Raw genomic sequence first — 57,671 nt, 5'->3', positions numbered from 1 at the left:
GCGCAGCCCAACGGCGGCATCACCCGCCCCGGCTTCTCGGAGCCGGAGCGGAAGGCTCGCGACCACATCGCCCGGCGCGCCACCGAGCACGGCCTGCACAGCACGGTGGACGCGGCCGGCAACCTGATCATCCGGCGTCCCGGCGCCGATCCCACGAAGCCCACTCTCATGTTGGGCTCGCACCTCGACAGCGTGACCAACGGCGGTCAGTTCGACGGTACGTACGGCGTCGTGGCTGCCCTGGAGGTCCTGAGGCAACTCACCGCCCAAGGGCGCACCGGCTGGCTGGAGCCGGTCGTTGTCGCCTTCAGCAACGAGGAGGGCGCGAAGTTCCCGTACCCCTTCTTCGGCTCTCGGGCGGTGGTCGGCCAGTCGGCGCTGCCGGCCAATGTCACGCACGGCGCCCGCGAGGAGCTGGCGCTCGAGCTGCGGCGCAGCGGCGGCGACATCGACCGGCAGGAGTCCGCCCGCTGGCCCACGCCGATCGGGGCGTACCTCGAGGTACACATCGAGCAGGGGCCGACGCTGGAGCGCGCGGGGATACCGATCGGCGTCGTCGACACCATCAACGGACGTACTATCGTGGAGATCGAGATCCGCGGGCGGCAGGCGCACGCCGGCACCACCCCGATGAACCTGCGGGCGGACGCGCTCGCCACGGCGGCCCGGGTGATCCTCGTCATCGAGCGCGCCGCCCGCGAACAACGGCTGTGTTCGGTCTCCACGGTCGGCAACGCCATGGTCGCACCGGGAGAGGCCAACGTGGTCGCCGGCGAGGTCCACCTCACGGCGGAGATCCGCGACTCCAACCGTGGCCGACTGCGCCGCGCGGAGGCGGCGATCCGCGCCGAGCTGGACACGTTCCGGGTGAGCGAGGCGACCCTGGTCCACATCGACGTCACCATGCGCACCGATCCAGTGGCCGCCGACGCCACGGTCAGCTCGGTCATCCGGCAGGCCGCCAGCTCGCTCGAGCTTGAGCACCTGGTGCTGTCCAGCGGCGCCGGCCACGACGCCCAGATCATCGCCACGGAGGCCCCGATCGGCATGATCTTCGTGCCCAGCCGCGGCGGCGTCAGCCACGCGCCGGAGGAGTACACCGACGACGAGGACCTAGTGCACGGAGCCAATGTCCTGCTGCAGTCGGCCATCCTCCTCATGGAGCAGGAAGGACTGCAGGGATGAACGGCAGTGTCGCGACCACGAGTCCGTGGCTGGTCAACCGCAGGCCGGTCCCGCACGCCGAGGCGACCCTGATCTGCTTCCCGTTCGCGGGCGCGGGCGCCTCGGCGTACAGCGGCTGGCCCCGGCGGTTTCCGGATTCGGAGGTTCTGGCCGTGCAGCTGCCGGGGCGGGAGAACCGCCTGGGCGAGGACCCGCTGGACGACCTCGACGCGATCGTCGACGCCCTGGTGCCGGAGATCGCCCCGTACACGGACGGCCGTTACCTCCTGTTCGGCCACAGCATGGGTGCGCTCCTGGCGTACGAGGTGGCGCGCCGCTTGCGCGACATCGGCCGGCCCGAGCCGCAGGCGTTGATCGTCTCCGGACGACGGGCGCCGCACCTGCCCTCGGCCCTCCCGCCGATCCGGGGCCTGCCCATGGCGGAACTCATCGAGACGGTCCGCCGGTTCGACGGCACACCGCCGGCCGTCTTCGACGATCCAGAGCTGATCAAGCTGGTCCTGCCGGCGCTGCGGGCGGATTTCGCCGTCTCGGAGACGTACGCCCATGCCCGCAACGGTGGTCCGCTGACCGCGCCGATGGTGGCGATGTCGGGAGCCGCCGACACACTCTGCACCGTTGACGAGGTCGACCAGTGGCGGGAGCACACGACGGGCCCCTTCCGGCACCACACCTTCCCGGGCGGCCACTTCTTCGTCCGGGAACAGAGAAACGCTGTCCTGGAAACGGTCACACCACTGCTCGAACTCGGCTGAGCACTTGCAGTAAGGTGCCCCTTGATCGCAACCGCGAGAGCCTCGTTGTAGAAGATGCATTGGGATGCATACGTGCTCACCCTCTCAATCCCTGGAGGCGCCGCATGACGGCCCGCGGACTACTCGCCAACCGCGATGCCCGGCTCTACCTGATCGGCCAGACCCTGTCGCTGCTCGGCGACAGCGCCATGTGGCTGGCATGCGGCATCTGGGTCAAGACGTTGACAGGCAGTAGCGCTGCGGCCGGACTGACGTTCCTGTTCTTCAGCCTGCCGACGTTAATGGCCCCGCTGAGCGGTCTACTGGTCGACCGGGTGCGCCGCCGACCCCTGCTGGTGGTGGCAAACCTCGCCGGCGCCCTGGTCGTCGCGCCACTGTTGCTGGTGAACGACAGCGGCGACGTCTGGCTCATCTACGCCGTGATGCTGCTCTACGGCTGGCTCAACGTGCTGGTGGCACCCGCGCAGTCCGCGCTGTTGTCCACCCTGCTCCCCACCGAGTTGCGACCCAGCGCCAACGCCGCGCTGCGGACGGCCCAGGAGGGTCTTCGCATCGTCGCCCCGCTCGCTGGCGCCGGACTCTTCACGCTGGTGGGTGGACAGCTGGTCGTCGCACTGGACATGGTGACGTTCCTGGCCGCGGCGGCCTGTACCGCCGCGCTGTCGCTCCGTGAGGCCAAGCCCGTCCCCGCCGCCCACGAACCCGGGGGCGGCGCGGCCGGGGCCACGAAGGCGGGGCGGCTGACCGCGTTCGGCCGCGACCTCGGCGCGGGCTTCCACTTCCTGCTGGCGAACAAGACACTGCGTGGTGTCACGATCGGCACTGCGGTGGCCACCCTGGTCATCGGCTTCAGCGAATCGGCAAACTATGCCGTGGTCGACGGACTCCGCCAGTTGCCCGAGTTCCTCGGCGTGCTGCAGATGGTCCAAGGCGTCGGGGCCATCATCGGTGGGCTCACCGCGACCTGGGTTATGCGGCGGTTCGGCGAGATCAAGGTCGCCGCGGCAGGCATTGCGGTCTTCGCCCTCGGCCCGCTGTTCATGACCATTGCTTTCCTGCCCGCGGCTATCGCCGGCAAGTTGTTGGGTGGTGTCGGCCTGCCATGGATGGCAATCGCCATCCTGACCCTGTTCCAACGGGTCTCCCCCAACCACCTGCAAGGCCGCGTCTTCACCGCGCTGGAGGTGCTCACCTCCGCGCCAAACCTCATGTCGATCGGTGTCGGCGCGGCGCTCATCGCCGCCTTCGACTACCGGCTCGTACTCGGCGCGGAGGGCCTCGTCCTGCTGCTGTCAGGGTGGGTGCTGATCGGCCTGGCCCGCTCCGGGGACACCCTCGCGGCGCCGCCGGCCGATGAGCCGGGCCCGGCGGCACCCCAGCCACCCACGCAGGCGACTGCCGAGTCGGTGGTCGCCAAGGACCACGCCTAGGTGGGTCCTCCGTGCGGCGTTCCGGTCGGAGTGGGTTGATCCTGGACGGTGCGGCTGGTCGCCCGCCAGTACAGGTGAACGGTATGTGATCGCCGCCGCAGGCAGCTGTTGGGGCGCCACGCAAGAAGGGGCGGGAACGCGTCGCGGTCCCGCCCCTTCTGCGTGCGTGCGCGACAAGCCCTCAGCCCTCAGCCCTCAGCACCACGATGGCCACGGGGAAGGCGGTTGAAAGGCCCGCGAAAGCGCCGACCGCCAGCCTCGCAGACAACCGAGCAGGGCCGACTCGACGGCCCTCGGAGGCTGCGATGGGAGAAGACGTGTCCGAGCAGGAACAGCACTACACCGTCGTGGTCAACGACGAGGAACAGTACTCGATCTGGCCGACCGGCCGCACCGTACCGCCCGGCTGGTCACCCACCGGAGTGGAAGGCACCAAGCAGGTCTGCCTCGACCACATCGAGCAGGTGTGGACGGACATGCGACCCCTCAGCCTGCGCCAACAGATGACCGCAGCCTGAGCGGCCGGACCGGAGTCAACGATGGCCACGACGACCGACACCCGACGCACCACGGCGCTGTCCGAGTCCAAGCGCGCCCTGCTGGCACGGCGCCTGCTCGGCCAGGCCGACCACACCGCGGCGCGCACCATCCCACCCCGACCGACCGGACCCATCCCCCTCTCCCCCGCACAGCGCGCGGTATGGCTGGCCGACCAGCTCTTCGACGGCGGCGCCGCGTACACGGTGCACCGGACAATGACGGTGCGTGGCGTGCTGGACCTCGGCGCGTTGCGGCAGGCCGCCGATCTGCTGGTCGCGCGGCACGAAATCCTGCGGACCACCATCTACAACAACCACCAGGTCGTGCACCCCGCCGCGCCAGCCTGCTTCACCGTCGTGTCTCCACCGGGGGCCACCGCGGGCCAGCGTCGCACGACCGCGCTACACGAGGCTCGGCTCGCGGTGGCCACCCCGTTCGACCTCGAAGCCGGCCCGCTGCTGCGATTCACCGTGTATCGCGTGGACGACGAGGAATTCCTCGTCGTGATCTCCCAGCACCACATCATCACCGATGGCTGGTCCTGTGCCCTGCTGGCCAAGGAACTCTGCGAGACCTACACGGCCGTGGTCACCGGCCGCCTGCACCAGGCGCCGCCCCCCGTGCAGTTCGGCGACATCGCTGCCTGGCAGGCCGCCGTGCCGCCCGAGCGGCTCCGCGAGGACCTGGACTACTGGGCCGACGCGCTCGCCGGCCTACCGGACGGCCTGCAGCTGCCCCTCGACCGGACCCGGCCGCCGCGCCGGTCCGACCGCGGTGAGACGTTCGTCGCCCTGCTGCCCGCCGCCCTGAGTACCCAGGTCCGCACGTTGGCCGGACAGCGCGGCAGCACGGTCCACAACGTGCTTCTGACGGCGTACGCGGCCCTGCTCGCCCGATACAGCACGCAGGAGCAGTTCGCCGTGGGCTCCCTGCTGTCCGGGCGCGGGGCGCCTGAGACCGAACACGCCCTGGGCCTGTTCGCCAACACCGTCGCGATACCGATGAACCTCGCCGGACGACCGACCTTCGCCGAGGCACTGGCCCGGACCAACCGCGCCGTCCGCGGCGCGCTTGACCATCAGGATGTCGCGTTCGACCAGATCGTGACGCGGGTGGGCGCGGTGCGCGACGCTTCGCGGAACCCCATCTTCCAGGTCATCTTCCAGTGCGTCGAGGCGGCCGAGGAGACCTGGCAGTTGCCTGAGGCCGTGGTCCAGCACGTCGATCTCGACAACGGCACCGCCAAGGTCGACCTCACGATGATCGCCGTCAACGGCGGGACCGGTGAGATTGGGCTGGAGCTCAGCTTCGCGACCGACCTCTTCGACCGGGCCACCATCGACCGCTTCGTCGCACATTTCGTCGCGCTGCTGGAGCAGGTCGTCGCGGAGCCGGACGCGCCGCTCGACTCGGTCGAGCTGGTGACCGGCGCCGAACGCGACACCATGCTGCGCGAGTGGAACGACACCGAGGTCACCTACCCGGACCTGTGCGTTCACGAACTCTTCGAACGTCAGGCCGCCGCCACACCGCTGGCCACCGCGATCATCGAACATGATGGGAAGGCGGTGACCTACGCCCAGCTCAACGCTCGGGCCAACCGCGTCGCGCACCTCCTGCGCGCACGGGGAGTGGGTGTCGAGGACGTGGTCGGGCTGTGCCTGCCGCAATCGACCGACCTGCACGCGACGCTCCTGGGTATCCTCAAGGCCGGTGGCTGCTACCTGCCACTCGACCCGGCGCACCCGGCGGAGCGCCAGCGCTACATGCTCTCGGACGCGGGCGCCCGGATCCTGATGACGGCCGCCGATACCCATGAGAGGTTCGCGGACTTCGACGGCGAGCGGATCTGTGTCCCCACCGAGGACCTGTCCGGGTACGCCGGGACCGATCCCGAGACGGTCACCACCCCGGACAACTTGATCTACGTCATGTACACCTCGGGCTCGACCGGCCGTCCCAAGGGAGTGCTGGTCACCCACCGCGGCGTGGCGAACTATCTACTCTGGTCGATCGACGGCTACGGCGTCCAGGCTGCGTCCGGCGCACCGATGGTGGGCTCGATCGCCTTCGACCTGTCCGTACCCAACTTCCTGCTCCCGCTGATCAGCGGGAGGGATGTCACGCTCCTGCCGGAGACAGACCAGGTCCAGACGCTGGCCAACCTGATCCAGCGCGACGGCGACTACAGTCTCCTGAAGATCACTCCGGGTCACCTCGACGCGTTGCGCCACCTCACGCCGGCCGGTTCCCGGGTGAACTCGGTGCGCACCTATGTCGTGGGGGCCGACGAGGTCCGGCCGGAAACCGTCACGGCCTGGCGCGAGATCGCCCCCCAGGGCCGGATCATCAACGAGTACGGCCCCACCGAGACGGTCGTCGGCTGTTCCGTCTACGAGATCGGCGACGATTTCGACCCGGCGTCGCCGATCTCGATCGGCCGGCCGATCGCCAACCTGCGGATGTACGTCCTCGACGCCCAGGGGCGGCTGGCCCCACCCGGAATCGTGGGCGAACTGTACATCGGCGGTGTCGGGGTGGCCCGCGGCTACGCCGGGCGCCCGGCGCTGACCGCGGAGCGGTTCGTGCCGGACCCGTACGACCCGCTGCCCGGTGCCCGGATGTACCGCACCGGCGACCTCGCCCGGTTCCACCTCGACGGCAACATCGGTTTCCTCGGTCGGATCGACCACCAGGTCAAGATCCGGGGGTACCGGGTGGAACTGGCCGAGGTCGAAGCACGTCTGCTGGCCCACCCGGAGGTCACCGAGGCGGTGGTTGTCTGCCGCGAGGCCGGCGGCCATCAGCGGCTGGCGGCGTACGTCGTCGGGACCGCCGGTGCGGCGGTCGAGGCCGACGGCGTCAAACGGTTCGTCGCGGCCGGGTTGCCGGAGTACATGGTGCCGTCGGTGGTGACCGTGCTCGACCAGCTGCCGCTCACCTCCGGCGGGAAGGTCGACCGGGCCGCCCTGCCCGACCCCGTCGAGCCCGTCGACACGGACAAGGTGACGCCCCGCACCGACATCGAGCGGCTGCTCGCCGGGATCTGGTCGCGCGTGCTCGGCGTGTCCGAGATTGGCATCCACGACAACTTTTTCGCGCTCGGCGGCGACTCGCTGCTGTCTATCCGGACAGTGGGCGAGGCGCGTGCGGAGGGACTCGACGTCACCCCGGCCCTGCTGTTCAGTCACCAGACCGTCGCCGAGCTGGCCGCCGCGGCGGCGACCCGGCCGATGAACGCGGTTTCCGCCGAACAGGCCGAGGTGAGCGGACCGGCCCCGCTCACCCCCATCGAACACTGGTTTACCGCTCAGGACCTGCACCACGACCATTACAACCAGGCGGTCCGCGTGGCATACCCGGACCGCGCCAATGTCCCCGCGCTGCGCGAGGCGATACGGACGCTGCTGCGCCACCACGACGGGCTGCGCGTGACGATGGCCCGCGACGAGGGCGGCTGGAGGAAGAGCTTCGCCGCGAAGGTCGGGTACGACCCGCTCATCGTCGTCGACCTGCCGGCCGACGAGCCCGAGGCGATGATGCACGAGATCGCCACCGGCGCGCACACCGGACTGAGCCTGACCGAGGGCCGCCTGCTCACGGCGGTCCTGTTCCGCCACGACGGATCCGACGAGCTGCTGCTCGCGGTACACCACACGGCGGTGGACCGGATCGGCTGGGAGGTCCTGCTGTCCGACCTCGACCGTGGATACCACGCACTGATCGCGGGCCGCCAGCCGGAGTTGCCCGCGAAGACCACCTCGGCCCGGCAGTGGGCGCAGCGCCTCGCCGGGTACGCGCACAGCGACGGGTTCCGGGACGAGGCGCAGTGGTGGCAGGGGTACGCGCGGGAGCTGGCCGAGCTGCCCGGGGTACCGCTGGACCGTCCCGGCGGCGCGAACCGCACCGCAGACGCGGCGACGGCGGTGTCCTCGCTCTCCGCCGAGCAGACCGAGGTGCTGCTGCGCCGGCTGCCTGGCGACTACCGGGCCAGTGTCGAGGAGATCCTGCTGACCGCGCTGGCCCGGGCGACCGGGGACGTCTGGAATCTGCCCGGCGTGGTGGTGGACCTGGAGACACACGGCCGCGAACCGCTCTTCGACGACGTGGACCTGAGCCGGACGGTGGGCTGGTTCACCGCTCTGCACCCGGTCGGACTGCACGCCTCGGGAGCCCGGCCGGCGGACTGGGTCCGGTCGGTCAAGGACACCGTGCGCAAGGTGCCTCACCGGGGCATCGGGTACGGCATCGCGCGGTACCTGGGAACGGGGCTGCCCGACGTCGGCGTGCCGATCTGCTTCAACTACCTGAGCACCATGGACGGCACCACGGCGGGTGGCCTCGGGGTCGAGCGCTCACTCGAGGGACGCCGGCCGTACCTCCTGGAGATCACCGCGTACGTAGCCGACGGCCGACTGTGGGTGGGCTGGACGTACGCCACCTCCTGCCATGCCCCGCAGACGGTCGCCCGCCTCACCGAGGCCTTCCACGCGGCCGTCGACGAGCTCGCCCGTGGCGCGGTGGTGGGGCTCGCCGCGGCATCGCCGTCGGACTTCCCGCTGGCCGACCTCGACCAGCGGCACCTGGACGAGCTCTCCGCGCAGGGTGCGCTGGCCGATGTCGAGGATGTGTACCGCCTCACCCCGCTGCAGATCGGCATGCTGTTCCAGAGCACGGCCGCCCCGAACCGGGGGGACTACGTCGAGGGATTCGTCTTCGCCATCGACGGCGACCTGGACGCCGCGGCGCTGCGGGGTGCGTGGCAGGCCGTCATCGCGCGGCACGCCGTGCTGCGGACCTCGTTCCGCTGGCGGGGACTGCCGCACCCGGTGCAGCTGGTACACCGAACGCCAGCGCTGCGTTGGCTGGAGATGGACTGGCAGAGCATGGCCGATCCCGAGCGCGCTGACGCCCTGGCGCGACTGCTGGCCGCCGACCGCAGGCACGGCTTCCGGCTCGACGCCGCGCCACCGCTGCGCTTCTACCTGATCCGTACCGGCCCGGCTGAGTACCGCCTCGTCTGGGTCTTCCACCACATCCTGCTGGACGGCTGGAGCACACCGCTGGTCCTGGCCGACGTGCTGGAGCACTACCGCGCCGGGACAGGCGACGGGCGGGTGGCGTTGGCGCCGGCGGTGCCGTTGCGGGACTACGTGGCCTGGCTCACCGAGCAGCCGGCCCAGGCGGCGGCCGACTACTGGCGGCAGGAGCTGGCTGGGGTCGGCGGGCCCACGCCGATCTCCGTCGTGGTACCCGACAACCAGGTCGGCGACGCCGAAGGCGCCGGAGTCTGCACCGCACGCGGCACGCTCACGGTGGCCGAGACGGCGGCGATCCGACGGTGCGCGCAGGAGCACCGGGTCACCCCGGGCACCCTGCTGCAGGCCGCCTGGGCGCTGTTGCTGGCGCGCGACAGCGGCCTCCCGGAGGTGGTTTTCGGAACCACGTCCGCCGGACGTTCGGGTTCCCTTGACGGCATCGACAGGGTGGTTGGCGTACTGATGAACACGCTGCCGACCCGGGTCACGGTGACGGACACAGACCTTGGCGAATGGCTGCGCGGGCTGCAGGCACAGCAAGTGGCGATGCGCGAGTACGAGTACTGCGCGCTCACCGACGTGCAGCGTGCCGCGGGAGTTCCCGCCGGCCGGCCGATGTTCGACAGCATCTTCGTCTACGAGAACTTCGCCGGCCCCGACGCTCCGGGGTGGGACAAGCTTTCCGTCCGCTTGGAGCAGGCACACGAGCAGACCGGGTACCCGCTCGTCCTCGGTGTGGGACTCCACGATCAGGTGATGCTACGGCTCAACGCCGACCGTACCCGGGTCGTCGACGAGCAGGCCGCGCCGGACACGCTCGCCGCCTACGTGGCGACCCTGCGGGAACTCGTCGAGCCCGGCGCTCGTCTGGTCGACCTTGCGCCGACCGTCGACCCCACCGCCGTCACCGCGAACGGCAGCCCCGCATCGGCCGCGACAGCGGTCCGGCGGGATGTCCCGCACGTGGCGCCCGAGGGCGAAACGGCGCGCGCCGTCGCGACGATCTGGGCCGAGGTGCTGCGGACCGACCGAGTCGGCATGCACGACGACTTCGTCGATTTGGGCGGCGACTCGGTCAAGGCGATGCAGATCGTGGGCCGGGCCCGGGACATCGGCCTGATCCGTCGGCCCCGAGACCTGTTCCGCCGGCCGACGCTCGCCGCGTTCCTCGCCGAGGACGGCAACTCGGTCCCGTCGACACCGTCGAGCACTGCGCCGACCGACGTGGCCTTTCCGCTCGCTGATCTCCCCGAACCCGAGCTGGCGGCACTACTGTCCAGGGTCGGCGCCGGTGAAGTGGAGGATGTCTACCCACTCGCCCCGCTGCAGGCCGGCATGGTCTTCCACCGGCTGACCGCGAGCAAGGACCTGTACCTCCTCCAGTTCGGCTCGGACTTGCACGGTGAGCTCGACATAGCCCAGTTCATCCGGGCCTGGCAACACGTGGTCGACCGCCATGCCGGGCTTCGTACCTTGTTCGCCTGGGATGGTCTGTCACATCCGGTACAGGTCGTTCTGCGGCACTTCCCGGTACCCGTGGAACAGCACGACTGGCGGGGCGTTCCCGCCGCCGAGCTGGACGATCGGCTGGACCGATTGGTGGCGTCGGAGCGTACCCGCGGCATGGACATCGAGGAACAGCCGCCGCTGCGCCTGGTGCTCGTGCGTATCGGCGAGGCCACCCATCGGTTGTTGTGGAACAGCCACCACGTGGCCATCGACGGGTGGAGTCAGCGCATCATCGTCCGTGAGGTGATCCAGATCTACCGGGCCCTGCGCACCAGCGAAGTCCCACCCGCGCAACCCGCCCCGCACCCGCGCGAGTACCTGAACTGGCTGCACCACCGGGACACGCAGCAGGACGAGGCGTACTGGCGGGAGACGCTGGACCGATTCCCGGGCGCGACGCCGCCGCCGTTGGCCAGCGCGCAACCCGCCAGCGGCGGCGGACGCATCGAGCGCCCGGCCCCCGACGGCATGCTGGCCGGCTTGCAGGCCCTCGCGAAGGCGCACCGGGTCACCCTCAACTCCATCCTGCACGCGGCCTGGGCCCTGCTGCTCGGCCGCCAGACCGGCTGCGACGACGTGGTGTTCGGGAGCACGATCGTCGGCCGCTCAGCAGACGTGCCCGGGATCCAGGGCATGGTCACCACGCTGATGAACTCGGTGCCGACCCGGATCCGGCTGGACGCACCAGCGTTCGGCGACTGGCTACGCCAGGTGCAGGGTGACCAGCTGACCCAGCACGAACACGGGCACTGCTCACTCGGACAGATCCGCCGCGCCGCCGGACTCGGCCGGGAGAGCCTGTTCCATTCGCTGCTGGTGTTCTACCACTTCAACGCCGACGAGATGGATTATGGCGACGAGTCACCGCCGTCTGATCTCGACCTCCGATCCGACGAGCCGCCCTACCCGCTGAAGGTCACCGCTGAGCTGAACGGGGCGCTGCGACTGGGTATGGAATTTCAGCGCGCGCACTACGACGACGAGACGGTGGGACGGCTGCTCGACGAGTACACCGCGGTGCTGCACACGTTCACCGCAACGGCGGCGGACACCCCGGTCGAAAAGATCAGCCCGGCGGACGACGCGGTCACCACCCTCTGCGGAATCTGGACCGCGCTGCTGCGCCTGACCGACGTGAAGCCCGACAGCGACTTCTTCGCCCTCGGCGGCGACTCGATCCTGGCCTTCGAGGCGGTCTCCCAGGCCCGGCGCGCTGGCCTGGACCTGAAGGTTCCGGACCTGCTGCGGCATCCCACCCCGGTCGCGCTGGCCGCACTCCTGCGCGGCGAACCGCCTCTGGCGGCACCGGAAGCGGTCCGTCCGGCCAGCGGCGTGGGCCGGCTCGCCCCAGGCGCGGAACTGGTGCGCTCCGCGATGGCCGAACACCACGTACCGGCGGTGAGCATCGCGGTCATCGAGGGCGGCGAGATCGTGCGTGCCTGGGGCGAGGGCGTGACGAAAGCCGGCGGTACCATCGCCGTCGGTGCGCGTACCGCCTTCCAGGTCTGCTCGGTCAGCAAGCATGTGACCGCGGCCGGGGTGCTGCGGCTGGTCCGCGACGGCGCTCTCGATCTCGACGAGGACGCGCGCGCCTACCTGCGGACGTGGCGGTTGCCCGACGCTCGGAGAGTCACCATAGGGCAACTGCTCAGCCATACGGCCGGCCTCACCCGCGTCCCGAATCCGGGGTATCCACCCGGCGAGGCGGTGCCGTCGCTGCCGGAGGTGCTCTCCGGCGCGGCCGGTTCCCGGCCGGTGAGGGTCGAGCTGGAGCCCGGCGCCGAGTTCCGCTACAGCGGTGCGCACTACTCCGCGTTGCAGCAGATCGTCACCGACGTCACCCGGATGCCGTATCCAGAGGCCATGCGGGATCTGGTGTTCACTCCGCTCGGCATGACCGACAGCGGCTTCGACCCCGAGTTCCCGCTGTGGTACCCGGACCGCGTCGCGCACGGGCACCTGGCCGGCGGCACACCGCTACCCGGCGGCTGGCGGACCTTTCCCGAGCTGGCGTCCACCGGGTTGTGGACAACCGCCACCGACCTCGCACGGCTCAGTTGCGCGTTGCGCGAAGCCGTCACCGGCGCCCGGCGAGATTTCCTCGACCAGAACTTGGCGACCAGGATGCTCACCCCGGCAAGCGCCGCGGCCTACGGCCTGGGCTGCATCGCCCTCGAGCGCGACGGACGCCGGTGGTACGGCCACTCCGGCGACGGAGATGCGTACCAGGCCCTGTCGCTGGGCGTCGTCGAGGACGGTACCGGCGTCATCGTCCTTGCAAACGTCGGCGGCGACCTACGGTTCGCCACCGACCTCCTCGCCGAGGTCCAGATCACGCTTCCCAGCGCGGAGGAGTCATGAACCAGACCACGCTCGCCGACCGAGCCCAGGCCGCCCGAGCCGGGTCCGGACCGGCCGAGACATGGCAGGTACTGTGCGTGTCTGCGGCTACGCCCGAGGGCCTGCGGGCGGCGGCCGATCAGCTCGCACGGGCCCTCGCCGAGCACCCGGAGGCCGCGCCACCTGCTCCGCCGGCCGGGGAGCGGCACCGGCTCGCCATCATCGCTCGGGACGCCGAACACGCTCGCGCCCTTCTCGCCAATCCCGCGCCGGCCCTGGTCGCCACCAGCGAAGTCACCGCCGCCGCGGCCGGATCGCTGGTCTTTCTCTTCCCCGGCGTCGGCGACCAACGGGCCGGGATGGCCCGCGCCGCGTACGACACCATGCCGGACTTCCGGTCCGCGCTCGACGAATGCGCCGAGCTGCTCATGCCCGACCTCGGGACGGACATCCGCGAGGCGCTGTTTTCCACGACAGATGCGGCGTCAGCCACCGACCTGATCCGCACCCGCATCGCCCAGCCACTCGTGTTCGCCGTCGAGTACGCGCTGGCGACTCTGCTGAGGCGGTGGGGGCTGCACCCGTCGGCGATGCTCGGGTACAGCGTCGGCGAGTATGCCGCCGCTTGCATCGCCGGCGTGTTGGACCTGCCGGACGCGCTGCACCTGCTGGCCCGTCGGGCGGAGCTGATCGAGGCCGCACCCCGCGGGTCGATGCTCCTGGTCCAGCTCGGCCCGGACGCGCTCAGTGGCTACCTGACCGACGGGGTGTCGCTGGCCGCGGTCAACGGGCCGTCGGTCTGCGTGGCCGCCGGTCCGACCGAAGCCGTCGAGCGGCTCGAACGCACGCTGCTGTCCCAAGCGGTACCGGCGATGCGGGTCAAGAGTGAGCACGCCTTCCACAGCCCGATGATGGCACCGATCGTGGCGCCGCTGCTCGCAGAGCTGGGTAAGGTGTCCCTGCGTCCGGCAGGTATTCCGTTCTTGTCCAACGTGAGCGGTGGCTGGATCGACGACGCGGCGACCACACCGACGTACTGGGCACAGCACCTGACTCAGCCGGTCCGCTTCACCGACAACGTGGCCCAGATGTGGCAGCTGCCGTCGGTCCTGGCGGTCGAGACGGGCCCCGGCCAGATGCTCTGCTCACTGGCGAACCTGCACCCCGACCGGCCGACGAACACCACCGCGCACGTAATGCCGGCCCTGAGCCGGATGGCCAGCCCGCACGGCGAGGTCGTCGCGCTGCTGACGGTCGCGGCGCAGGCGTGGGTACGCGGATTCCCCGTCGACTGGCACGCGGTGTCCGCCCGCACGCCGGGACATCCGGGCTGGCCCGGCGCCGCGAAGCCGGTGCGCCGGACGTGGCCGCGGATCCGCTGACCACCCAACCGAACGGAGGATTCGATGGACTTCTCTCTCAGTCCCGATCAGCTGAGCCTGCGGGACAAGGTGATCGCATTCGCTCGCGCGGAGGTCGGCGCACACGCCGCCGAGCACGACCGGACAGCGACCTTCGACCGGGAGGGCTGGGCCAGGTGCGCCGAGTTCGGTGTGCTGGGCTGGACGGTCCCCCGCGCGTTCGGGGGCTCGGAGCTCGACCCGGTCAGCGCCATGGTCGCGCACGAGGCGTTCGCCTATGCCTGCCGGGACAACGGGCTGACTTTCGCGATCAACAATCACCTCTGGGCCTGCGTGATGTACATCGTGGAGCACGGCACGCCCGAGCAGTGCGCCCGCTATCTGCCGCCATTGGTGGACGGGTCGATGGTGGGTGCCCACGCGCTCACCGAACCGGCGGCCGGATCCGACATCTTGGCCATGACCACCCGCGCGAAGCGGGTCGGCGACACCTACGTGCTTAGCGGCACCAAGTGCTTCATCAGCAACGGACCGGTGGCGGACCTGTTCACGGTCATCGCCCGCACCGGGGACGGGCCGGGTCAGGGCGCGCTCACCCTGTTCATCGTCCCGGCCGACCTGCCGGGGGTCCAGGTCGTCCGGGACATCCCCAAGGCCGGGCTGCGCGGCACCCTGATGGGAGAGATCCGCTTCGACAACTGCGTCCTCTCGGCCGATCACATCCTCGGCGCCGAGGGCCGCGGCTACCAGATCTTCACCTCCACGATCGAGTGGGAGCGGAGCTTCATGTTCTCCGCGGCCATCGGCGCGATGCGTCGGGTCATGGACATGAGCGTCAAGCACGCGGCGACCCGGCGGCAGTTCGGCAAGCCGATCGGCGCGTTCCAGGCCGTCTCGCACAAGATCGCCGACATGCGGGTACGCCTGGAGGCGGCACGTCTGATGCTCTACCACGTCGCCTGGCTCAAGAGTCAAGGCCGAATGGCGCTACTCGAGTGCGCCATTCTGAAGGTCTTCGCCACCGAGGGTCTGATCCAGACGTGCCTGGACGCGCAGCAGCTACACGGCGCGCGCGGCTACGTCAGCGACCTGCCGATCGAGCGCGAACTTCGTGATGCCCTCGCCGGAACCATCTACGGCGGCACATCAGAAATCCAACGAAATGTCATTGCGAGCCTCGTCGGCGTGCCCGCGATGTCCTGAGCACCGACGAGAGGACGAGACCATGAGCACCCTGCACACGATCCAGTTGGAGCGCGCGCTGAACCGCACGCTGGCCGACGAGTTCGCCCGCCGCGTGTACTTCGCCTCCCGGAACATCGTCGACTTCCAGCTCGTCGTCGAGGACAGCGGCGTCACCGGCATCACCGTACGAACGGACACACCCGAGGCCACCGAGAACCTCGCCCGCAAGCTCAACGTCATCCTGCAGAACGACGTCCTCACCCAGCTCGGCCGCGACGCCAAGGTCATCTGGCGCTCGGCCGAAGACCGCGCCATCGCCCCCGGGACCTTCGAGGACCTCGTGGCGGCGGGAATCGCGTTCGAGGCCGGCGAGGGACAGATCGCCCTCGGCGAGCCGGTGCTGAGCCTCATGGACGACCTGGACCGTACGGTGCGGGACTTCGTCGTCCAAGAGATGCACGGACGGGAGTACCGCTACCCGACCCTGATCCCAGCCAGGACGCTGTACCGCTGCGGCTACCTCACGTCGTTCCCCCAGTACGTCATGTTCGTCACCCGACTGCACAGCGACATCGACGTGTACCAGGAATTTCTGGCCAAGACGAAGGCCACCGGCGGGCTGGACGCACAGCTGCTCGAATCCTGCCGTGCGGTGGACTACTGCCTGCCACCGACGATGTGCTACCACACGTTCCACCAGTTCGCCGACAGCTCACTGCCGGACGGGGTCTCCGTCGTCACGTCGCGCGGCAAGTCGTTCCGGCACGAGGAGAAGTACCGCAAAGGCCTGGAGCGCCTGTGGGACTTCACCATCCGCGAAGTGGTCTTCGTCGGCTCACGAGAGCAGGTGCTCGCCGACCGCGAGCGGCTGATGGACCGCCTGTTGGGCCTGGCCGACGAACTGGGCCTGGTCGGTCGGTGCGAGGTGGCCAACGACCCGTTCTTCGGCAACAGCGACGGGGCTCTGCGGTCCACCTCGCAACGGCTGCTCGAACTCAAGTACGAGCTGCGCCTCGACATCGGCGGTGGCGAGACCATCGCCGTCGGGTCGTTCAACTTCCACGAGCAGATGTTCGCTGACGCCTTCGCCCTCACGGGAACGGCGGGTGAGCCGGTCTACACCGCGTGCGCCGGCTTCGGCTTGGAGCGGTTCGCGTACGCCTTGGTCTGTCAGTACGGCGCCGATCCGCAGAAGTGGCCGGAGCGGGTCCACGCCGCTCTCGGCCGTTCCTGAGCGACGCGCGCATCGCCCGCAACCCCGACGAGGCGCGGAGGTGGCCGCCCACCGGTCGGCGGGACCCGATTCGGCCCGGCCCCCCGGTCTGGCGGGCAACTCGGTGCCACCAGGCGGATGCCTGACGCACCGCTGGGCCCCACCACCGGAGCAGCCACCATGGCCACCGAATCGGCAGTGGCCTGGCGTTCCGCGAGTCCGGCCGCCCAGGACCAGAGCGGCGAGGTCAGGCCGAAACTTCAGGAATGTCACGAACTTCGCGCTCCTCCCATGAATCCATTATTTCCTAGGGACTTCAATCCGGACGAAACACTTCAAGCCGGAGAGCGCCCCGGAACTGCGCATACACCGGCCTTGATCTGGTGCCTGCGCTGTCGTACTGTCCCCTCACCATTCCCGTCGGCTGGGCGAGGTCCGCGCTTTCGATCTCCAGACTATCGACGTTCACTAATACCGTCGCAGCCGCCCGCTCTGATAACCTCGCCGTGCGACGAAATCAATGCCAAACGGGGGCAACGTGTGGTTTCGCATATTGGGTCCGCTTGAGCTCATCGGCGCCACTGGGCCTGTCCCACTGACCGCGGCGCGGCAGAGCATCGTCCTGTCCACCCTCCTGCTGGAGAGCAGCAGGATCGTCTCGGTTGAGCGGTTGATCGACACGGTGTGGCCGGACAGGCCGCCAGCCACCGCCCGAGGCCAGATCCAGATCTGCGTATCGAGTCTGCGCAGCACCCTGACGATGCACGGTATCGGCGCGACCATCCACACCAAACAGCCGGGCTACCAGATAGAGGTCGATCCGACCAAGCTCGACCTGCTGATGTTCGAACGCGCCATCGCTGCCGGACGGCAGGCGGCCAGCGGCGGAAGGCTAGCAGACGCCGCACAGTCCTTCGCCGAGGCACTGTCACTCTGGCACGGCGAGCCATTCGCCGGGATTCCCAGCCCGATCCTACAGGCGGCGGCGGCCTCGCTGCTCGAACGCCGGATCACCGCGATCGAGGAGTACATCGACCTACGCATGCGGCTGCATCAGCACCAGGAGACCGTGGGCGAGCTGGTGGATCTCGTCGAGCGTTACCCGCTGCGCGAGCGGCTCCGCGCCCAGTTGATGCTAGCGCTCTTTCGCTGTGACCGCCGCGCCGACGCATTGGAGGTCTACCGCGTCGGCCGCCGCATCCTCATCGACGACCTAGGACTGGAACCAGGCGAGCAGCTGCGCCTGATGGAGAAGGGCATCCTCAGCGACGATCCCGACCTGCGGATCGGCACCGGCCTCAGCGGCGGTCCGCGCAGCGGCCCCGTACAGGTGCCGCGGATGTTGCCGATCGCCCAGTCGGACATGACCGGACACGCCGAGCTCATCGAAGCGATGCGTGAGCGGCTGCTCTCCGATGCCAACGCCACCGCCGTTCCGATGGTGGCGATCTCCGGCCGAGGCGGCGTGGGCAAGACGAGTCTCGCCACGCACGTGGCCCACGCACTGTCCGGCGCCTTCCCCGACGGGCAGTTGTTCGCCAACATGCACGGCGTCAACGCCGATCCCGCGGCACCCGCGGAGGTGATCGGCCGTTTCCTGCGGGCGATGGGAGTGCCCGCCACCAATCTGCCCGAGCAGCTCGACGAGCGAGCAGAGCTGTTTCGTACCTGCGTGGCCGACCGGCGAATCCTCGTCGTGCTCGACAACTGCGCGGACGAGAACCAGGTGCGGCCCATCATGCCGGCCACCGCCGGATGCGCCGTGATCCTCACCAGCCGGCACCGCCTCAGTGGGCTGTCCGGGGCGTACCCGGTCGAAGTGGACGTGTTGGGCCTCGATCACGCGCTTGAGCTGCTGGGCAAGATGCTCGGTCGGGAGCGCATCCACGCCGAGGAAAGCGCCGCCATCTCGCTGGTCCGATTCTGCGGTGGCCTTCCGTTGGCACTGCGGGTCGCCGGTGCGCGCCTGGTCGCCCGTCCGCACTGGGCGGTGAGCGATCTCGTGGATCGCCTCTCCGACGAGCGTCGGCGGCTGAGCGAGTTAGCGCACGGCGGGCTCGACGTTCGCGCCAACCTGGCACTGTCCTACCGGGCACTGAGCTCATCGGCACGGCGCCTGTTTCGGCTGCTCAGCCAGGCCAGCTCGGCTGACTTCGGTGGCTGGATCTGCGCGCCGCTGATGGACTGCGACCCGATGACCGCCGGTGATCTGCTCGACGAGTTGGTCGAGGCGCGCCTGGTCGAGGTGGAACACGGCCGGGGCAGCCGGGCCCGTTTCAGGCTGCACGACCTGGTCCGGACGTACGCCCGCGAGCAGCTGGAAGCAGATGAGACCGAGGCCGAGCGGCTGGCGACGGCGCGCCGGCTCGTGGGCGCCTGGCTGTTCCTGGCCGAACGCGCCCACCGCGCCGAATACGGCGGCGATCACACCATCATCCACGGAGAGGCACCGCGCTGGCAGCTGACCGAGTCCGTCGTGGACAAGGTGATCGCCGACTCGCTGGCCTGGTACGACACCGAGCGCCTCGGCCTGCTCGCAGCGGTACGCCTCGCGGCCGAGATGGGTATGGACGACGCGTGCTGGGACCTCGCCCTGGCATCGGTCACGTTGTTCGAGAACCGGCGCTATTTCGACGACTGGCGGACGACCCACGAACTGGCGCTGCAGGTCACCGCTCGCACCGGCAACCGACGCGGGCGGGCGGCGATGCTGAGCTCACTCGGTTCCCTGGCCGTGTTCGAGCAACGCCATGGCGACGCGCGACCGCTGCTTACCGAGGCCACGCGGCTGTTCGGTGAGATCGGGGAGGGCCATGGCTACGCCCTCGCGTTGCGCATGCTGGCCTTCCTCGACCGGATCACCGGGAAGGCGGATGCGGCGATACAGGGCTTCGAGGACGCGCTGGGCTGGCTACGTGACGCTGGCGATCACGTTGCCGAGGCGCACGTGATGAGCAACATGGCCCAGATCCATCTGGAGACCGGTGACTGCGAGGCGGCCGCGCATGACCTGAAGCTGGCTCTCGCGGCGGCCCAGAGGGCCAACGCCCGCCGGGTGCACGCCCAGGTGCTGTGCCGTCTTGGCGACCTGCACCTGACCCTCGGCGAGTTGAACGAGGCCGAGCGCGCGTTCCAGGACGCCCTGGATCTGGTGCTGGTGCTGCAGGACCGGGTGGGCGAGGCACATGCCAAGCACGGCCTGGCGATCGTGGCCCTGCGCCAGGATCGCCACGCGGAGGCGGAGACCATGCTCAGCGCGGCGGCGGCGCTCGCGGCCCAGCTGAACGACGACTTCATCGAGGCGCGCATCAGACTGACCATCGCCGAGTTCCGACAGAACCAGGGCCAGCGCGAACAGGCGCTGCGGGCAGCGTCCCGGGCGCGGGAGCTCTTCCGCGGGCTGCACGCCGACGCCTGGTACGAGCGGGCCGGAGTGCTGGTCCGCACCATCGAGCAGGCCGCACTGGAGGCGGCGCCTCCGCTCGCCGAGACCGGCCGGGACGCGCCGTCAGGCGGCGTTGGTCAGCACCACGGCGATCTGGTCGACCCGCCGGCTGACGAGGCGGGTGAGTTCCTGGCGGGGCACGCAGTGGCGAGGACGTAGCCGAGGCGCAGGCTGCGGAACAGGCAGGGCATCACCGGTCGCGCGCTGGCCCGACGGTCGCCACCAGGACGGTGCTCGTGCCGCACAGCATGCCGACCCTCAGCAGGCCGATCCCCATTGGCACATCCAGAACCGTCAAAGCTCGGCTCCATCACGACTGTTCCGTCTCGGCCGAGGCGGACAGTAGCGAAACGATAGCACTGAGTTGAGGCAAGAAAAGCCTGCTCGGACAACCTTTCGGCATCGAGAGATCGCCTTCAAGAGGAGAATCTGAGATGTCGAACAGCATCGGCGACAACGGCCACGCCTTCGCTACCCGCCGTCGCGGCGACACGATCTGGGGCTGACGACCGCCCCGCCAAAGCCTGCACGAAAGAAGCCACCCGGAGCGGGTGGCTTCTTCTGCGTCACGCTTCGGCCGGGCGCCAGCTGAGATGGCCGACCTGGCAATCGCCTTGGCGGACACTTCCTGAGAAGTCGAGACGGCCGGTGGAAGGGAGCACACATGCGTGAGGTGTTGAAGGATCTGGAGCGCTGGTGGGCTGACGAGGTGCCGGTGGGAATGGCCACCGTGGTGGCGACACGGCACTCGGCACCGCGACCGGCGGGCGCGACGATGCTGGTCGCCGCGGACGGCACGGTGGTCGGCAGCGTCGCGGGCGGCTGCGTCGAGGGCGCTGTCTACGAGTTGGCCCAGGAGGTGGTCGAGTCCCGCGCGCCGGTGCTCCGACGTTACGGCGTCAGCGACTACGACGCCTTCACGGACGGTCTGACCTGCGGGGGGATCCTCGACGTGTTCGTGGAGCGGGTGGACCGGAAGTCCTATCCGCAGCTCGCGGCGGTGTCGTACGCAGTGCGGCACGGGATCCCCGTCGCGGTCGTCACCTGCGTCGCCACGAACGGCGAGGATCCAGCCTCGTGGCTGGGGCGGCGGCTCATCGTCTACGCGGACCAATCCGACGGCTCACTCGGCAGCGCCCGGCTGGACGCCGCGGTTGTCGAGGACGTACGCGCGATGTTGGCCGTCGGCAGCACCGGCCTACTCCACTACGGCTACGACGGCGAGCGCCGGCGCGACGAGCTGACCCTGTACGTGGCGTCCCATCAGGCACCACCCCGGATGCTCGTCTTCGGTGCCATCGACTTCGCCGCGGCCGTCGCCCGGATCGGCGCTTTCCTCGGTTACCGGGTAACCGTCTGCGACGCCCGTGCGGTATTCGCCACCGAGCGGCGTTTTCCGGCGGCGGATGAGGTTGTGATCGCCTGGCCCGACCGGTATCTGAAGGCCGAGGCGAACGCCGGCCGGGTGGACGAGCGTACGGTGGTGTGCGTCCTCACGCACGACCCCAAGTTCGACGCGCCGGTACTGGATGTGGCTCTGCGCCTGCCGCTGGCCTACGTGGGGGCGATGGGGTCGCGGCGAACCCACGACGACCGCCTCGACCGGTTGCGCGAGCTTGGCCTGAGCGAGGCGGAGTTGGCCACGTTGGCCTCCCCCATCGGGCTGGACCTCGGGGCGCGGACCCCGGAGGAGACCGCGGTGAGCATTGCCGCGGAGATCATCGCAAGACGGTGCAACGGCAGCGGCGAGAGCTTGACCTCGGGCACCGGGCGGATTCACCAAGATCGACAAGCTGACCGGCCTGCCCCGGACCCGGAGCGCACGTCGGACCGGTCCGGCGATAGGCCGCCAACAACGCGGCGAAAGGCCAGGTGACAATCCTGTTCGCATGTCAGACAACACATCCTCCGTGTCGGGCCTGTTCCATGCGCAGGCGGCCCGCACCCCGGGCCTGAAGGCGGTGGTCGACGGCAGGCGGGAGCTGACCTACCGGCAACTGTCCGCGTACGCCGCCCGGCTGTCGCGGCGGTTGCTGGCGCTCGGCATCGGTCGCGGTGATCTGGTCGGCCTGCGGGCCGGCCACTCCGCCGACACCATCGTCGCGATGCTGGGCATCCTCGGCGCGGGCGCGGCCTACGTTCCGCTCGAGGGGAGCCTGCCGGCGGAACGCGTGCGGCGCATGGCCGCGGACGCCCGGGTACGTGCCGTGCTCACGGTGCCTCCACTGGACTGGGGGCTGTCCGACCTCCCGACGCTGACCTACTCGCTCCGCGACCCGGACGCCACCGCCGGATCGGCGGTGCCGCCACCGGTGGAAGTGACCGGCGACGACCTGCTCTACGTCCCGTACACCTCAGGCTCCACCGGCCGGCCCAAGGGCGTGGAGGTGCCGCACCGCAGCATCCCGGGCTTCTACCTCGACGCGGGCTACGGTCCGTGGCGCCCGGGCCTGCGCGCGATGTGCCACTCGGCGATGTCCTGGGACGGCCACGTCTTTGAGATCTACCCGGTGCTGACCACGGGCGGAACCCTCGTCATCCACCGGGGCGACGACGGCAGCGACCCGTTGGCCGTCGCCGACGCCGCCCAGCGGGCCGGGGCGGACATGCTGATGCTGCCGACGCAGGCGTTCAACACCGTGGCTGCCGAACGGCCCGGGTTGCTGGCCGGGCTGCGGTGCCTGGTCATCGGGGGCGAGGCCGCCTCGCGCGACCACCTGGGCAAGGTGCTCGCGAACCAGCCCGATCTGACGATCGTGAACGTCTACGGTCCGGTGGAGTGCACCTGTCTCGCCACGGCCCACCGGATCACGGCCGCCGACCTGGCGCTGCCGGCGATACCGATCGGGAGGCAGATCGGCGATCGTGCGGTGCACCTGCTGGACGAGGAACACCGGCCGGTACCCGACGGCGTCGTCGGCGAGGTCTACATCGGCGGGCCGGCCGTCGCCCGCGGCTACCTGGGCCAGCCCGGGCTCACCGCCGAGCGGTTCGCGCCGGACCCGTTCGGGCCCGACGCCGGCGGCCGGCTGTACCGCACCGGGGACCTCGCCCGGCGGGTCGCCGGCGTGTACGACTTCGTCGGCCGCGCCGACGACCAGGTCAAGCTGCGCGGCTTCCGGGTCGAGCTCGGGGAGATTGACATCCAGCTCCGGACCCATCCGGCGGTCACCGACGCTGCCACGGTCGCGCTCGCCGAGGAGAACGGACTCCGGCTCGTCTCGTACGTCGTGCCCGACGGCCCGCACGTAGCCTCGCTGCGCGAGCACCTCAAGAGGGTCCTCCCGGAGGCGATGGTCCCGGCCGCCGTCGTGGGGCTGGACGCCTTCCCGCTCACCCACTCGGGCAAGCTGGACCGCCATGCCCTGCCGGTGCCGCTGGTCACCACCGCCGGTGGTGGTGACCAGCCCGTCACCGCAACCGAAAAGAGCCTTGCCGGCCTCTGGCAAGCCCTGCTCGGCCTCGACGAGGTCGCCCGGGAGGACGACTTCTTCACCCTCGGTGGGCACTCGCTGCTCGCCACCCGCTTGACGCTGCGGGTTCGAGAGGCCTTCGCGGCACCCATCACCGTACGCGACATATACGACCGGCCGCTGCTGCGCGACCTCGCGCTGCTGGTCGAGGAGCGGCGAGCAACCTGCGCGGCGGCCTGACCGCCGGCGCCACCGCCCGCCCATTGGGAAGCAGCCCGGACCGCCACCTTGGCGCGACGGTCGGGCCGCCGCATCGGTCACCCCGACGCGCCGGCCGCTGACAACAGCTTTGTCGCCGCTTCGGCCATCCCGACGCGCCGGCTTGGCTGGCAACAGCCGGGCCGGCGCATCGGTCATCCCGACGCGTCGGCCCGGCTGACCAACAGCCGGGCCGCAACAGGGCCCTGCCGCCCACCCATCCCCCCGTCCCGAAGAGGCGTCACCCATGACCATCTCTCAGTTCCAGCCAACCGGCTCGTACGTTCGAGGGCCGGTGGCAGACCTCCTTTCATCCGATGTGACCTCGACCGCCCCGTCACCGGCGCTACGCGAGGCCCCGGCCTGGCCGGCGTCCTACGCTCAGGAGCGGATGTGGGTGGCCGAGCAGCTCGCCAACGGGGCGCCCGCCTACAACCTTCAGATGGGCCTGCGCATACGTGGTCACCTCGACGTGGAGGCCCTGCGGCAGGCCCTGGACGAGTTGGCGGCCCGTCACGACGCGCTGCGCACCAGGTTCGTGGTCGATGGGGCCAGGCTCACCTGCGTGGTCACCCCGCCGGGCCGGGTGCCGTTGGCGATGGCTGACCTCTCGCGGCTCGGTGACCCGGCTGGCGCAGTCGCCGAACGGGCCGAGCGGGAGCTGGGCACCCGCTTCGAACCGGCCACCGGTGAGACCTACCGGGCGGTCCTGCTGACCACGGACGCCGCCGACCACACCCTGCTGCTCACCATGGACCACCTCATCGCGGACCCCTGGTCGGTGCAGGTCCTGCACGAGGACCTGACCCAGGCGTACGCCCGCTGGCACGCTGGTGAGCCGCCGACGGATCCTGTCCCGGCGCACACCTACGGCGACTTCGCCGCCTGGCAGCGGGACTGGCTGGCCGGACTCGAGTGCGCCCGGCAGCTGGCGTACTGGCGTGACATCCTGCCCACCGACCCGCCGCGGTTGTCCCTGCCGGTGCGGACCGCGGCCCGCGAGCGGCAGGACATGCGCCGGTTCGCGGCGATGCTGGAGGGCGAGTTGGTCGACTCGGCCAACGCTACCGCACGGTCGGCCCGGGCGACGCTGTTCACCGTGCTGTTCAGCGGATACGCCGCGCTGCTGGGCCGGTACGGGCAACACCAGGAGGTGCTCGTCGGGTCGCTGTGCACCGGACGCACCCAGCCAGAATCCGAACGGGTGGTCGGGTTCGTCGCGAACGCGGTCGCGCTGCGGGCCGACCTGTCCGGCCGGCCGAGCCTCCGCGATCTGGTCGGCCGGGCCCGGGAGATCGTCCTGGACGCGTACACCAACCAGGACGTGCCCTTCGACACCGTGGTCGAGACGGTGCGGCCGGACCGGGCCCAGGGACGCCGGCCGTTCTTCGACGTGATGTTCCAGCTGGCGGATCTGCAGCGGCAGCCACTGAGCCTGCCGGACGCCGTGCTGGAGCCACTGCCGAGCGCGAGCCGGATCGCCGGCGCGGACCTGGTGCTGACGATCGCCCGGGAGGGCGACGGGTACCACTGCTACTGGGACTACGACGCCGGGCTGCTGGACGCCGCAACGGTCGAGCGGATGCACGGACACTACGTACGGCTGCTGGACGCCGCCCTGGCCGAGCCGGACCGGCCGATGGCCGAGTTCGAGATCGTGACCGGGGCGGAAGGTGCCGCCATCGCGGCGTTCTCCAGCCCGGCCCGACCGGTCGACCCCGGCTGGACGCTGCCGTCCGCGTTCGAGGCGGTCGCGGACCGCCACCCGGACCGCCCGGCGCTCAGCGGCCGGGTCCGGGCCGATTACGCCGAGCTCAACGCCGACGCGAATCGGCTGGCCCATGCGCTGCAGGCCCGCGGAGTCGGCCCGGAAGTCGTCGTGGGGCTGTTCCTCGACGACCGCGCGGACGTCATACTGGGCGCCCTCGGCGTTCTCAAGGCCGGCGGCGCCTACCTCCCGCTGGATCCGGCCTACCCGGCCGCCCGGATCCAGTACATGGTGGACGACGCCCGGCCCGCCTTGGTCCTCACCCGCGGACCGCTGACGGCCCGGGTACCTGCCGGTAGCACCACGGTCGACCTCGACGACCTCGGCAGCGAGCTGGCCGCGGCGTCGCCCGCCAATCCTGCGAGGACCCTGGACCCAACCGGGCTGGCGTACGTCATTTACACCTCCGGCTCGACCGGGCGGCCGAAGGGCGTCGGCGTGGTACACCGCGGCCTCGCGACGGTCAGCGCGGCGCAACGGCATGCCTTCCCGCTCTCGCCGGCCGACCGCATGCTGCAGTTCGCGTCGCCGAACTTCGACGCGTCGGTGCTGGAGGCCCTGATGGGCTTCGGCGCCGGTGCGTCGCTCTACCTGCCCGACGTCGAGGCGACGGCGGACACCGATCTGGAGCGGATGCTGGGCGGTACCCGGGCGACCGCCACCCTGCTGCCCCCGTCGGCGCTGGCCGGGATCGTCGACGAGTCGGTCGTTCCCGAGACGATCACGGTCGCCGGCGAGGCGTGCCCCGTTCCGCTGGCCGAGAAATGGGCGGCGAGCCGGACTTTCATCAACCTCTACGGCCCCACCGAGGCGTCGATCGTCTCCACCAGCTACCGGGTCGAGGCCGGCGTGCCACAGGGAGCAAGCCTGCCCATCGGTCGCCCGCTCCCCGGTGTCCGGGCGTTCGTCGTCCAGCAGGACGGCCACACGCTTGCCCCGGTCGGCGTGCCGGGTGAACTGTTGCTCGGCGGCGATGTGCTGGCCCGCGGATACCTCAGGCGGCCCGGGCTGACCGCCGAGCGCTTCCTGCCCGACGGATTCGGCGGCAACCCCGGCGGCCGCCTGTACCGGACCGGCGACCTGGTGCGTTGGCGCTCGGACGGCGTGCTCGAGTATCTCGGTCGCCTGGACCACCAGGTGAAGATCCGCGGGTTCCGCATCGAACTCGGAGAGATCGAGAGCACCCTCGCCACCTGCCCCGCGGTCCGCGAGGCGGTGGTCGTCGCCCGCGACGGACGGCTCGTGGCGTACGTCGGCGTGGCCGACGCGGTCGTCCCCGAGGAAGCCCTGCGGGAACACTGCTCCCGCACCCTGCCCGACTACATGGTCCCGGCGCGGGTGAGCATCGGTGCCGCGCTGCCCAAGACACCCAACGGCAAGATCGACCGGGCCAGGCTGCCGGACCTCATCGCGGTCGACCCACAGGAGCGTGTGCCACCGCGGGACGAGCTGGAGCAGGCGTGCGCCGAGATCTGGCGCGGGGTGCTGAATCTCGACATGGTCGGCGCATTCGACGACTTCTTCGCGCTGGGTGGGCATTCACTGGCGGCGACGCGGGTCGTCGGTCACGTACGGCAGGCGTTCGGCGTCGACCTTCCGGTTCGGACGCTGTTCGAACACCCCGTTCTCGCCGACTTCACCGCTGCGCTGGTGCGTTGGGAGGAGGAGCATGGCTGAGCACAGCACGGCCGCGCCGCATCCGGCGACGCAGCGCCTGCTCGACCGGCGGGCCCGAATGGCGACCCGGTCGGTCCCGCCGGTCGTCGGCGAGGCGCCATTGTCCTTCGGCCAGGAGCGCCTCTGGATCATGTCGCAGATCCAGGGTGGTACCGGCGGAGGTGGCCTGGTCAACGTCTTCCGGCTCTGCGGGCGGCTGGATCGCACGCTCCTCGACCGGGCGCTGACCGAGCTGCACCTTCGCCACGACATCCTGCGCACCGTCATAGGCCGGCAGGGCGGCACCGCCGTACAGCGGGTCATCCCGCCGGCTCCGGTGACGGTGCCGGTCGTGGACGTGTCCGGCGAGACCGACCCGATGGCGGCGGCCCACCGGGCCACCCTCGACCTCGACGCCCGCCCGTACCGGCTGGACCTGGAGCCGGGCATCCGGTGGCTGCTGTGCCGCCTCGGACCGGACGACCACGTCCTCGCCCTCGTCGCGCACCACATCATCATCGACGGATGGTCGGAGCACATCCTGCGCGCCGACCTGTCGGCCCTGCTGGTCGCCGCCGGCGACAGCGGGCCGGCGCCGTCGCCCGCTCCCCGCCACCGGTACGCCGAGTACGCCGTCTGGCAACGGGCCCGGCTCGCCGGCGCGGAGCTCGACGGCGACCGTGCATTCTGGCGGCGCGAGCTCGCGGGAGCGCCGCCCGCCGTCGCCCTGCCGTTCGACCGCGATCCGGACACCGGTTCGGACTTCCGCGGCGGGGTCCTGCGGGATGAGGTCCCGGCCGATGTGGCCGGGGCACTGGCGGACCTCGCGGCGGCCTGCGGCGTCACGAGGTTCATGGCATTCCTCACCGCGTTCGCCGTGACGATCGGCCGCGCCGGCGGTCAGTCCGATTTTGTCGTCGGCGCGCCAGCGGCCGGCCGGACCCGACCCGAGTGGGAAGAGCTGGTGGGATTCTTCATCACCCCCGTACCCATCCGGATCGACCTGTCCGGCCCGCCCACCTTCCGCCAGCTGCTGGCCCGGGTACGGGAGCGCTGCCTGGCCGCCATGTCGCACCAGGAGCTGCCGCTGGAGCACATCGTCGCCGACCTCCGTCCGCGTCGCGTGCCGGGACGTCAGCCGATGATGCAGGTGATGTTCCAGGTGTACGAGATGGAGCCGATCCCGCTGCGGGTGCCGGGGGTCGAGGTGACCGAGGAGCAACTCTTCCGCGGCACCTCGTCACTGGACCTGTCGGTGTCTCTGGTCCGCTCGTCGGACGGGTTCAGCGGCTACTGGGAGTACCGCGGGGCGGTGTTCGACGCCGCCACCGTGGCACGGATGCGGACCGACTTCTACCAGTGCGTACGGCGGATGTGCGACCACCCGGACGAACCTGTTCCGGCCCGGGAGGCGTGTTCCTAGTCACGGCACAGCCGCCGTGCTGCGGTGCAGACGATTTCCGCTCTACCGCAGCACGGCGCCGCCCGTGCCGCGACGGGCAGATTTCCGCAACGCGCGCAGCTCGTCGGAGGGCAGCGCGAACCTACCGAGGGTGGCGTGGTCCAACATCGGGTCCACTCGTTCGACGTCCTCCCCGACCAGCCTGCTGCGGTAGGTACTCACCACCACCCACCGCCCGGAATGGGACACCGACACCTCCATCGGCGGGCCATGCGGGTGCGCCCGGCGGTCCAGCCGCACCTTGCCGTGCGGGCGGGGGCAGTCCGGGCAGGTCCGCGTGAGGCGAACACGGGCCGGCTGCACGCCCAGGTGACGGGCGAACAGCGGACGTACCAGTGTGGCGCCGGTCAGGAACCGGGCCCGGGTCGTCGGGCCGCCGGTAGGCGTCGACGCGGTCCCGCTCGCCCGGCTCCAGCAGCGGCAGCCAGGCCGGATCGGCCCGCCGGTGTTCCGCCCGCCAGACGTCGACGTCGCGTGCCTGCCCGGTTGACATCAGCTCGCCCGCCGAGTCGCCTCGTCCTCGGTCATCGCCTCGATCTCGGCGAGAATGGCCTCCTCGACCCAGGACGACGCCGAGGCCACCGTGGGGCGTTCGAACATCATGCCGATCGGCACGTGCAGCTCGAACGCGCCGCGCATCCGCATCACCGCCCGGGTCACCAGCAGCGAGTGCCCGCCCATGGCGAAGAAGTCGTCGTCGGGGCCGATCCGCTCGATCCCGAGCACCTCGGCCCAGATCCGGCCGACCACCTCCTGCGTCGGATTCGCGAGCGGGGCCGACTCGTCCGGCGTGAGGGGGCCGCCGGCCTGCGGAGGCGGCAGTTGCTGCCGGTCCAGCTTGCCGTTGCCGAGCCGAGGCAGCGCGGCAAGGACATGGATCGACGTGGGCACCGCGTACGGGGGCAGGACCGAGCAGAGCTGCTCGCGGATCATCGCCGCGGTGGGTGGCGCGTCCGGCCGCAGGACCACGTACGCCGCCAGCCGCTTGTCACCGGGAACAGCCTCCCAGGCGATCACCACGGCGTCGGCGACGCCGGCACAGCCCAGCAGCGCCGCCGTCACCTCACCAAGCTCGGTCCGTACGCCGCGGATCTTCACCTGGTCGTCGCGCCGCTCCAGGAACATCAGCTCATCGTCCGCGCGCCGACGGCCCCAGTCGCCCGTCCGGTACAGCCGTTCGCCCGGCCGGGTCGGGTGCGGCACGAATGCCGCAGCGGTCATGGCCGGGTTGTTGAGGTAGCCCCGGGCCAGGCCGAGGCCACCGATCCACAGCTCGCCGGGGGCGCCGTCCGGCACCGGCCGCAGGTTCTCGTCCAGCACCCACACTTCGTTGTGGTCGAACGGGGTGCCGATGGCGACCGATCCGGCGGTCCCGACGCCGTCCGCCGCCACGCAGACGTGGCAGGTCGAGTCGATCGAGACCTCGGTGGCCCCCCAGGTATTGTCGAGGGTGACCCGGTCGCCGAAGACCTCATGGAACCGCCGCACCAGTCGCGGGCGCAGGGCCTCGCCGCTGGACAGCACGGACCGCAGCCTGCACATGGCGGCGACGTCCTCGGGCGTGACCGCCTGCAGGAAGAGGTCGAGCACGCTGGGCACGAACTGCACGTGCACCGCCTCGCTCGCGATGACCGCGTCGATGATCGCCTGCGGATCCAGGTGCAGGCGCGGTGGCAGGAGCGCGACCCGGCCACCGGTCAGCAACGGCCAGAGGATCTCCACCGCAGCATCGTCGAAGGTCAGAGTGGTCTTGTGCAGGACGGCGTCACCCACGGCGAGCGGGTGGTGGCGTTGCATCCAGGCCATCCGGTTCAGCCAGCCGCGGTGGCTGCTCGCCACGCCCTTCGGTCGGCCGGTGGAGCCCGAGGTGTAGTACACCGAGCACAGGCCCAGGCTGCGCGCCTCGCCCAGGCTCCCCCGTTCGGCCGCTCCCGCCACCGCCGCCACCTCGTCGAGGTCGCCCAGCGGTTCCAGGGCGGCGGGTGACACCACCCCGCATCCGGTGCCGATGAAGGTGTCGGCGACCCCGGGGTCGACGACCGCTACCCGGGCACCGGAGTCCGCCACGATCTGGACGATCCGTGCCTTCGGGGTGTCGGTCTCGATCGGCAGGTAGGCGGCGCCCGCGTGGAGAATGCCCAGCAGTCCGGCCACCATGTCGACCGACCGGTCCATGCACAGCACCACCGGCTCGTCCCCGGCCACCCCGCTGTCGAGCAGGCGCGCGGCGACCAGGGCGGCGTGGCGGTCCAGTTCGGCGTAGCTGAGGGCCCGGTCGGGCCCGGAGACCGCGACGGCGTCGGGCGTACGCCGGGCCTGCGCCCGGATCCCCTCGTGCAGCAGGGTCGCCAGGTCTAGTGGCGCGTCAGGGCCACGGAGGCAGGGCTCGGCATCGCCGTAGGAGAGCATCGACAGGCGCACCCCCGGATCGGCGACGACCTGCTCGACCACAGCGCGCAACTGGGTCATGAACCGTTCGATCGTGGGGGCGTCGTACAGCGCCGTGTCGAACTGCACGCCGTATTCGAGGCCCTCGTCGGTCAGGTCGAAGTTCAGCATCAGGTCGTACTTGGAGACCTCGTCCGGGGTCGGCAACACCTCGACGCCGAGTCCGGGCAGCCGGGCCGGGACCGTGGGTGCGCTGTTGTACTTGACCAGGATGTTGAACAGTGGCGTCCGGGACAGGTCCCGCGTCGGCTCCATGATGCGCACCAGGTGGTCGAACGGCACGTCCTGATGGGCGTACGCCTCGACGGCCCGGTCGCGGGTGCGCTTTAGGAGGTCGGTGAAGGTCGGATCGCCGGACAGGTCGTTGCGCAGCACCAGGATGTTCACGAACAGCCCGATGAGGTCGGCCGTCTCCGGGCGGGCGCGCTCGGCGACGGTCGTGCCGACCGTGACGTCCGACTGGCCGCCGTAGCGGGCGAGCAGGGCCTGCGAGGCCGCCAACAGCAGCATGAACGGCGTTGCGCCGTGCCGGCGGGCCAGGGCCGTCATCCGGTCGGTGAGCTCCGCGGGGAGCTGCGCCAGCCGGGTGTCCCCGCAAGTCGACCGACGCGGCGGCCGCGGGTGGTCGGGCGGCACCTCAGTGGCCACCGAGCCGGCGAGCGACTGTCGCCAGAAGTCGATCTTGCGTTCGAGCGTCGCGCCGCTCAGCTGGGCATCCTGCCGCAGCGCGATCTCGGCGTACTGGCCGGGCAGGGCCGGCCAGCCGGGCGCGCGGCCGCTGGTGAACGCCTCGTACGCGCCCGCCAGTTCCTCCAGCAGGATCCGGTGCGACCAGCCGTCAAAGGCGATGTGGTGGGCGGTGAGACACAGGACGTGCAGTTGTGGACCGCAGGCCAGCAGCACCGCGCGCAGCGGAAGCTGCGCCTCCAGCGTGATGGGCCGTTCCGCCTCGGCGGCGACCTCGGCCGCAATGGCGTCTTCGGCCACCGTCCGGGCCTCGAGCCGGAAGTCGGCAGCCGGGCACAGCACCCGTGCGGGCACCGAGTCGCGTACCTCGAATCGGGTACGCAGCACCTCGTGTCGCTCGACCACCGCGGTGAGGGCGGCGCGGAGCGCCTCGACGTCCAGCGGACCGGTGATCCGCAGCGCCATCGGAATGAGGTACTCGGGGCTTCGCGGGTTGAGCTGGTCGAGGAACCACAGCCGCTCCTGGGCCAGCGGCAGCCGTGGCGACCCGTCGGTCGGGTCCCCGCCGTCGACCGTGCCGGTCGTCTCCGGCGCGGCGGCCGGCTGGTCCTGCGTCGCGACCTGTGCGAGGCCCTCGTCGAGCGTCGCCGCGAACCCGGCGACCGTCGGGTAGCGGAACATGTCCCGCAGCATGATGTGCTCGGGCAACTGTGGGAAGGCATCGGCGCAGGCCATCACGATCTGGCTGGCCAAGAGCGAATGTCCGCCGAGATCGAAGAAGTCGTCGTGAATGCCCACTGTGCGGACACCCAACGCGGTCGACCACAGGTCGGCGACGGTTCGCTCCGCAGCGGTACGAGGAGCGGTGTAGGACGGCTCCGCCGGCTCCGCCGGATCAGGCGGCTCGGGCAGCGCCCTGCGGTCGACCTTCCCGTTATGGTTCATCGGAACGTCGTCGATCGCCACGAACGCGCTCGGCACCATGTAGGTGGGCAGTCGCTCGGCGGCCCACAGGGCGAGATCGGCGGGCGTGGGTGGTTCGGTGCCCGGTGCCACCACGTGGTAGGCGACGATGGCCTTGTCGCGGTTGCGCTCGCGCATCACGGCGACCGCGTCGGCGACGGCCGGATGGGCCAGCAGGGCACTGCGGATGTCACCGAGCTCGATCCGGTATCCGCGGATCTTGACCTGTTCGTCGACCCGGTTCAGGAAGTCCAGGACGCCATCGGGCCTGCTGCGGGCGATGTCACCGGTGCGGTATAGGCGCGCGCCCGGCCGAGTGGCGAACGGGTCGGGCACGAAGCGCTCGGCGGTCAGGCCCGGCTGGTGCAGGTATCCGCGCGCCACTCCGGCCCCACCGAGGTACAGCTCGCCCGCCTCTCCCCGGGCGACCGGCTCCAGGTTGTCGGTGAGGACGTGGGCCGTGTAGTTCGCCAGTGGCCGACCGATCGGTACGAGCTCGCCCGGGTCGTCGACGGCGCTGACCACCGCGCCGACAACCGTCTCGGTGGGGCCGTACTCGTTGACGATCAAGGCGTGTGGCGCGAGTCGTCGCCAGTCGCGGACCGACTCCGGCGACAGCACCTCGCCGCCCACCACGAAGGAGCGGACCGAGTCGACCGGTCCCCGGCCCACGACACGCGGAAGCAGCGCCTCGAAGTGCGTCGGGGTCAGCTTGACCACCTGGAAATCGAGATCGGAGCGGACCAACAGGTCGGCCAGATGGTCCAGCGTGTTCTCCTCGGGCACCACCCACAGCGGGCGCCCGGTGGTCAGCGGCAGGAACAGGGCGGTGACGGTCAGGTCGAAGCTGAGTGGCGAGTGCAGGGGTGCACCATCCCGGCCGCCGGTGTCGCCCAGCACCGCACCGATCGCGGTGAGGTAGTTCGCGAGCCCGCCGTGCGTGATGGCCGCGCCCTTCGGCTGACCGGTCGAGCCGGAGGTGAAGATGACGTACGCCAGCGAGTCGGGGTGGTTGATCACGTCGAGGTGCCGGTCGTCGTAGGCGCCGGGGCCGAGGTCGGCCAGGGTGAGGACCGGTCGGCTGTCGGCGGACGGCAGGATCTGGTCCTCCTCGTCGAGGATCAACGCCGGTCGGGCGTCGTCGAGCATCTGCCGCAGCCGGAGGAGCGGCAGGTTCCGATCCAGCGGCACGTAGACGCCGCCCGCCTTGAGCACCGCCCACAGCGCGGTGATCAGCGGCACCCCACGGCGCAGCAGCAGCGCGACCCGGCTCTCCGGGCCGATCCCGCGGTCGGCCAGCGCGCGGGCCAGGCGGTTGGCGCGGGTGTTCAGTTCACCGTACGTCACCCGCTCGTCGCCATCGACGATCGCGAGGGCGTCCGGTTGCTCGGCGGCGAGGCGCTCGAACCGCTCCACCACGGTGGCCGGCACGGCACCGTCGCCGTGCTCGGGACGGTCGAGGTGGCGCGGAAACGGTGCCGACGGGAGATCGGCGCGCGGAAGGGTCTCGGTCACGATGTCACCTCTCGGTCATGTGTCGGTCGACTGCCGCCGCCTTGTCCGCGCCGGCGTCGGCGTCGGCCCACCAGCCCCATGTCTCCGGCGGGGGCGCTGTGGTGAGGTCCTGCGGGCGTACGGGCACGCGGTGGAGGTCGACGCCGGTGGCGTCGCGGACTGCCGCCACGATCGCCGGGGTGCTGGAAAGCGTGGGCGGCTCACCCGCGCCACGCAGACCGTAGGGCGCGTGCGGATCAGGGTGTTCGAGGATCGAAAGGGTCATCTCAGGCATGTCCAGCATGGTGGGGATCAGGTAGTCGGTGAAGGACGGGTTGCGGATGACGCCATCCACCACGACCGCCTCCTCGAGCAGCGCAAGCCCGAGGCCCTGGGCCGAGCCGCCGTGGATCTGGCCCGCCAGGGACACGGGATGCAGGATCCGGCCCACGTCCTGTGCCGCAGCCAGCTCGACCACCCGGACCAGGCCCAGGTCGACGTCGACGTCGACCACCGCCCGGTGGGCGCACACGGCGAACTGCACGTGCGACGCGCCCTGTCCATCGGCGTCCAGCGGCACGGTCGGCCGGTGGCGGAATTCGCGGGTCTCCTCGACCGGCCCGTCCCTCAGCAGCTCGGCCAGGGGAACGTCGGGTCGGCCCGGAAAGTGGCGTGCGGCGACGGCCGCCAGGCGGGCGCTGATCGCCCCGCAGGCCGCCTGCACCGCGCCGCCGGTCATGTACGACTGCCGCGAGGCCGAAGTGGATCCGGCGGACCCGACATCGGTGTCGGCGGGCAGGATCTCCACCCGGTCGACCGGCAGCTCGGTCGCGACGATCTGGGCCAGCACGGTCTGCAACCCCTGGCCGACCTCGGCGGCGGCGGTGTGCACGATCGCCGTCGGTCCGTCGTCGCGCAGCTCCAGCCGTAGCCGGGCGGTCGAGTGGTCGTCGAACCCCTCCGAGTAGCAGATGTTCTTGATGCCGATGCCGTATCCCACCCCGCGCCGCACGCCCTCACCGCCGGTGGTGGCCCCGATCCCGCCGGGCAGATCGCGCGGGTCGAGTGGGTCCACGGGTGGCGGCAGCGGCGTGGCGCGCACCGCGTCGAGGATCTCCGCGATCGGGATCGGGGCGTCCACCAGTTGCCCGGTGGCGATCCGGGACCCCTGGCGTACGGCGTTGCGCGCGCGCACCTCCAGCGGCTCCAGGCCGCACGCACGGGCGAGTCGGTCCATCTGCGACTCGTACGCGAAGCAGGTCTGCACGGCGCCGAAGCCGCGCATCGCGCCGCAGGGCGGATTGTTGGTGTAGACGCCATAGACGTCCACCAGGACGTTGGGCACCTCGTACGGGCCGACACCGAGCGAGGCGGCGTTGCCGACGACTGCGGCAGTCGACGACTGGTAGGCACCACCGTCGAGGATGACCTCGGCGCGAACGTAGACCAGCCGGCCGTCGTGGTCGGCGCCGTGCTCGTAGCGCAGGATGGCCGGGTGCCGGTGGACGTGGCCAACGAACGACTCCTCCCGTAGGTACGCCATCCGGACCGGCCGCCCGCATGTAAGAGCGAGCAGACAGGCGTGCGCCTGCATCGACAGGTCCTCTCGGGCGCCGAACGCCCCGCCGACGCCGGCCAGCGTCAGCCGCACCTTCTCCGGCGGCAGGCCCAGCACGGCCGCGAGCTGGTCGCGGTCGACGTGCAGCCACTGGGTCGCGACCAACAGCTCCACGCCGCCGTCGCCGGCGGGCAGTGCCAGCCCGGACTCGGGTCCGAGGAAGGCCTGGTCCTGCATGCCCACCCGGTACTCGCCGCGCACGACCACTGCGGCGGGAACCGTGACCTCGCCGCGCCTGATGCGCTGGTGGCGTACGACGTTGAGGTACTCGTCGTGCACCAGCGGGGCGTCCGGATCGAACGCCGAGCGCCACGGGTCGGTCAGCGGAGTCTCCACCGCGTACTCGACCTCGATGAGCGCGACAGCGCGCCGGGCCGTCGCGGCGTCCTCGGCCGCCACCAGCGCGACCGGTTCGCCCTGATATCGGACTCGGTCGCCGGCCAGGACCGGCTGATCGCGGCGGTCGAGACCGGTCGTGCGGGCGGCCGGCAGGTCGCCGTGCGTCAGCACGGCATGTACGCCCGCGAGCCGCCGGGCCGCCTCCGCGCGGATGCTCACGATGCGCGCCCGGGCGTGCGGGCTGCGCAGGGTCGCGCCAAACAGCGCCTGCGGGTGCCGCAGGTCGGAGGAGTACGCGAACTCCCCCCGGGCCTTCAGCATCCCGTCGGGCCGGCGCGGGCTGGCGCCGATGCCCGCCGAGCCGGCCACCGTCAGCGCGACCGGGCGGCCGGTGACCGCGCTCATCGCACCTCCCGACCCGCTCGCCAAGCGCAGCGCACCGCGTGGATGATGGTCACGTACCCGGTGCACCGGCAGAGGTTGCCGGCCAGTGCCTCCCGGATGTCGTTGTCGCTCGGCTCGGCACGCCGGCTCATCAGCTCCTGCGCCGCCACGAGCAGGCCGGGCGTGCAGAAGCCGCACTGGACGGCACCAGCCGCGAGGAACGCCTCCCGCAGGAGAACCACCGCCGGCACGTCGACGAGTCCTTCCACCGTCTCCACCGAGCCGCCGTCGGCCTGCCCGGCGGGTACCAGGCACGCGTTGACGCACCCGCCGTCCAGCAGCACCGTGCACGAGCCGCACTCGCCCTGCTCGCACGCGTCCTTGGTCCCGGTCAGGCCGAGGTCGTCGCGGAGCAGCCGGAGCAGGCTGCGTTCGGGCGCCACGCCGTCGGCGGCCACCGGCCGGCCGTTGACCTTCATCGTCAGTCGCATAGCATCTCCCGCCAGGCGCGGCACACCGCCCGCTCCGCGAGCACACCCAGTGCATGCCGGCGGTAGTCGGCGGTGGTGCGGATGTCGTCGATCGGGTCGGCCGCCCCTCGGACCAGCCGGACGAACTCGGCCACCAGCTCTGCCGGAGGGGTGTCACCGCCGGCATCACGCATCGCCTCGACGAGGAAGCGTTCGGCGGCCCAGGCGCGGCGCGCGGTGGGTGCGGCCGCGCCGAAGGCGACCCGCACCCGCGGCCCGTTCGAGTGAATGGAGAGGGCGAGCGAGCACAGCGCGATGGCCATGGCGGACCGGCGGCCCACCTTGGCGAACAGCTGCGGTCCGGGGTGCGGCTCGACAAGGACCGCGGTGATCAGCTCGTCCGGGGCGAGTACGGTGCGCTGCGGTCCGAGGAGGAAGTCGGCGAGTGGTACCAGCCGGGTGCCGCGCAGCGACCGCATTTCGACCTGGGCGTCCAGGGCAAGCAACGCGGGATGGCTGTCACCAGCCGGCGAACCGGTGGCCAGATTGCCGCCGAGCGTGGCTCGCTGGCGGATCTGGGCAGAGCCGACCGTCCGCGCCGCGAGGGCCAGGCCGGGCAGCCGGTGCGCATACTCGTGCAGGATCGTGCCGAAGGTGACGCCGGCGCCCAGCCGGATCAGATCGCCGGTGTCGTCCACCCGGCGCAGCTCCTCCACACGGCTGATGTCCAGCAGCGCCGCCGGCGCCCACCCGCGAAGGTTGGCAGCCACCATGAGGTCGGTGCCGCCCGCGACGATCACGGCATCGCGGGCCCGGGCAAGCAGCCGCAGCGCCTCGTCGAGGTCGGCAGGGCGAAGGTAGTCGCTCCGAGGCGCCGCCGAGACGGCGCCCGCTGGGCCGATGAGAGTCGATGTCGGGGTCACACCGCAGTGCTACGCCGCTGTTCTTTCGCCGGGCTGTCGACGTCCTATCTCCACCGCGCCGCCGGCGTGAGCGTGCGCCGAAGGGCCCCGGTCCGGCCGCCGTCGTGCGGGCGCGGGGGTGCGGAAGAGCAGGATGCCCCTCCCGCCTGCCGGGTGTCGCCGGTGGCGGCCGGGCGGAAAAGGCGGTTGAAAGGCCCGCGAAAGCGCCGACCGCCAGCCTCGCAGACAACCGAGCAGGGCCGACTCGACGGCCCTCGGAGGCTGCGATGGGAGAAGACGTGTCCGAGCAGGAACAGCACTACACCGTCGTGGTCAACGACGAGGAACAGTACTCGATCTGGCCGACCGGCCGCACCGTACCGCCCGGCTGGTCACCCACCGGAGTGGAAGGCACCAAGCAGGTCTGCCTCGACCACATCGAGCAGGTGTGGACGGACATGCGACCCCTCAGCCTGCGCCAACAGATGACCGCAGCCTGAGCGGCCGGACCGGAGCCAGCGATGGCCACGACCATCCCACCCCGACCGACAGGACCCTGTCAATCCGGCGCCAACCCTCGGAATCGGCTGGAGCGGGGCCACCAGGCCCTCAGCCGATCCGCCGACGGCGCAACCCGTTCCCCACAGAGAGGCACGCGCAAGTGAAGAACATCGGCGTGGTCGGTGCCGGAACCATGGGCATCGGAGTGTCCCATCTGTTCGCCGCGGGCGGCTTGCCGGTCGTCCTGGTCGACGTCGACGAGGCGACGCTGGATCGCGCGGCCCGGCTCATCGAGCGCAATGTCCGGCTCTACCGAATGCTCGACCCAGCTTCGCATGCGCAGCCAGCCGAGGTGCTGTCCCGCATCGAGTTCACCACGGATCTCAAGAGGCTCGCCGACGTGGACTTCGTCGTCGAGAACGTCACCGAGGACTGGGCGGTGAAGGGGCCGCTCTACGTCGAGATGGACAGGATCTGCCCGGAGCACTGCGTCTTCGGCGTCAACACCTCGGCCATCCCCATCACCAAGGTAGCCGGCCATGCCGGCCGGGCCGACCGGGTGATCGGCACCCACTTCATGAACCCCGCGCCGATCAAGCCTCTCGTCGAGGTCATTCGCGGCTTCCACACCTCGGACGCGACCGTAGCGGGCACCCGTGACGTGATCTCACGCGCCGGCAAGGACAGCGTCGTCGTCAACGATTCACCGGGGTTCGTCACCAACCGGGTGGCCATGATGACGGTCAACGAGGCCATCTGCCTGCTGGACGAGGGCGTCTCCACCGCGGCCGACATCGACCGCCTCTTCGTCGAATGCTTCGGCCACAAGATGGGTCCGCTGGCCACGGCAGACCTCATCGGCCTGGACACCGTCCTGTACTCGCTCGAGGTCCTGCAGGACCATTTCCGCGATCAGAAGTTCCGGCCCAGCCAGTTGCTCTGCAAGCTCGTATACGCCGGTCAACACGGCGTGAAGACCGGTCGCGGCTTTTTCACCTACAACATCTAAAGGAGCAGAGGATCATGAACGAGCGTCTCGGCATCATTCGCGATTTCGTCGAGAGCCACATCAATGGCCTCGCCGTTGACGACGACGAGGACATCTTCGCGACCGGCTACGTGAACTCCCTGTTTGCGGTCCAGCTCGTGATGTTCGTGGAGAACACCTTCGGTGTCACCGCGAACGGAGATGACCTCGATATCGGCAACTTCCGGACAATCAATGTCATCGATGCCTTTGTGACCAGCAAACTCGCGGTGCCGGCCGCCTGAGAACTCCCACCACAGCAAAGGAGACCGCCATGGCTGCGCTGATGGCGTCAACCACGGACCCGCTTCGCGTGGCGATCGTCGGCACCGGGAACATCGGAACCGATCTACTCCTGAAGGTCATCGACTCCCCCGCGCTGCGCTGCGAGATGTTCGCGGGGCGCCGTGCCGGATCACCCGGCATCGCGCTGGCCGACTCGCACGGCGTTCCCACCAGCGTGGCGGGCATCGATGCGATCGTCGACATCGCCGATCGCATCGACATCGTCTTCGACGCGACATCGGCCAGGGACGCGGCTCGGCACTGGTCGATCATCGAGCCGCTCGGCCCGTCATTCATCGACCTGACACCGGCCAACCTCGGGAAGTTCTGCGTACCGGCGCTGAACCTCGACGAATGCCTGAACGAGCGGTATCTCGGCATGGTCACCTGTGGCGGACAGGCAGCGGTTCCCATGGCGGTCTGTGTCGCTGAGGCGACGGACGGCCTCGGCTACGTGGAGATCGTGTCGGCGAGCTCTTCGGCAAGCGTGGGCCCGGCCTCCCGAGCGAACCTCGATGAGTACGTCGTCACCACGCAGAAGGCCACCCACCAGTTCTGTGACGTCGACCGCGCCAAGACCGTTCTGATCATCAATCCCGCCGAGCCCGGGATCGTCATGCGCAACTCCATCACCGCCCTGGCGTCGGAGCGCATCGACATGGATGCCCTTCGGGCCGCGGTGGACATCATGGAGAAGCAGATCCGCACCTACGTTCCCGGGTACCGCGTCGTCGTCCCGCCGGTCAGGGACTCCAACCGAATCATGATCACCGTCGAGGTCGAGGGTCGCGGTGACTGGCTGCCGCGCTCGGCCGGAAACCTGGACGTCATCACGTGCGCGGCCGTGGCGGCGGCCGAGGCGCGAGCGGGGAGATCAGTATGAGGACCACCGAAAGTCGTCTTTCTCTCTGCGACACGACGCTACGGGACGGCAACCACGCGGTCTCGCACCAGCTCGGTGAGGCCGACATCCGCGCCTACGCGAGGGCCGCCGAGCTCGCGGGCGCGGACGTCGTGGAGGTCGGCCACGGCAACGGCCTGGGCGCCTCCACGATCCAGGTCGGCCTGGCCGCGCTCAGCGACACGGAGATGCTGACGACGGCCAAGGCGGAACTGCGAAACGCGCGTCTCGGTGTGCTGTCGATCCCCGGGTTCGCGACTGTCGAGGGGCATCTCAAGCCAGCCCTCCACTGTGGAGTCGATGAGGTCCGGGTCGGCGCCCACTGCACGGAGGCGGACGTGACGCGGCAGCAGATCACCATGCTCCGGGCGATGGGGATCACGGTCAAGGGCATGCTCCTGATGAGCCACATGGCACCTGCGGCGAAACTGGCCGAACAGGCCAGGATGATGCAGGACTTCGGGGCCGAGGCCGTGGTGCTGATGGACTCGGCCGGCGCCTACACCCCGCGGGACGTCACCGAGAAGGTCAGGACCGTCGTCGAACACCTGGACATCGACGTCGGCTTCCACGCGCACAACAACCTCGGGCTGGCCGTGGCCAACAGCATGGCCGCCATCGCGGCGGGCGCGACGATCGTCGACGTCACCTCCCGGGGATTCGGCGCCGGGGCCGGAAACGCGCCGCTGGAGCTGATCGCGGCGAACCTGCATGTGCGGGAGATCGCATCCGGGGTGGACCTCTTCGGCGCCCTGGACGCGGCCGATCTGGCCGAGGATCGGTTCGTCAAGCATGTCCCCACCAACGACAGCATCACCATCACCAGCGGCATCGCCGGAGTCTTCTCCGGGTTCGCCAAGCCGGTCCGTCAAGCCGCGGACCAGTTCGGGGTGGACCCCCGCGAAATCCTGATGGAGCTCGGCCGCCGACGGGTCGTGGCCGGCCAGGAGGACACGATCATCGAAGTGGCAATGGCGCTGACCGCCGACGACAAGCCGGGTCCGATGTGAGACTGCCAACGCTTTGGAGGCACCGAGTGAAGAATCAGTCCGCAGCCGACCTCGCCGCGGCCGCGACGCTGCTGCAGATCGGCGCTGAGCTGGGACTAGACCACGTGCTGGAGCCCGGTAACCCGTTCACGATCGCCTCCGCCGCCGAGACCGCGGGGATCCCGCGGTCGGGTGTCGCCGCGTACGTGGAGACCCTCGCCGCTGCGGGCCTGGTGGTCCCGACGGCCGACCCCGGTGTGTTCTGCGCAGCGCCGGACTTCGCCGAGCGCAGGCATGAGGCCGGCTACCTCGCCTGGTCGCTCACCGCCAACAGCCCTTTCGTCGAGAACGCGCGGGAGTTCCTGATCGATCGGGAAACATCCGCGCAGGCGCACCAACGCAACGGGCGCCGGGTCGCGGTCAGCTCACGCTGGATTGGTGAGCGAACCTTCTACCCCGCGGTGCTCAACCGGACCCGGGCGTCCGGCGCCTCGCGAATCGTGGACCTCGGCGCGGGTGCCGGCGGACTGCTCATCCAAGCGCTGCAACAGGATTCGTCCCGCACCGGCGTGGCGGTCGACATCAGCGCCTCCGCCTGTTCCTCCGCTCGGACGGCCGCAATTCGGGCCGGCGTGGCCGAGCGCATGGAGGTGGTGGAACGGCCGATCGAATCGCTCATCGACGACCCCGGTCCCATCAAGGGCGCCGACGTCATCACGGCCTGCTTCGTCCTGCACGACATCGTCCAAGACGACGCGCTGTGTGAAGCCGTGCTACGTCAGTGCCGCGACGCGCTCCCCCCGGGCGGGGCCATGGTCGTCGCCGACGCCGTCTCGTTCGCCGCTGGCAAGGAGGAGCGCAGGTTCAGCGCTCTCTTCACGTACCTGCACGCCACCTTCATGGAGGTCTTCCTGCCCAGCGAGAAGGAGTGGCTGGAGAAGTTCCGGGCCGCCGGTTTCCGGCACGTCGAGAGCCACGCAGAGATCCTGCCCGGTGGCCGACTCTTCGTGGCGGTCAGGTAGTGAGCCCGGGGACATCCGGCATGACACCGCAGCGGGTGGTTGCCGACGAGCTCTGGACCGCAGCCCGGCATCGCCTCCCGGTCCCACGCATCTCCCAGCGGCATCCGGAGTTCACGCTGAACGACGCGTACGCCGTCCAGCGGAGGGTGCGCGACGCGGAGCTGACCGACGGAGCTCGTCTGGTGGGCAGCAAGATCGGCGCCACCAGCGCGGCGATCCAGAAAATGTTCAACATCGACCATCCGGACTTCGGCTTCTTGACCGACCGGATGCTGCTGCCCGACGGCATCCATCTGGACACGGGACGGTTCATCCACCCGAAGGTGGAGGGCGAAGTCGCCTTCGAGCTGGGTGAGGACCTGACCGGCACCGAGGTGACGGCGCAGGACGTCCTCGACGCGACGTCCGCGGTGATCCCGGTGCTCGAGGTGCTCGACAGCCGGTTTGACAGTTGGGACATCACCCTCGTCGACACGGTCGCCGACAACGCGTCGTCCGCGATGGCGGTGCTCGGCACCCCGACCCCGCTTGGCAACCTCGACCTCGCGGCTCAGCGTATGGTCTTCGAGGTGCGGGAGCGGGACGGCACGGTCCGCAGCCGCCTCACTGCGACCGGTGCTGCCGTAATGGGGCATCCTGCTGAGTCCGTGGCCTGCCTGGTCCGCATCCTGGCCAGCTACGGCGACGGCATCCGAGCCGGCGACATCGTGCTCGCCGGGTCCTGGGCCGGCGCCGTGGACCTGGTGCCCGGCCGAGATGTGCGGGCCTCGTTCGGTGTTCTCGGCTCGGTCTCGCTGGTCGCGGTCGGGCCACGGGCGAACGAGTAAGGGCTCATGGGGCCGAGGAGGCGCCGAACGCCTGGGCCGGGCATCGTCGTCCGGCTCCGCGCCTAGGCGGGGCCCGGCACGGGCCAAGGGCGCCTCCCGGACAGCAACATAGTGGGAACTCCCGGACCGCACCGGCGTCCTGAGACGCGGACCCTTTGCTCCTTGCGTCCGGGCTGCATGAAATCAACGAAGTAACGGACCGGAGGTAAACAATGCTGTCTTTGCGTATCAGGCAGGCGATGGTGATCGGTGCCGTCGTCGCGGGCTTCACCGCACTCACCCCAAACCTTGCATCCGCCGGTATCTACACCTGGAAGTACTATGCAACCTACTCGACGGCGGCCGAGTGCCAGCAGGCCGGCGTCTCTTTGATCAGCAGCGGCCAGGCCGAAAACTACCGCTGCGAGGGCACCTCCGGCGCTGACCTCTACCTGGCTCACAACTGGTGACACGCAATTGTCACGCCCAGAGTCAGTATCGGATTGAAGCTTCTCACAGTCAAAACGTGACTGGAGGCTGAACCGTGAGGCCCCCGACAGGTGCGGGAATAACAAGCCGCACTACGTCGGGGGCTCATGCCTTGCCTGAACTGTGCCTGACCCGCTCAAGGCAGTGGCCTGGGTTGCTGAAGATCGCGCGGGGCGGTCCGGTGATACTCGTTGACCACCACCGAGCCGGGTCGGCGCCTGGCATCCCAGCGCAACCTCCGACTCGGGCGGAACAGCCGAACCACCCGGTCGCGTCGGAGATGCTGAAGTAGCCGCCGGGGGGCACCGTAACCGCCTGGCCGACCGCCTTCGTCGAAATCCGCGGCGGCGTCAGTTGGCGCGGATTTCTGATGTACGGCTTCCTGCGAAATGCCCCCGATAGGTGCGCGATAGCCTGGACAGCAATTCTTGGTCGTGTCAGCCATGCCGTTGGCCGAAGTCGAAAGGAATCGCAGTGACTTTACTGCAGAACGCCGTAATCAGCGCGGGGTGTTCGTGCCGGCTGCAGCCGCCGAACGTCGCTACGGGTTACATCGAACTCGACCCCTGTGAACGACAGTTGGTCAGCGGCATTGCGACCGAGCTTGCGGCAGCACCACACAGCTCCATTCAGGAGTTGCCCTGGATCGATCTGGTACGACGGAATTGGGAGCGTATGCCGGAAAGGGTGCGGCAGTTCGTCCGAGCGTTCCGCCGGTACGGCAACGACGACGGCTACCTGCTCGTACGAGGCCTTCCGGCCGAAGCCGGCCCGCTGGAGTACACCCCCAACGGTCCAGCATCGGTACGCCGGGAGCCGTCGGTGCCGGCTGCGGTGCTGATGCTCTTCGCGACCGGTCTCGGTGATCCGGTGGCATACCAGCCGGAGAAGTCGGGCGGTCTGGTGCAGGACGTCGTTCCGGTGCCCGGGATGGAGACCTTCCAAGGCAATGCCGGCTCCACCGCTGTGCTCTCGTTCCACGTCGAGAACGCCTTCCACGAGCACCGCCCGGAGTACATCACGCTGCTCTGCCTTCGGGCCGACCATGAGGGCGAGGCGGGTCTGCGGATCGCGTCGATCCGCCGGGCGTTGCGCCATCTGGACGGCGGAACGGTTGACGTGCTTTCCGCGGCCGAGTTCCGGACCGCTGCCCCGCCGTCGTTCGGGCACCGTGATCGCAGCGTGCCGCACGCCATCTTGACCGGGGAGGCGGACCTTAGGGTGGACCTGAGCGCCACGACTGCTACGACGGAGCGGGCTGCGGCGGCGGTACGCGCACTAACTCGGGCTCTTGAGGCCGTGGCGGTCACGATCCACCTCGAGCCGGGCGACTGGGCCATCGTCGATAACCGGACGGCCGTGCACGGACGCTCTCCGTTCACCCCCCGTTATGACGGCTACGACAGGTGGTTGCAGCGCACCTACATCGCGACGGACCTGCGCCGCTCCCGCAGCCTCCGCCCCGGTGACGGTCACGTCATCGTCGGGTGAGCTCAACAACGTCCACTATCCGTTAGCGAACTGGTCCAGGCTGTCGCGGTGCTCGCCCCTGCTCATCAGGACGCCACATGGCGGCGGACCCGCGCGTCCAATGAGCTGCGGTCGCTGCTGCGAGAGTACTTCGCCGGCTTCCTCAACGCGTTCGCAGGCAGGAAAGGGCATCTGACCAGCCCGGACGCCCGCGCTGTGTTGGCCATTGCGGCGACGCCGGCAACAGCGGCCAAGCTGTCCCGCACCCGGATCGCGGCGGCGCTGCGCCGCGGATTCGTCAACGCGGCGTCGATGAACTTGCCGCTGAGTTGCATGAAGCCCTGCGCCGTCCGCAGCTGCGGCAGCTGCCGATGGTCGAGGCCGCGATGGGCGCGCAGTCCCTCGCTCTGCTGGCCGCACTAAACGTCGAGTGCGCCAGCGTCGACCAGCTCGCAGAAGCCGCGAGCGAAGCGTTTCGCCAGCATCGCGACCACGAGATCGTCACGAGTTTTCCCGGCCTGGCCGACGTCACCGGCGCCCGGGTCCTCGCCGAGATCGGCGACGACCGTACCCGCTTCGCCTACGCCCGCGCGTCAAAGGCATACGCCGGGTCCGCACCCGTCACCCGCGCTTCTGGACGAAGCATCTCCATCACCCACCGCAAGGTCAAGAACGACCGCCTCGCGGCCGCCGGCTATATCTGGTCCTTCGTCGCGGCTACCCACGCCGAACCCGCCAAGCAGCACTACCAACGCCGCCGCAACCACGGTGACCGGCATCCCGCGGCACTGCGGAACCTTTTCAACAAACTCCTCGGCTGCCTGCACCATTGCCTGAGCACCGGCCAGCTCTACGACCCGGTCAAGGCATTCACACTGTCTCGGCCTGCATACGCCCGCCGAACCGAGTTCATGCGTCCAGTGCTGCTGCCGCCCGTTGAAGATCGGCACGGCCCAGCAGCGCCCGCAATCCAATGTTCTCGGCCGCCAACGTCATCTTGTGCACAATGAATCGTACTGGTGTCCGATGATCGACACGAACCGATGCCCACCTCGGATTGCGCGTTGTTGGTGCCATCCCGATCGGTTGACGGTCAGCCTACCCGGACCGTACGGGTCCCCGCGTTACCAACAGGGAGCCGAGCGGCACACCGTCGAGGGGGTTGACCCGAGGTTAGGGTCAGCCCCCTCGACGCCGAGTCGGGACAATAGATTCGAACCGACAACCCCTTGTTACCGTCCGTAGCTACCCCGACCTTGTCATTGGCCGTCAGAAATAAGCGCTGAGCTGCACAGACACGGTCAGAGACCGATCGCCCCTTGTCACTGGTTGTCAACTGCAGGTGGGGGGTTTTCGGGGGGTAAACGGGGGGGCAGACCGACAGGACGTCGCCAGGGTCCGACCGCGCCCGCCGCCCTACCATCGAGGTCTCCCGTCGCCAAGAGAACGACGATCCCCCATCCATCGGGACCCGCCTGCCGCAGGCATGGGGGTACATGTCGGTTGATTGACATGAGTCGATACCTAACTCGGGCTGCGCATCGTCGGCGTCATTTCGATCGTTGGGTAGCAATCCCACCCGCGCTGTGGGCTCGGGGCTGTCACGGGCCGCAGCCACCCGAAGCTTGCCATGACCGCCCTCGACGGCCGGCAGGCGAGAATCGTGGGCGCTTCACCGGCGTTCTTCCAAGATCTGCAGCAGTCGGGCAGCGGCGTGGGTGAGGGGAATGGCTTCTTGCTCGATCCGGCGGAACGGGGTGGGGCCCGCGGTTGCGATGGTGTTGTAGGCGGTGGTTTCGGCGTCGGTCAGGTGCGGCAAAGGCTCGGGTGAGGGCTTGATGGGGCGGCCAGCCTTGTCATGGTTGACGCCATGTTGGGAGTAGCGGTGGAGGTCGGTCGCTTCCATGAGGATGGACGTGACGCGTTTTGCTGGTGCACCGTCTGGTGCCGGCTGTGCGAGGGTGGCGCGGAACTGGTCGAGGATCGCGTACCCGTCCGCGTCGATGTCGCCCCAGTAGATGACGTGATCTGCGGCGCGGATCCAGGGCACGTTCGCTAGTAAGGCTGCTGCGGCCTTGCCGCCGCCCTCGACGACGATCGTGTCGCTGACGGGCGGGAACCAGAGGCGGGAATCGCGGTTTTCTACGACGAGGACGACACGCGGCTGGTAGGCGATCTCGTGCACGTCGCCGGTAGTCCAGGCGTCGTGCCGGCGTCGGCCCGATGCGGCGTGGTGAGGGTCGACGTAGGTGAGGTGCATGACGGTGAGCCGGGGCCGAACTTCGTCGCGGACATCGCGTCCGGCGACGTCGCGCAGCAGGGCGCCGTGGGTGCCGAGCCATTTGGTGTGCATACCGGGCACCGGTAGTTGCCGTAGGGTCCAGGTGCTGGCGTCGGGGTGCTGGTGTAGCCAGGTCACCGCGTTGATCAGCACCTCGACGTCGGCGTCTTGGAGACGGTAGACGGCTCGGAGGGTAGCCGGGGTGAGGGTCGCGCCGGCTGATCGCAGCGCCCGAGCGAGCGCGCGGGCGCGGCCGAGGTCGACGCTCGGTGATTCAGCACCGGTGTGGGTGTCGGTGGTGAGCCTGTTGGCGCCGTCCAGGTCGGCGACGAGCGTGGCGGGGAAGTCGCCGGCGACTCCTCGGATCGTCACCGGTTTGCGAACGAGCCCCACGCCGGTGGGCAGTTGGTCGGAGAAGTCACGCCACTGCATGTGCCACTGGTGCCAGGCTGCGTGCCCGAGCTGCTCGACGGCCTTGCCGGACGTCACGCCGGGGCGCAGCGGAACGGAGAAGACGACGTGGTCGCCGACGCCGAGCTCCGCGCCTACGGCTTCGGGCCACTTCTGATCAATCTTGCGGCGCATGGCCGCGATGGCGTCCTGCGGGATGACGAGTGCGCTCATGCGTCCGGAACACCGACCAGTGGCTTCGCCCAAGATCGGCCCTGAGAGTTTTTGAGGATCAGGTACTCCGCGTCGACGTGTGGTTCGATCGCGCTGTGCTTGTCATTGGGGGCGCCGATGATGAGTTGGAAGCCCAGGCCGCGCCAGGCGCCGATGGCCCGGCCGGTGAAGTGCGCGTCCGCCTTGATCAGTGCCTCGTCGAGGAAGACGGGGGCGTAGCGGGGGCGGGCGGCGCCCGCGTCGCCGAGCTGGTACCGCAAGGCGGCCCCGACGATGAACGCGACCAGCTCTTGCGACTCGCCGCCGGACTTCTCGCCGATGTGGTCGTACACGGCGACATGCCTACCCTCGAGGTCGCACTTCTCGGCGCTGATCCGAACGTGATTGCGTACGTCGACGAGGTCGGCGAAATCGGGCGCGGTGCGCCGGATGCGGTCGATCACCTTGGCCATCCGGTGATAGGCGCGTTCCCGGTCGTCGTCGGTTGCCGCCTGGTCGATGAAGGCGCGTACGTCGCGCAGCTCTTTGCGGAACCGGGCGCGCACCGCGGAGTGGCTCTCCTGCGGGTCGATACGCAGCCGGTGTTCGTCGTCGGAGAACGGCAGTTCGGCGAGGATGTGGTTGACTGGGTCGATCCGGTCGCGGATCTCGCGGATCGCGGCGGCCAGTTCGCTGTCCAGGCCAGTCAGGTCGTTACCGGACAGCTTGAGCAGACTGTCGCGCCACTCGGTCTCCAGTTCGTGCAGGCCACTGGTCTCTAGGTCGGTGAGCAGACGGTCGAAGTCGCGATAGGAGCCGTCCGGGTCGATGCCGAGGTTCGGGTTCGGCCAGCGTTCGAGGAACGTCGAGAACGTGTCGAGCAGCGCCTTCCGTGATCGCCCGATCGTCTCCGTTGCCGACTGTCGGTCGGCGCGGATCCGTTCTGTGGCCCGTTTCATCGCGGCGTCGAACTCGGCAAGCGCCCCGTCCGGGGTGGTGGCGGTTGCTTCGCTGCCGAACAGCGTCTCCAGGTACTCCCGGTGTTCCTCAGGGACATCGACGCCTGATTCCGTGGCCGTGTCGAGCGCGAGCTGGGCGCGGTCCACCTCGTCGACGGTCGACCTCCACGACTCCCCGAGCTTCTTCAGGTTCTCCTTTTGCCGGCCGACGCGTTCGGTCAGTTCCCTGACCCGCTCCTTGAGGCCGTCGACCTGGCGCTGGAGCTGATCGATCCGTGGGTTGCCCGCCCGGATTTCGTCGGCGACGCGGTTCCAGCGGTCCTGTTCCGCTCGGACCGCATCGAGGTCCACCTGGTCCCAGGACAACTCGGTCAGAGTCTGGTAGTTCGTGCGTCTGGCTTCGAATGAGTTGAGATTTTCCTCCTGCCTGAATGCTCGGTCAAGAGCATCGTCGAGGCGTTTCTGGACAAAGCCGATGCGGTGCTCGAGGTCGGCAAGCAGCCTGCTGTTCGTAAAACCGAGAACGTTGGCCCGGCCGTGACCGCCGTGCGCGCCCCGCCCGCCTTCCGAGGTTTGGCCGGTGATCGTAAGGGCCTTGGGGTACTGCGGGAGCAGCCTGGGCGTCTCGACGCAGACGAAGTCGAACCGGCGGGCGATCTCGCTCTTGAGCCAGGCGGTGAACGGCGAGGGTCGGTAGTCGAGTCTGCCGGGCAGTGTCTTTGCGTCCAGCCCGACCTCATCACGCAACCCGGTACGCACGCCCTCGAACTGAAGCCGTCGAGCGGTTGGCACCGCGTTGATCGCCTCGCGGAACGAGTTCAATCTGCCGATGTCGATCAGCATCCGCGTAGCGAATCCGCCGAGCGCCAGGTTGAACGCCTCGCGCCACGGCTCGAACTCCGTCCGCACCTCGATCAGCTCGCCGACGAACGGCAGGTCATCTGGTTTGAGTCCGGCCGCCTCGGCCAACAGCGCGCGAGCCGCGTGCAGCTCAGTCGGGATATTGCCCCGACGGGTCTTGACCGCCTTGTGCTCGGAGCGCAGCGTGGTCAGCTCTCGTTCGGCGTCCTTCTTCTCCGCCACCGCCTCAGCGAACTGGTTCTGCGCCGTCTTCCGGGCGTCATTGTCGGCGAGAAACCGATACGCCGTCTCGACCAGTGCCGCGAAGTCCTCACCGGTCGACACGGTGACGCCGATGACGGCAAGCGCCCGGTCCAGGCGCTCCCGTGACCGTTCAACATCGCCCAGCCGCTGCTCCACGGCGCGGATCTCCCGCAGCGCCGTCTCGAGGCGGTCACCACCGGAGGCACGAAGGGTTTCCACCAGCCCATCTCGCTGCACTTCGGCCGCGGCGACCAGGGCGCTGGTCTCGGACACTTCCTCCTGGGCTCGGCGGTGCCGCTGAGCCAGATCATGCTCAGCCGAGCGCAACAGGTCCAGCCGGCGTTGATGACGCCACAATGCGGCAGGGGTCGACGCCTCGGTGAACGATCCGACCTCGTCGATCAGGCGCAGCTGGTTCACCGCGTTCTCGATGGTGGCCCGGTGGTCGCGGATCGGAGTCAATGCCTTCACCTGCTGTCGGGCTATGATCATCCGCGCCCGGGTGCCGGAAAGTTCATCGAACTGCTGTACCACCGCATCAGCAGTGGCCAGCGTGGACGGCTCCTCAAGCACCATCGTCTTGTAAAGGGCATCGACCGTCGTGATCTGTTGGCCAGCCTGAATCCGTCCTAGCAGCGCGACCGCCTTGTGCCCGTCGCCGGCGGCGCCGATACCGAGGGTAGTGTGCAGACGCGCGGTGAAATCCCGGTCAGTGTCACACCAGCTCAAGCCAGTGGCCACGACCTCGGCGCGGGCGAGCTGTTTGCTCGCCGGGCCTTCCAGCATGCGTAGTTGATAACCGTGGTCACACATGGCGCGTACCGCCACGACGTCGTCCAAGCTCCGAGCGGAAGACGGCACATACCAGGCCCGCAGCGCGGTGAACTCGGCACCGGTGTGGTCGACCCACGTCATCGCGATGGCGGACCACGTATCCCGGCCGTCGCCGCGCAGCACCCGCACCTTCGTCTCGCCGTCGGTCCGGGACTCGTCGAGCTTACCGCGCGCGTAGGAGAGGATATTGCGCTGGTCCCTGCCCCGGGGTCTACCGACCACTCCACCGTTGGACGCCCCGTTGAACGGAGTCGTATGCGGCATGAGCAACGCGATGTACGAGTCCATCAGTGTCGACTTACCCGACCCGGAACCTCCACTGAGCAAGGTAGCGCCAGGCGCGATTCGCAGGTGGTGATATCCGTCGTAACCGCCCCAGTTGACCAATTGCAGGTCACGCGCCACCCACTGCTGACCCCGCGAGGCTGCCGGGATCAACCCGAACAGCGTGTCGATCATGCTCACGCTGTGGCCTCATTCCGTTCGCGTAGCCACTGGTCCAGTTCGGCGAGCTTTTCCGTGCTCAGCACAACCTCCACCAGCGGGGTGATCCGATACCGGCCTGCGGACTCCTCCGCGAGCAACCCTTCGGGGACCAACCGCTGCACGGCGTTGCGCACCTCCTGTTGGCGCCGGGCCAAGTTATGGTCGTGCGGATCGAAGTAGGTCAGCACGGTCTGCTCAAGTTCCTCGATGTCCACCCTCGCGGACATCTCGCCCGTACCGCGTTCCCGCTGGAAGACGGTCCGCAGGTGGATCAGGACCAGAGTCTCGGCCCGGGTGTAGGGGTCGTCCTTGAGGAGGATCGGCACGTCAAGCTCGACTGAGCGCACCTGCTGCTTGTACGCCACGCCTCGGTCGTGGTCGACCACGAGGCGAACGAACAGGTCATGCATGCGCGATTCGATGATCTGTTGGTTCTCCAGCAACGTGCGCCATTGCGCGGGATTCTTTTCGGCAAGCAGGAACTTGCGCCGCAATAATTGGACCAGCACACGGCGCACCTCTGCGTCCAACGTTCCCGCATCGCCAGCGAACAGCTCGGTCGGATCTTCCTCCATCGAAACGGGGTCGATGAACCCGGCCACCGTGCCCATCGGCCAGCCGTCGTCGACGCCGTCCGGGTCACTCATCACCACCGCTCCCCTCTACGCCCGCCGGGTTCGCCGCCACCACACTGCCGAGGGCGAACCGTCGCCGGGTCTGGTCGGGCCGGACCGTGTCAACCACCGCCATCTCGGATGTCTCGGTCATCCCGGCGTCATGTGCAATCTCCAGTAGGCCTAGCAAATCGACCGGCCGCTGGAGATCCTCGGCCGCTGCCCGGAATGCCGCCAGCACATCCACGTTCGCCGCACCGCCCGCGAACGCTGCCAGGTGCGCCCGCAACTCGGTGTACCGAGGGCCACCCCATGCCCGAGTGTCCGCCGCCGGTAAGTCCTCGGCCTCCTCCTCGGCCCAGTCCCGCAACGGCGCAGGTGGCTCCGGTGGTCGCGGATCACTCATCCGCTGACGCAAGTGCCCGACATCGGCCACCGGCAGGCGACGCAACGGCTCGACGACCTCTCCACGGCGTGAACTGGGAACCCACTTGTGCAGGCCCGACATCACATCCCTCAACAGTTCATCCACCTGACGGTCGCGCATCGGGTCGTGGTTGCGGACCTGCGTGGTGATCACATGAGATGCCTGCCGTTGGGCGGCCAGCACCTCCTTGACGCCCTGCTCGATGCGCCGCGAAATCTCGGCGAGCTCCCGCCGCTGTTGCTCCGGCAACAGCTCAGTGAACCGGTGCCTCAGCACCCTCCGCAACTGGCCCCACAGGTCATCGATCTGCGCCGGGTCGCCGATCAGGCGCAACGCCCCCGCGAACGCGCGGCCTTCCGGTGTCGCATCCAAGATCCGTTGGCCGCGGGCCAGGTACTCACGCAGCACCTCCCCGGTCGGCCGCACATCGTGCCGCAATTCGGCGACCACGTCACGCTGGATAGCTTTGATCGACTCTGCCACGCGGGCAAAGTCCGCAGGCAGCTCCCGCGCCAAGTGCAGCACATTCTCGGCGGCCTCAAGCAGCTGCTCGTCCTCGACTGTCTCGACGGCACCACCCTTTTCGAGTCGAGCCAGCTCCTTCTGCCGCTGCTGGATCTCCTCGTGCAAGCGCGCCAGCCGGGTCATCAGGTCCGGATCGGCTTCCTGCGCAAGCCGCTCGATCGCCTCCAACAGCGTCCTGACCCGCGACTGCGACACCCTGGTCCGCGCCCCGCCGACACGCCCAGCGATCTCCAGTGCACCGACACCGTACGCCGACAGTCGGTACACCTCGACACCGGCGTCGGACACCTGCCGCACCAACCACCCCGCCTGCACCCACTGCCTGCACAAGTCCCGCGAATTTCCACTAGGCAGCGGCTGGTTATCCTCGTCGCCATAGCCGGCAGCCCGTAGCTGGTCAAGGGCGTCGTTGATCTCCGCATGCGCATCCGCCACCGCAACCGTCGGCCGCTCCGCCGTGAAGACCATCGCCAACACCGTCACCACGAACGGCGCGTGCGTCTGATGAAGCAAGGCAAGCATCGGATTCTGGAACGCCCGGAGCGCACCTTGGTAAGCACCTTCTACACCTCGCATAACCATCGACACGAAGCGTACGAGGCGGGTACGACACAGTCAGCCCCTCGCGATCGATAGCCTACGACCTTCGTGGTACGCCCTGGTCTCTACAAGATCCGGGGCGGTTCATCAGCGGGGTTGCCGGCTGACTGGGTGACCAGGAGTCCGCCAGCGACCAAGGCGGCGGTCAGGTCCTGCTCGACGGTGGTGGCATCCGTCAGGCGCAGCATCCTCCAGCCGCTGGCCACCGCCCAGTCGTCCTTGATCCGGTCCCGACGCAGTACGCCATCGAACAGCGCGACGGCCTCCGCCTGCGACATCGAGCCCCAGCGGACCGGCTGGCGGTGCTGCGGCCCATCGAACTCAATCAACATACGGTGTCCGATGAGCGCGAAATCGAAGGCGAGGACTCTCAAGTCCCGGCAGTCGTGGTCCCGCCACTGGTGCTCGTACTCCAGCCCTAGTCTGGTGAGGAGGCGAGCGACTGCGATCTCACCCTTCGAGGTCGAGCATCGGCGGCAACCACTCCCACCCAAATGCACAGGTGGGATCTGCGTGAACGGGCCGTGCCGACGGCAGATGATGACGACCGGTGTCATCGCGTTGCGGTACTCGACGCCGGAGTAGTCGTACGTGTCGCCGTGAACGAACTCGGCACGGGCGACGAACAGGTCAGACGTGCCAGCGATCGCGATTCGGCGCGCTTCGGTGGCGCAGGACGGGCAGCCACTCCCGTTGAGGTGGCTGGCCGGCGTCTGCCTGAACTCGCCGTGGTCGCGGCACAGGATCGCCACCTTGATGTGCGAGCCGGCGAACGTGACCCGTGAGTAGTCGAACCGGCTGCCATGGACGACAAAGGCCCTGTCGAGGAACGAGTCGAGGTTCCCGGCCCGCGCCAGCGAGATGCTCCGGAGACCGCACTCGGGGCAGCCCCGACCGCTCAGATGCGAGTTGGGCACCTGGCGGAACGGACCGTGCTCAGGGCAGACGATCGTGACCTCCACCTGGCTGCGCACGTATTCGACCTGGGTGTAGTCGTACCTTTCACCGTGGACACGCTGCGCCTTCTCGACGAAGGATGCCGTCGTGTCCGCGTTTGCCGTTCCAACCGCCCGGTGCGCGCACCTCGGGCAACCGGAGCCGATCAGATGGCTTGAGGGGACTTGTGGGAACGGACCATGCTCGCGACAGCGGATCGTGACCTTGATCTGGCTGTGCAGATACTCGACCTGCGAGTAGTCATACCGCTCTCCGTGTACATGAAGCGCCTTCTTTATGAAGGACTCGGCGGTGTCGGTCTGCGCGCGGGTGATGGCCTCCTGCGCGCAGCTGGGGCAACCACCGCCACTGAGGTGACTGTTCGGGGTCTGTTGAAAATCACCGTGGGCTGGACAGCCGATCGTGACCTTGAGCCGCGCCTTGACGTACTCGACCCGCGAGTAGTCGTAGGCTTCGCCGTGGACTGCCCGTGCCTTCAGAACGAACTCCTCCGTCGAGCTGGTGAGCCGCTGGGCTCGCTGCACGGTGCCGCACGCCGGACAGCCGACACCGCGGAGATGGCTGCCGGGCAACTGCTCGAACGGGCCATGCTCAGCGCAGATGATCGTTACCTTGGTCTCGCTGTTGACGTATCGCACCTCGGTGTACCCGTACCGGTCGCCGTGCACCTCAGCGGCCGCGGCGAGGAAGGCAGCCGTCGTGCCTGTTCGGGCCAGGCCACGTTCCCGGTCGGCACATCGCGGGCAACCCCCGCCGGCCATGTGAGCTTCTGGTCGCTGCTGAAATCGCCCATGATCGCCGCAGAAGATCGTCACTGGGTTGCGATTGTTGACGTACTCGGCCAGTGAGTAGTCGTACCGATCGCCGTGAGCCCGGCGAGACCTGTTAATGAAGCGCTGGGTGGTCAGCCGGACCCGGCCTCCGCAGGAGCCGCACCCCTGCCCGTGAAGATGCTTCGCCGGCGCCTGTTGGAACTCGCCGTGCTCCTGGCAGATAATCGTCACCTTGGCTTGGCTGTTGACGTACTGGACGAACGAGTAGTCGTACCTGTCGCCGTGCTTTTCGCGGGCTCGGGCGATGAACTCAGCGCCGGTGAGTCGTTCTGCCACGGGCCTACCGTAGCCACAACACCCGGACTCGCCCCGTCCGCGTGCGGGCCAGCGGTATACGACCACCCACCTGACATGCCCGCAGAGATGCACGATTCCCGCGACGGCAAGGCCGTGAACTGGACTTCTCGAGGCGCTCGTGCTCCTACTGTTCAGGTGCCCCGACCACCGGTCCCTGCACGCCTTACCGCATGCGTACGGACCGCACCTGCGGCAGCCCATCCTCGGTCAGCACAATTGTCATCGGAATCCGGCAGTTGCGTCCAGCAGAGTGGTGTGCGGCAGGCCCGTTGAGGCGGGCATGGCGTAGACGTGAGGTGGCCACCGCGTGATTCTTCGATCTGAGTTCCCGCTCAAGTTCGAGGAGTTCCACGCGATGGCAAATCCCAGTATCGACCCTGCCCGCTTCCTGCACGACCACCTCGCCGCGGCGTCACCGGACCTGCTGCGCTCGTTGTTGACCACGTTCGTCGACACGTTGATGTCCGCCGAAGCCGACGCGATCTGCGGCGCGGACTACGGCACCAGCTCCCCCGACCGGGTCAACACCCGCAACGGCTACCGGCACCGCGACTTCGACACCCGCGCCGGCACCCTCGATATCGCGATCCCGAAGCTGCGCTCAGGCTCGTACTTCCCGGATTGGCTCCTGGAGCGCCGCAAGCGGGCCGAGGCGGCACTGACGTCGGTCGTGGCGACGTGTTACCTGCTCGGCGTGTCCACGCGGCGCATGGACAAGCTGGTCGAATCATTGGGCATCACCCGCCTGTCGAAGTCGCAGGTCAGCGTCATGGCCCGCGACCTCGACGAACACGTCGCATCGTTCCGTAGCCGCCCGCTCGACCAAGGCCCGTACACGTTCGTCGCCGCGGACGCCCTCGTGCTCAAGGTCCGCGAGGGCGGCCGGGTCGTCAACGTCCACGCCCTGCTCGCCACCGGCGTGAACGCCGACGGACATAGGGAGATCCTCGGCCTGCAGGTCACCAGCGCCGAAGACGGCGCCGGCTGGCTCGCGTTCTTCCGGGACCTGACCGCCCGGGGCCTGTCCGGGGTGCGCCTGGTGACCTCCGACGCACACCGCGGCCTGGTCGACGCGATCGGCGCGACCCTGCCCGGCGCGACGTGGCAGCGCTGCCGCACCCACTACGCGGCGAACCTGATGTCGGCCACCCCGAAAGCGTCCTGGCCGTGGGTCAAAACGTTGCTGCACAGCGTCTACGACCAACCCGACGCCGCGTCCGTGCACGCCCAGTACGACCGCCTCATCGACACCGTCGCCGGCAAACTGCCCGCCGTCGCCGACCACCTGGAGGCCGCCCGTGACGACGTTCTGGCGTTCACCGGCTTCCCGAAAGAGATCTGGCGGCAGATCTGGTCGAACAACCCGCAGGAACGCCTCAACCGCGAGATCCGCCGCCGCACCGACGTCGTCGGGATCCTCCCCGACCGCCACGCCCTGATCCGCCTCGTCGGCGCCGTCCTGGCCGAACAGCACGACGAATGGACCGAAGGCCGCCGCTACCTCGGCCTCGACATCCTCGCCAAATCCCGCCTCACCCTCATCACCACCGACACGAAGGAGGACACCGACACCAACGACCTACCAGCGCTCAGCGCCTAACAACAACGAAGAATCACGCCCAACCGCAAAACACCACTCCGCGGGACTTGACCCCGGGCGAACCGGCCGCACCCAACGAACAGGTCGTGCAGTGCGGTCCCGCTCCGTGCCCGCAAGACCCCGGCCGCACCGCCCGATGTAGCAATAAGTGGCTTCCTCCCCTGGTTCCAGTCAGGTTGGGCCGTTTTTACCGGATG

General features: G+C 69.4%; 33 protein-coding genes (1 of these 33 running past the window's edge). 24 read left to right on the top strand and 9 right to left on the bottom strand.

All coding sequences use genetic code 11. The features are described 5' to 3' along the window. The 13 genes from IRY44_RS28335 to IRY44_RS28275 all read left to right on the top strand — a co-directional run. On the top strand, positions 1-1,185 hold the 3' portion of the coding sequence (locus IRY44_RS28335; RefSeq protein WP_194803226.1) for a Zn-dependent hydrolase. It extends 84 nt beyond the left edge of the window; the window shows 1,185 of its 1,269 coding nt (coding positions 85-1,269); its start codon lies off the left edge, out of view; the stop codon is at positions 1,183-1,185. Then, positions 1,182-1,940 (top strand): thioesterase II family protein, encoded by a 759-nt coding sequence (locus IRY44_RS28330; protein WP_194803225.1) that lies wholly within the window; start codon positions 1,182-1,184, stop codon positions 1,938-1,940. Before IRY44_RS28335 ends, IRY44_RS28330 begins: the two co-directional genes overlap by 4 nt. Positions 1,941-2,044: 104 nt before the next feature. Next, a complete protein-coding gene (locus IRY44_RS28325; RefSeq protein ID WP_194803224.1) occupies positions 2,045-3,370 on the top strand; it encodes an MFS transporter in 1,326 nt (441 codons plus the stop codon). 305 nt (positions 3,371-3,675) lie between these two features. Then, a complete protein-coding gene (locus IRY44_RS28320) occupies positions 3,676-3,888 on the top strand; it encodes an MbtH family NRPS accessory protein (RefSeq protein ID WP_194803211.1) in 213 nt (70 codons plus the stop codon). Positions 3,889-3,909: 21 nt separating this feature from the next. Then, positions 3,910-12,819: a non-ribosomal peptide synthetase gene (locus IRY44_RS28315; protein ID WP_194803223.1), complete on the top strand. Its 8,910-nt coding sequence runs from the start codon at positions 3,910-3,912 to the stop codon at positions 12,817-12,819. 77 nt (positions 12,820-12,896) lie between these two features. Continuing rightward, entirely contained in the window at positions 12,897-14,180 is a 1,284-nt protein-coding gene (locus IRY44_RS28310; RefSeq protein ID WP_194803222.1) for an acyltransferase domain-containing protein, read from the top strand. A 24-nt stretch (positions 14,181-14,204) separates the two neighbouring features. Beyond that, the gene (locus IRY44_RS28305) at positions 14,205-15,362 is read left to right on the top strand and encodes an acyl-CoA dehydrogenase family protein (protein ID WP_194803221.1); all 1,158 of its coding nucleotides are present in this window, start codon (positions 14,205-14,207) and stop codon (positions 15,360-15,362) included. Positions 15,363-15,384: 22 nt separating this feature from the next. Further along, positions 15,385-16,578 carry a hypothetical protein gene (locus IRY44_RS28300; RefSeq protein ID WP_194803220.1) on the top strand — a complete coding sequence of 398 codons (1,194 nt, stop codon included), beginning with the start codon at positions 15,385-15,387 and terminating at the stop codon, positions 16,576-16,578. A 532-nt stretch (positions 16,579-17,110) separates the two neighbouring features. Continuing rightward, a complete protein-coding gene (locus IRY44_RS28295) occupies positions 17,111-20,161 on the top strand; it encodes a BTAD domain-containing putative transcriptional regulator (protein WP_194803219.1) in 3,051 nt (1,016 codons plus the stop codon). A 505-nt stretch (positions 20,162-20,666) separates the two neighbouring features. Further along, positions 20,667-21,878, top strand: coding sequence for an XdhC/CoxI family protein (locus IRY44_RS28290; RefSeq protein ID WP_194803218.1), 1,212 nt, complete (start codon positions 20,667-20,669; stop codon positions 21,876-21,878). A 13-nt stretch (positions 21,879-21,891) separates the two neighbouring features. Beyond that, on the top strand, positions 21,892-23,655 hold the full coding sequence (locus IRY44_RS28285) for a non-ribosomal peptide synthetase (RefSeq protein WP_194803217.1): 1,764 nt from the start codon (positions 21,892-21,894) through the stop codon (positions 23,653-23,655). Positions 23,656-23,992: 337 nt separating this feature from the next. After that, positions 23,993-27,118, top strand: a complete 3,126-nt coding sequence (locus IRY44_RS28280; protein ID WP_194803216.1) for a non-ribosomal peptide synthetase — start codon at positions 23,993-23,995, stop codon at positions 27,116-27,118. Further along, complete coding sequence (locus tag IRY44_RS28275; RefSeq protein WP_194803215.1) at positions 27,111-28,520, top strand: condensation domain-containing protein; 1,410 nt, start codon at positions 27,111-27,113, stop codon at positions 28,518-28,520. The genes IRY44_RS28280 and IRY44_RS28275 overlap by 8 nt, the downstream gene beginning before the upstream one ends. 531 nt (positions 28,521-29,051) lie before the next feature. Here IRY44_RS28275 and IRY44_RS31415 read toward each other — a convergent pair. From IRY44_RS31415 to IRY44_RS31410, 4 genes are read right to left on the bottom strand one after another with little or no spacing between them, the layout of a single operon-like run. After that, on the bottom strand, positions 29,052-34,172 hold the full coding sequence (locus IRY44_RS31415; protein ID WP_194803214.1) for a non-ribosomal peptide synthetase: 5,121 nt from the start codon (positions 34,170-34,172) through the stop codon (positions 29,052-29,054). Between the two features lie 4 nt (positions 34,173-34,176). Continuing rightward, the gene (locus IRY44_RS28265; RefSeq protein ID WP_194803213.1) at positions 34,177-36,513 is read right to left on the bottom strand and encodes a molybdopterin cofactor-binding domain-containing protein; all 2,337 of its coding nucleotides are present in this window, start codon (positions 36,511-36,513) and stop codon (positions 34,177-34,179) included. Then, positions 36,510-36,983: a (2Fe-2S)-binding protein gene (locus IRY44_RS28260; protein WP_194803212.1), complete on the bottom strand. Its 474-nt coding sequence runs from the start codon at positions 36,981-36,983 to the stop codon at positions 36,510-36,512. Before IRY44_RS28260 ends, IRY44_RS28265 begins: the two co-directional genes overlap by 4 nt. Beyond that, a complete protein-coding gene (locus IRY44_RS31410; protein ID WP_269697264.1) occupies positions 36,974-37,885 on the bottom strand; it encodes a xanthine dehydrogenase family protein subunit M in 912 nt (303 codons plus the stop codon). The genes IRY44_RS28260 and IRY44_RS31410 overlap by 10 nt, the downstream gene beginning before the upstream one ends. 266 nt (positions 37,886-38,151) lie before the next feature. On the opposite strand from IRY44_RS31410, the gene IRY44_RS28250 reads away from it, so the two are divergent. From IRY44_RS28250 to IRY44_RS30910, 10 genes are all read left to right on the top strand, one after another. Next, positions 38,152-38,364: an MbtH family NRPS accessory protein gene (locus IRY44_RS28250; RefSeq protein ID WP_194803211.1), complete on the top strand. Its 213-nt coding sequence runs from the start codon at positions 38,152-38,154 to the stop codon at positions 38,362-38,364. Positions 38,365-38,525: 161 nt separating this feature from the next. Beyond that, on the top strand, positions 38,526-39,374 hold the full coding sequence (locus IRY44_RS28245) for a 3-hydroxyacyl-CoA dehydrogenase family protein (RefSeq protein ID WP_194803210.1): 849 nt from the start codon (positions 38,526-38,528) through the stop codon (positions 39,372-39,374). A 14-nt stretch (positions 39,375-39,388) separates the two neighbouring features. After that, entirely contained in the window at positions 39,389-39,637 is a 249-nt protein-coding gene (locus IRY44_RS28240) for an acyl carrier protein (RefSeq protein ID WP_194803209.1), read from the top strand. A gap of 29 nt (positions 39,638-39,666) precedes the next feature. Then, the gene (locus IRY44_RS28235; protein ID WP_228532984.1) at positions 39,667-40,560 is read left to right on the top strand and encodes an acetaldehyde dehydrogenase (acetylating); all 894 of its coding nucleotides are present in this window, start codon (positions 39,667-39,669) and stop codon (positions 40,558-40,560) included. Further along, on the top strand, positions 40,557-41,588 hold the full coding sequence (dmpG, locus tag IRY44_RS28230; RefSeq protein WP_194803208.1) for a 4-hydroxy-2-oxovalerate aldolase: 1,032 nt from the start codon (positions 40,557-40,559) through the stop codon (positions 41,586-41,588). Before IRY44_RS28235 ends, dmpG begins: the two co-directional genes overlap by 4 nt. 26 nt (positions 41,589-41,614) lie before the next feature. Beyond that, entirely contained in the window at positions 41,615-42,589 is a 975-nt protein-coding gene (locus tag IRY44_RS28225) for a methyltransferase (RefSeq protein ID WP_194803207.1), read from the top strand. Positions 42,590-42,735: 146 nt separating this feature from the next. Next, positions 42,736-43,416, top strand: a complete 681-nt coding sequence (locus tag IRY44_RS28220; RefSeq protein WP_194803206.1) for a fumarylacetoacetate hydrolase family protein — start codon at positions 42,736-42,738, stop codon at positions 43,414-43,416. A gap of 221 nt (positions 43,417-43,637) precedes the next feature. Then, positions 43,638-43,865 carry a hypothetical protein gene (locus tag IRY44_RS28215; RefSeq protein WP_194803205.1) on the top strand — a complete coding sequence of 76 codons (228 nt, stop codon included), beginning with the start codon at positions 43,638-43,640 and terminating at the stop codon, positions 43,863-43,865. Between the two features lie 493 nt (positions 43,866-44,358). Then, positions 44,359-45,375 (top strand): TauD/TfdA family dioxygenase, encoded by a 1,017-nt coding sequence (locus IRY44_RS28210; RefSeq protein ID WP_269697267.1) that lies wholly within the window; start codon positions 44,359-44,361, stop codon positions 45,373-45,375. 350 nt (positions 45,376-45,725) lie between these two features. Next, positions 45,726-46,364: a transposase gene (locus IRY44_RS30910; protein ID WP_228532983.1), complete on the top strand. Its 639-nt coding sequence runs from the start codon at positions 45,726-45,728 to the stop codon at positions 46,362-46,364. A 662-nt stretch (positions 46,365-47,026) separates the two neighbouring features. Here the strand turns inward: IRY44_RS30910 and IRY44_RS28200 are convergent. The 5 genes from IRY44_RS28200 to IRY44_RS28180 form a co-directional block, all read right to left on the bottom strand. Continuing rightward, a complete protein-coding gene (locus IRY44_RS28200) occupies positions 47,027-48,259 on the bottom strand; it encodes a Wadjet anti-phage system protein JetD domain-containing protein (protein WP_166456576.1) in 1,233 nt (410 codons plus the stop codon). After that, positions 48,256-51,594: an ATP-binding protein gene (locus tag IRY44_RS28195; RefSeq protein WP_228532989.1), complete on the bottom strand. Its 3,339-nt coding sequence runs from the start codon at positions 51,592-51,594 to the stop codon at positions 48,256-48,258. Before IRY44_RS28195 ends, IRY44_RS28200 begins: the two co-directional genes overlap by 4 nt. Positions 51,595-51,596: 2 nt before the next feature. Further along, the gene (locus tag IRY44_RS28190) at positions 51,597-52,268 is read right to left on the bottom strand and encodes a DUF4194 domain-containing protein (protein WP_166456578.1); all 672 of its coding nucleotides are present in this window, start codon (positions 52,266-52,268) and stop codon (positions 51,597-51,599) included. Further along, entirely contained in the window at positions 52,261-53,763 is a 1,503-nt protein-coding gene (locus IRY44_RS28185; RefSeq protein WP_255533233.1) for a DUF3375 domain-containing protein, read from the bottom strand. Before IRY44_RS28185 ends, IRY44_RS28190 begins: the two co-directional genes overlap by 8 nt. An 89-nt stretch (positions 53,764-53,852) precedes the next feature. After that, positions 53,853-55,853, bottom strand: coding sequence for a hypothetical protein (locus IRY44_RS28180; RefSeq protein WP_166456580.1), 2,001 nt, complete (start codon positions 55,851-55,853; stop codon positions 53,853-53,855). 376 nt (positions 55,854-56,229) lie between these two features. Here IRY44_RS28180 and IRY44_RS28175 point away from each other — a divergent pair, with 376 nt between their 5' ends. Next, on the top strand, positions 56,230-57,474 hold the full coding sequence (locus IRY44_RS28175; RefSeq protein ID WP_166456601.1) for an IS256 family transposase: 1,245 nt from the start codon (positions 56,230-56,232) through the stop codon (positions 57,472-57,474). Positions 57,475-57,671: the final 197 nt, after the last annotated feature.

The organism is Micromonospora sp. ANENR4 (genome assembly GCF_015354395.1).
Lineage (GTDB): Bacteria > Actinomycetota > Actinomycetes > Mycobacteriales > Micromonosporaceae > Micromonospora > Micromonospora aurantiaca.
The sequence above is the reverse complement of the archived record's forward strand: the minus strand, read 5'-3'. Positions and strand labels throughout refer to the sequence as shown.

Coding starts and splice junctions, on each gene's coding strand:
- IRY44_RS28330 (WP_194803225.1), top strand. CDS start 1,182: ATGAACGGCAGTGTCGCGACCACGAGTCCGTGGCTGGTCAACCGCAGG.
- IRY44_RS28325 (WP_194803224.1), top strand. CDS start 2,045: ATGACGGCCCGCGGACTACTCGCCAACCGCGATGCCCGGCTCTACCTG.
- IRY44_RS28320 (WP_194803211.1), top strand. CDS start 3,676: ATGGGAGAAGACGTGTCCGAGCAGGAACAGCACTACACCGTCGTGGTC.
- IRY44_RS28315 (WP_194803223.1), top strand. CDS start 3,910: ATGGCCACGACGACCGACACCCGACGCACCACGGCGCTGTCCGAGTCC.
- IRY44_RS28305 (WP_194803221.1), top strand. CDS start 14,205: ATGGACTTCTCTCTCAGTCCCGATCAGCTGAGCCTGCGGGACAAGGTG.
- IRY44_RS28300 (WP_194803220.1), top strand. CDS start 15,385: ATGAGCACCCTGCACACGATCCAGTTGGAGCGCGCGCTGAACCGCACG.
- IRY44_RS28290 (WP_194803218.1), top strand. CDS start 20,667: ATGCGTGAGGTGTTGAAGGATCTGGAGCGCTGGTGGGCTGACGAGGTG.
- IRY44_RS28285 (WP_194803217.1), top strand. CDS start 21,892: ATGTCAGACAACACATCCTCCGTGTCGGGCCTGTTCCATGCGCAGGCG.
- IRY44_RS28275 (WP_194803215.1), top strand. CDS start 27,111: ATGGCTGAGCACAGCACGGCCGCGCCGCATCCGGCGACGCAGCGCCTG.
- IRY44_RS28265 (WP_194803213.1), bottom strand. CDS start 36,513: ATGAGCGCGGTCACCGGCCGCCCGGTCGCGCTGACGGTGGCCGGCTCG.
- IRY44_RS28260 (WP_194803212.1), bottom strand. CDS start 36,983: ATGCGACTGACGATGAAGGTCAACGGCCGGCCGGTGGCCGCCGACGGC.
- IRY44_RS28250 (WP_194803211.1), top strand. CDS start 38,152: ATGGGAGAAGACGTGTCCGAGCAGGAACAGCACTACACCGTCGTGGTC.
- IRY44_RS28240 (WP_194803209.1), top strand. CDS start 39,389: ATGAACGAGCGTCTCGGCATCATTCGCGATTTCGTCGAGAGCCACATC.
- IRY44_RS28235 (WP_228532984.1), top strand. CDS start 39,667: ATGGCTGCGCTGATGGCGTCAACCACGGACCCGCTTCGCGTGGCGATC.
- dmpG (WP_194803208.1), top strand. CDS start 40,557: ATGAGGACCACCGAAAGTCGTCTTTCTCTCTGCGACACGACGCTACGG.
- IRY44_RS30910 (WP_228532983.1), top strand. CDS start 45,726: ATGGTCGAGGCCGCGATGGGCGCGCAGTCCCTCGCTCTGCTGGCCGCA.
- IRY44_RS28200 (WP_166456576.1), bottom strand. CDS start 48,259: ATGAGCGCACTCGTCATCCCGCAGGACGCCATCGCGGCCATGCGCCGC.
- IRY44_RS28195 (WP_228532989.1), bottom strand. CDS start 51,594: ATGATCGACACGCTGTTCGGGTTGATCCCGGCAGCCTCGCGGGGTCAG.
- IRY44_RS28190 (WP_166456578.1), bottom strand. CDS start 52,268: ATGAGTGACCCGGACGGCGTCGACGACGGCTGGCCGATGGGCACGGTG.
- IRY44_RS28185 (WP_255533233.1), bottom strand. CDS start 53,763: ATGCGAGGTGTAGAAGGTGCTTACCAAGGTGCGCTCCGGGCGTTCCAG.
- IRY44_RS28175 (WP_166456601.1), top strand. CDS start 56,230: ATGGCAAATCCCAGTATCGACCCTGCCCGCTTCCTGCACGACCACCTC.